This is a genomic window from Thermofilum uzonense (assembly GCF_000993805.1).
Classification (GTDB): Archaea; Thermoproteota; Thermoprotei; order Thermofilales; family Thermofilaceae; genus Thermofilum; species Thermofilum uzonense.
This window is the reverse complement of the sequence record NZ_CP009961.1, coordinates 511,487-569,157: the sequence shown is the minus strand read 5'-3', so window position 1 is coordinate 569,157 and position 57,671 is coordinate 511,487. Positions and strand designations below refer to the sequence as shown.

The following is a 57,671-nucleotide window of genomic DNA, read 5'->3' as shown; positions in this document are numbered from 1 at the left end:
CGGGTTTAGCTTTTCAGCGAAGTCTTTCAGGCTCTTTATGGCTGTCTCCGCTCTCGGATGCGTGTGGGTGGTCGTGACGAGGATTATGGTGTCGTTGGCTGTTAGGCCTTTCTCGCCTATTAGCCTGACGATGCTTGTGGCGTCGAAGCCTAGTGAGCATATGTATGTTTTCCTCATTTCCATCTTCCACGTTTAGTTGATCTTACATAGCTAAAATTCTTTCTTTGCTTATGTTGAGCGTCAAGGATGCGTTTACATGCTATATATCTTTGTTAACGGGTAAACCATTTATATTGGATAATGGAATGGAATACGTATGAGCAAACGGCCCCCAATTAAAAATCTCTCACGCGTTCTTGCCATCTTGCACGTCGAGCAGGGGAGTTTCACATATATTGATAAGCTCTCTCAGACCGTTTCACGTGACCTCGCCCTCTACTACATAAGGGAAGCCCTCCGGGACTATCAGTCCCTTGTTAACAGAGGCTTTGAATCTAAAAAAGCGAAAGAGGCGTCTCAGTACGTAAATTACGCTGAGCTAGAGGCCGAGATAGAGGAAATCAGGAGGCTGGACGACGTGACCAAGCTGAGGGAGGAGCTATCAGCTATAACTGCTCAGGCACTGGCAGAGGCGGGATTAATATCTTACTTCGAGTCCCGTGAGGAGGCAAGGCAAGGTGAAAGCTCTGGTGCTGGGGCCTCAAGTTAAACCTGGGGTGGTTTGAATGGTTTACGTGTCTGTTAGGGGTAGGGTGTGGCTGCAGGCTGAAGCAATGAACATGGTTGAGAGTGTCGGGAACTATGTTAAGCACAGGAAGGTTCCGATCCTCGTGAAGAAGCAGGACCGCTATGTCACGTTCTTCGTACCAGCAATATCTGGGGAGAGCATAGCTCACAGTTACCAGCAGGTTTTAGCTCAGGAGTTGATTAAAGCTGGAGAAAAGGTTTGTCCTCTCTGCAGCAAGGGGATCTTCCTGAAAAGCACGAATAAAGAAGTCTACAAGTATTCAACCAATAAGGAGCCCCCGAAGACTAATAGTCAGCAGGGTGAGCAGGAGGAAGGCCAAGAAACAAAGGGGAGGAGGGGTAAGTCTCAGAAAGCGTCGGGAGAGGATTTGGTTAAAGCCGCTGAGGAGATAGAGAGTACTATAATTCAGAGCTGTGCGGTTGAGGACATCGGGGGTTTCCTTTACGCGGAGGAGCCCAATGTAAAGAGGACGTCTAGCTTCTACACGGGTTACATGGTGCCCGTCTACGAGGTATTAGAGCTCTCGTCAATCGATCCTCAACTCCACTCAAGGTACGCTCTAGGGACTCAGTTCGTCTCCGTTGCCCAAGAGGGTGCAGGTAAGGCTGCGGGCCAGATGATCTACTATGTCGAGGTCGCTTCAGCGCTCTTCACTTTCTCCTTCGATATTGATACGACTTACATCGGCAAGCACACGTTTATAACTTCTAAGTATGGAGTGCCCGTAAATGGTGTTGATCCAGTAAAGAGGTCTAAAACCGCCCTGAGCGCCTTGGCAAGGTTCCTGCTCGATTTCCCCGTGGGAGCTAAGAGGACGAGGTTTAACCCGGCGGAGATACGCTGGGAGTCGATCGGGATCGCCGTCTCGGACGATGTTTTCACCATGCCTAGCAGCTTCACGGGGGACTACCTGGCTAGGGCTGCCGCTAAGGCCCAACTGGCGAACAGGGGGACGAGAATCCACGCCTACGTGGAGGGAGGATGCAACATCAAGGACCTCCACTGCTACTCCAGCCCGGAGGAGGCTGTTCTAAAGGCGATAAACGAGGCTATCTCCCGAGTAAAGTAGAAGCGGAGACCAGGATGAAGGCCTACGTCTTTGACGTGGAATTCCTCTGGGGTTTTCAGAGCAGGGTTGCAGGTCTGAGTAAATCCCCACCCTCATATCTGTTCCCCCCACCCACAAGCGTCTTAGGAGCCTTGGCTGAGAGACTGGCCAGGAAACTTAGATACGGCGAGATGGATGGCGTAAGGCTTATCATAGAGCTTTCAAGAGACCTTGTAGCTATATCTTTTAGACCCATTAACGCTTTTCCCATCTCGTACATGACGCTGTCAAGGGTTATTGCCATCGGGCAGAGAGGAGGCGTGAGCTACCCGACTTCGCAAGACGTGCATGTCTACAAGAGCTTCGACGCGCCAGCTAAGGGTAGCACATTGCTTGGATCTATAGATGGGCAGCCTCCAAGGATACGTTATTACATAGTCTTTAGAGGGGGTGAAAGGCTTAGCCCGGACGACATATGGGCGATAAGGAGGATTGGTAGCCGAGAAAGCCCCGTAGCTGTAGTCAACGTTTGGGAGGCGAAAATCGCCGGGACTGATAAGGAGGGTTTCGTCTATACAGCCGTACCAGAGGATAGAGGAGTTACCATACTTTCTGGTTCGTCGGGCTCTTTCAGGGAGTACTATGTCGACCCGTATGTCTTAACCGATTCACCTGCCAAGACGCTATTGATGAACCCCTCCCAGGTTAAGCCTTTCCTTGTCCCCGTTCCGGAGATTAGTGGTGTACAGAGTCCTCTCTATGTTTCCGTGGAAGGGGGGAGGTATGTAATATATACAGTGATTTATGAAGGCCAGGAGGAGAAGGTGGTGGGTCTTGCTACTTAGGCCTGTTTTTCCACCGACGCCCTCAATCGTTGTCTCATGGTTTTGGGAGGGATATCTGGCCCTGTTCGAGAAATCCCCAGACGCAATGTTGGAGGAGGAAAAGGCCGGCTTGTTGAACACTATATTTTCCGGAAACGACTTCAAGAGCATTAAGAGCTTTTGTAGTGAAAAGGGCTTTACTGGTTTTCTCAAGTGTCTATTAGACGCATCAGAGGATCAAGACGCAGACATCTATACTAGGCTCGACTTAGAAAGGCGCGTTCAACTCTACGGTGAAAAGGGGTTTGTCGAGTCCCCAATTGGCGAAGTCAAGAAGAAGGGTCTCAGCTTGCAAATAATGAAGGTGGACAGATACCAGAACATCTCCTCATTAGAGCTGGGAACCCTGGGAGATCAGATCACGCCTTATGCGGATACTAGGGCAGCCCTGTTGTTCCTCCTAGGAATCCTTTCCTCATTCTCGACACGCGTGGGCATGGATCACTACTTTGTCTTATCTACTCCCAGCGCATATGGTCATGCTGAACAGAATCCCACTGAATATATGGGATTTAAGAACGTTGTTATAAGGGAGCTGAAAGAAGCTATGGATGAGATTGGAGGATGGATGGATGAGTATGTGTACCTTAGAATCATATTTAACAGTGAGCTTGTAAGATTGGCTAAGGAACGCCGTGGGTCGTTAAAAGTAGGTTCTGTTAGGTTCAGGATTTTAAGAATTACAAAAGAGGGGCAGACTCACAAAGTTTACATGGATTTCCCCCTCGAGATAAACCTGCAAAGCAAGTTATACGAGAACGATACATTAGTAGAGGAAGTTCGTGAGTCTCTTCGATCACTGTCTTGCTATCTCTCAAGATTTATGAGGCGAAATGATAGTAAGGGTGAAGGCTACCATGCCTATAATGCTGTAAAAAAGCTCTACATGTATGCTGAAACCCAAAACCCTGTTTTCTGGTCGGAGTACAACCGTGAGATTTCAGCGATTCGTGACATTGTTTCAAGGGATGAAAAGATACTCAGGGCATGTAAATACGAGTTTCCACGGCTGATTCGCGTCGTAAAAGAAAAAAAGTGAACGAGCATGTCAATTGTTAATTCTTTAGGAATTGTTAATCAATTTATACGCGAGACAACTCCACATGCTGTTGCATCCAGGCCTTACCTCGAATACGTTGTTAAGGAAATCGAGACGACTCCAGTCTCAGGAGAGGGCAGAGGCCATGCTTTCTTTGTCTCCGCGCCCACAGGATACGGCAAAACCTCTCTCTCACTGGCGTTGTCCCATGCGTATCTCTCGAGCGGTTACAAGACTATTATTAGCTATCCTTTACGGAGTTTGATCGAGGATCAGAGGTCTAAGTTTGCTGCCTATTATAGATGGCTGGGCAAGGAAGGGATTGTAGGTGCAAGGATGATGGGTCTGCGAGAGTCACCCTACCTGGTTCACCCAGTCGTTTTGACGACAATCGACACTTTTACTCTTGTAAGCCTCGGGTTGGCCCCTGAGGACATTTCGAAAGTCTATAGTGAGACTAGCATGGGCCATTTCCTGTTCAGCTGGGGCTCCTCATGGCTATCTACACAGATCTTCGACGAAGTCCACCTCCTATTCGACACGACGAAGTCTCTGAGCGTGTTGATTGCGTTGCTAAAGCTAGGTCTAAATGTTTTCTCGTCGAACATGTTCTTCTTGTCTGCGACCCTTCCCAATGTTTACTTGAGTAAGATTAAAAGTCATTTAGGCAAAGCCGCCGGTAACGTAAAGGTTATTGATTTTAGAGGGGACCTGGACCCCGGGTTCATCAAGGAGAGAAGAGGCAAAAAATACAAGATAAATCTATTGTCCTTGTCTAGTCAGAGAAAAAACGAGGAGATAAAGGGGATTCTTCAAAGTGCTCCCTTTACTAGGGCGCTTGTCGTATTTAACACGGTGGAAGACGCCGTGGCATTTTATAGCAGTCTAACTTCTCCGAACAAAGTATTGCTGCATTCAAGGTTTACGAATGATGACAAGAATAAGAAGCTCGAGATGATCAAAAAAGCCGCTCAGGTCTCAAACGGTAAATTTATCATTGTAGCTACACAGGCGATCGAGGCCGGGGTGGATATATCGAGTGACCTTATAATAACAGAGCTTGCCCCCGCGAGCTCGCTTATACAGAGGTTCGGCAGGTTTCTCAGGAGAGAGAATGAGGCTTGCATGGATCCCAATACATGCGCTTATGTCTGGTATGAGGAGGAGGAAATCGAGGGTAACAAACGGGGAAATTACAAGGTTTACGACGCCGACCTTGTCAGGAGGACAAGGGACTATCTTGAACACAATCCGGATATCAACCTTCACATCGATTATGGGGGGTTGCTCTCAAGTGTTTACCGGGGGGGCGATGCACGGGTCGACCAAGACTATATAGACCACATTGTGTACGTTTTCGGACACCTGTTAACCGCCTCTAAGACGGCGCTCGACCTCCTCTTGAAGAAGGAGGGTAGTCTTGTCCGTGACGGCTCGCTTTTCATGGCCGAGTCTCGTAACGGCTTCAAGGTCCCCGTAGATTTTAACATTATAAGAAAACACTGTGTCGGCGAGAAATGCCCTCAGAGTCTCAAAGCCGCATTAGATATGGTTCTGAGTGGAGGTGTAGAGGGCGAAGGGGCTGTATTCAAGGTTTCGTGTGACTATGACCCAGAAATTGGACTCGTTTGTCCCGGGTGATACCTATCGAAATATACGCCTATTATAAGCCGCCCTATTATCAGACAATGCGTGAACACGTGGAACTCGCACTTGAAACCTTTCCCGAAGGATCTAAACTTGCCGTGTTCGGGTCTTCCCTGACGCCTAGCTTTCATAACGCCCTTAAAATAGCAATTGTCTTACATGATTTCGGGAAAACACCTTTTAACATAGCCAGAGCCGGGGATCTACATTCTGGAAGAGAGCTATCATTCCCGGGACACGAGCTTATCTCAGGATGGATAGCGTATAAATCCCTCCTCTACAACCCACGTGTCCCTGACGTTTTTGGCATTCCGAGAGAGGAGCTCATCGAGAACAAGTTGGGAGAACTAATTTCCCTGTCTGTTCTACTACACCATCATCCAATGGATCTCAAGAGAAGGCTAGAGGTGTTTAAGAGGAACCTTGCATCACTCCACGTCTCAAAGCTCGACGTGGAAGCCTTTACATACTCGTTAAAGGGGCTCCTGTCCACGCGCCTTGGAATAGACGAGGAATTATTCCAAAACCATCTAGTCAGTGTGTTGCCCGGCACCGAGGTCAGCGCGGGTCAGATAGCCCAGATGGCAGGCCAGATTTTTGACCAGCTAACGGTTGCAGTCTGGGAAACGGGTAAGCCCATACACAGGAAGATCTTCCTCCTGCTACTTCAGGGACTTGTCGCAGCTGACTATTGCTCCGCCAGGGCAAGGGGTGGAGGTTCCCTGTCTGTTTTCTCCGAGTCTATGAAAGTGTTTGTCGAGCTATACGGTGGAAAGTGCCAGGCCCCCTCAACGTGAGTTGTTTTGACGGATCAAGTCATACTTGTCGTGTACGACATAAAGGACAATCGCCTCAGGTTCAAGGTCTCAAACTTCCTCAAGAAGACTGGCTATGTGCGGGTACAGAAGAGTGTCTTCGTCTCGCCTTACAACCCGGCCGTCCTCTCAGATACAGAGGCCGGGCTCAGGAGGATAACACGTGAGAATGAAGGCTATGACATCCAGATCTACGTGTTTTCTCAAGCATCGTACGAGAACAGGATTGTCCTCTCAAAGGGATACTATATCGAGGAGGAGGAAGAGTTCCTCGTGTAAGCGAAGGGACAGTAGGCCCTGTAATTACAGCTTGAACAGTCTCTCCTGGTGAGGGGTTCCACCTCGCCGAGAGCCACCTTCACTGCACGTTTAACCATCTGTATTACGCTTTTCTTGTCCTCGCTAGAGATATAGACCTCAATGAACCTGGGCTTAGGCCTAAGGTAGTACACCAAACCCCTTTTGACCGAGCTCTTCCTTGAGGGCCAAGACTTCTCGATAAGAATGGCGTAGGCTATAAGCTGGACAAGGTGATCCTTCTTTACCCGAGACGCCCTTGGGGGCTCAGCCCATTTGACTTCGACCGGTATGAGCTCGCCCATTCTCGTCTCTAGGACTGCGTCAGGAGTGCCTGTTAGCTGCAGTTCACGTGAGGAGAGCGTGACACCCCTATGTATTCTAGCTACACTGTATTTTTTTAATAATTGTTGGAGGAACTCCTCCTTTTCAACCTCTCCGCCGTAAGCCATATACTCGGTCTCCCGCTCCCTGACCCCTATCCCATGGGTTATGTATACTATGGCCTCGCAGTATGCGAAGTGTTTCAGATCGTTGACGGTTAAAGTCCACTCCTCCATAAACGTATTTAAAAAAATAAGACAAAAGTTAATTATTAAATCATCGCTTTTCATAGTGTGCCGGGGCTATTCCCCATCATAGAGGATATCAACTCACTATACAGGGATTTCAGGCGAATGCCCCCTGTGGAAGTAAGCGAGGAACTGAGAGGCTGGTCTTATGGTCAAGGAGTTGTAGCCCCGCCTGGAGGCCCACTCCTCGGCGTATCAGACATAACAGGTGGATTCTGTGACCGTGGCCGAGACGTCTACCTCCGCTACGTAAAAAGGGTTCAGCCGAGAGATAACTATCTGCTCCAGCGAGGAAGGCTAATACATGAAACCTGGACCAGGACGATCGTAGAGGTGAAGAGAAGCATTTACAACCACGGGCTGGACGCCTCAATCCAGGAACTAGCCAATACCGCTTCAACCTTAAAAGAGAAATTAAAGGCAGAGTTCAATGCGAAGCACAGCCTCGTCCCCGAAGAAGAGAGGACATGGCTCGTCGACAGGATAATAAACGAGGGCTTCTCCACGTACGCCTCCTCGCTCGAGAGGCAACTAAGCAGGTCGAGATTCCTCGAGATAGACGGTCTCGTCGCAGCCACGGTCCCCCTCCTGACGGAATACCCTTTAAACGGCGAGAAGATAGGTCTTAGCAGGGCACTCCGCATAGACGCACTCATCCCGCCTGGACTCATCCTAGAGTTAAAAACCAGGCACCCGAGGAGGGAATTCGAGCTCGCCCTGGTTGGATACGCCCTAGCTTTTGAAAGCGAGTACGAGATCCCGATCGACCGTGGATTACTCATGTATGTCGAGGTGGACCCCCCGAAACGCAGGCTCTACGTGAGACCCAGGATTATAGCCCTAGGAGACGCGCTGAGGTCTGAGTTCGTTGAAAGACGCGACAAGCTCCTAGAACTCATACTCTACGATGAAGACCCCGGCGTATCCTCCAACTGTCCCTCAGAGTGCCCCTACATTCATTATTGCAGGGGAGGCGAATGAGCCTTGGGCGGATGATACTACTGGACAAGCACGGCGCCATGCTTGCCGCCAGAGGGGGAGAGTTCGAGATCCGTGTGAGAGAGGAAAACCAGTGGAAAGTCATGGCAAGGTACCCCGTAGCAAACATCACGGCAATCGTCCTTGCCGTTGAGGGCGTCACGATAACCGGGGGAGCCATAAGGCTGGCGGCCGAGCACGGCATAGACATAAACTTTATGCCAGGCTGGGAGCCCACGGCACGCCTAGTACCCGCCACTTATGGAGGATCATTAGAGCTCTGGCTCAAGCAGGTCAAACAAGCCCGAAGCGAGAAGAGGAGGACAGAGCTCGCAAAAAGCTTCGTCGGTGCTAAAATACACAACCAGAAGACAGTTATAAAGAGCTACCTGAAAAGCGAGGCAATATCAGGCAGAGACACAACAGAGCTACAGCGCAAGCTAAAGACTATCGAGAAAGCCGAGTCCCAACTACCCGGAACCGACTCCTGGAAAAAAGCACGCGTAGTCGAGGCAGTCGCTGCACAAGCCTACTGGGAGGCCATAGCCAACCTGCTACCTAAACAGGTCGGCTTTAAGAAAAGACTCAAACGTTGGGACATCAAGCCCGGCGTAAAGCTAGACCCCTTCAACATAGCTCTAAACATCGGCTACACCTACCTACTACGCGAGACCTGGAAAGCAGTCTTCGCTGTAGGCCTCAACCCCTACTTCGGCTTCCTGCACGCCCGGAGACCAGGTAGAATGAGCCTAGTACTCGACCTCATGGAAGAATTCAGGCCAATAGCCGTCGACAGGCCCCTAATCAGGCTCGCCCGCTCAGACCCCTCCAGGCTTGAGCCTTTAACTCACGAGGCTGGCGAGGCCAAGGACAAGGCAGCCCGCGAAGTTTGGAGACACATAGCCGAGTACGCGCGAACCACCAAGCCACCCATTCCAAACCTCATCCTCATACAGGCTAGGAAGCTAGCCCGAGCACTCCGCGACAACGCCCCCTACATGCCCTTCAAGGCTAAATGGTAACACTGAGATACTGTGTGAGAGGAAAATAATCCCTAAAAAAGCAAGCCCGTAGACACTTCCTCTCCTATAGATCGCAAAACCCGGGAGGAAAAAACACAAACCCGGCTTTCCACCTGGGCTTTTCTACCCATACATAATCACAAGTCTATATCAAATAAAACAGAATCATTATCAAAAAACATAGAAAAAACCTGGAAAAAATACCACATACATTTAAACAAATAATAAATACAACCCCCACAATACAAAAAACAAGAAGCGGTATCAGAAAGGAATGAATTGAAAGCATTCAGCATCGTTCATCACGAAAATCCTGTCGACGTCGGGTATCAGAAAGGAATGAATTGAAAGAGTTCGTGACTATGTTCAGGAGTACGACGGAGGGTTACGTATCAGAAAGGAATGAATTGAAAGGGCATCAACTGGATGATACCCCACGTGCTCCACCACGTGTGTATCAGAAAGGAATGAATTGAAAGACGGGTCTGTCGTGATTCCCGGTGTTTCACCCTCCAGGTATCAGAAAGGAATGAATTGAAAGACAGGAGATTAGGGGTTCAACATATTGGCTTTTGGATTGGGTATCAGAAAGGAATGAATTGAAAGGTACAGTAACGCTAGGAATCTTAAACACAGCACTGTGTGGGTATCAGAAAGGAATGAATTGAAAGTCCACTGGAATGTTTTGCCTACAGCTTCACTTAGTCTCTGTATCAGAAAGGAATGAATTGAAAGACTATTCTGACTGGCAAAGGTCTCGGAAAGCCGATTTGGGTATCAGAAAGGAATGAATTGAAAGGATGTGACAGCATCCCACTCAAATGTTGACATCTAGCTAGTATCAGAAAGGAATGAATTGAAAGCCCTCGCGTCGGAACGGCACTATGAAGTGCACGTTCTTATTGTATCAGAAAGGAATGAATTGAAAGCCGCCACCACGAGTGCAGGGACTCCTGCAAACATCACGTATCAGAAAGGAATGAATTGAAAGATAATGAAGTTTCATTATAAACTCATTATGAGGTATTACGTATCAGAAAGGAATGAATTGAAAGCGTGTTCCACAGCTGTGATCATAATTTTTACAAGGGTATCAGAAAGGAATGAATTGAAAGTTGCGGAAAGCAGACTTCGCCAAGCCGAGGCGGAAATACGTATGTATCAGAAAGGAATGAATTGAAAGCTAGTAGCATAAGTGTAGATTGTCTCGACAGCCCTTCCCTCCGTATCAGAAAGGAATGAATTGAAAGAAAAGGTGATTTGAGTTGTCAAGTAACAAGGTTAAGGTGTATCAGAAAGGAATGAATTGAAAGTATGCATATAACCTTGATATATATGACCCTAACAACAATATAAGTATCAGAAAGGAATGAATTGAAAGCACCGAGCCCGGAGGGGATGACCGTGAAAATGCTTCCCTGTATCAGAAAGGAATGAATTGAAAGTCAAGTGTGACAGTTCTGTCACCCCCCGGCTCAACACTGTATCAGAAAGGAATGAATTGAAAGCCTGATAGAAGGCTCTGGAGGACGTTCACGGCGTCCTTGTATCAGAAAGGAATGAATTGAAAGGTCAAGTCCCAGCACTTGCGACGCGACCTGTATTGCCTGTATCAGAAAGGAATGAATTGAAAGTAAAGGAGAGAAACGCTACAAGAACAAAAAATAAAATTAGTATCAGAAAGGAATGAATTGAAAGATTATTATCAGCCGTGTCCGGTCTGCCAGGCCCGACTCGACCGTATCAGAAAGGAATGAATTGAAAGAAGTCTACCTTGAAGACGACTTTGAAGACAACTTCCTCGGGTATCAGAAAGGAATGAATTGAAAGGTAACCGAGAAGGCGTTGAAGCTAGCGAGTAGTATGCGGTATCAGAAAGGAATGAATTGAAAGCCTGTCGCGCTCTTGAACACGTAGCCCCGTGGAGCCCTAGTATCAGAAAGGAATGAATTGAAAGGTGACACCCTAGACAGGTACTAATCCCCTTGGGCACACCTGTGTATCAGAAAGGAATGAATTGAAAGAATACTGACACGGGTTTCCTTACGAGTTTCACAACACAGGTATCAGAAAGGAATGAATTGAAAGCGTGTGGTTAAATACATCCTCCCAGTCAGGCTCTTCGGCGGTATCAGAAAGGAATGAATTGAAAGAGCTCTGAGCATGTCGCATCAATGTCCCTGTTTACATGTATCAGAAAGGAATGAATTGAAAGCCGAACCCGACACCGGCACGCGTCGAAAACACGAGAGTATCAGAAAGGAATGAATTGAAAGATCATTACACTGCTTTTTTCCAAGCTCCTACAAAAGGCGTATCAGAAAGGAATGAATTGAAAGATTTTGCGGTATTGAATTCAAGAGCACAGATGAATTGAGAGGTATCAGAAAGGAATGAATTGAAAGTGAAAGAGTTGTAATAATACGTAAAGCATCTGATTATAGTATCAGAAAGGAATGAATTGAAAGTATGATATACAAGTATCAACCACACAACCACAACCACCACGTATCAGAAAGGAATGAATTGAAAGGTGTTAGCAATTATAAAGCTATTACGGCGGTTAGGGCTTGTATCAGAAAGGAATGAATTGAAAGGGATGGATGACCCCCCGACTCCTGATTTTAAATGCCCGTGTATCAGAAAGGAATGAATTGAAAGATGAGGGAGTGGGAGTCTGGCAAGCGGGAAAAACTCCGGTATCAGAAAGGAATGAATTGAAAGTCCTACTGATGTCGCAAAAGAAGGTAGCATACTAGTATCAGAAAGGAATGAATTGAAAGTACTGGTGTGACAGAACTGTCATACGAGGGTATAGTAGGTGTATCAGAAAGGAATGAATTGAAAGTCTGTCAAGACCCTGGTTTGCGAAAGCCTCGATTATGTATCAGAAAGGAATGAATTGAAAGAGATTTTGCTAGCTATATAGTTTTTTCCCTTAGCTATATGTATCAGAAAGGAATGAATTGAAAGATGTCTGGGCCGAAATAGTAATGTTCATACCATTCTTACGTATCAGAAAGGAATGAATTGAAAGGGGACGAGTGGCTTCCTGGGAGCCTGGTCACGGACGTATCAGAAAGGAATGAATTGAAAGGAGCGCGAGGTAACGGATGCCGCCGGCCGAGTATGGGTATCAGAAAGGAATGAATTGAAAGATCCGCAAACATAACCGTCTTCTCGGGTATGACGCGGGGTATCAGAAAGGAATGAATTGAAAGCCTGCAATATTACTGTAATGGTGTATGTGACTGAAAAAGGTATCAGAAAGGAATGAATTGAAAGACGAGTTGAAAGAGAGGTTGTAATCACAGCTGTGGTGTACGTATCAGAAAGGAATGAATTGAAAGGCCACGTTCCTGGACTCTGCGGGCAACACGCTCTATGCGTATCAGAAAGGAATGAATTGAAAGCTGAAGTCCACTCCTGGTCACCTCTCGGTCTTCAGTATCAGAAAGGAATGAATTGAAAGTTGAGATTTGTGAAATCACGACAGGAACTTGAACAGATTCTGTATCAGAAAGGAATGAATTGAAAGCGTTCACCCCACTCGTAGCCACCTGGTATATATGTATCAGAAAGGAATGAATTGAAAGTACATGCCCAAAGGCCAGCCCGCGTTTTTTATTGTATCAGAAAGGAATGAATTGAAAGAGATGAAAAAAGAAATAAAAAATGCAATAAAAATGCTGTATCAGAAAGGAATGAATTGAAAGGGGGCGTCATCCCTGCTAGCCATCTTCACCCATAGCTCCGGTATCAGAAAGGAATGAATTGAAAGTGGCTAGCCAAGTTGTGGATGTGAGAACTAAGAAGCTTGTATCAGAAAGGAATGAATTGAAAGCGCTCATCACTTGATTCCTCCCCCTCCTCCCCACCCTCCTGTATCAGAAAGGAATGAATTGAAAGACAGCTCAGGTAATCTGGTGCACGTACAGCCTATAGTGTATCAGAAAGGAATGAATTGAAAGTACAACTATGACACGCGCCATAAAAACCCCCTACCCAGGGTATCAGAAAGGAATGAATTGAAAGAGCAACTCGAGCAACCCCTCACCACAGCTAGCCAGTGGGGTATCAGAAAGGAATGAATTGAAAGGGCATGCTGGGGACTCGTGGCTCGTTGAACCACTTGACATGTATCAGAAAGGAATGAATTGAAAGTAATTACACTTAGCCTTTCCAGGAATGCGGAGAACGTCTGTATCAGAAAGGAATGAATTGAAAGAGAGGAGAGAGGAGTGCTTTGAGTTCGTTGAAGTCCCGAGTATCAGAAAGGAATGAATTGAAAGGTCACACCAGGACGTCAAGCCCGGAGAAAAAACCGAATAAGTATCAGAAAGGAATGAATTGAAAGCGGTTGAGAAGGTGTTGAACAGTGTGGTCGTGGGGTATCAGAAAGGAATGAATTGAAAGCATCGGCCCTCACAGCAGAGAGCAAGCAGGAGGCGTTGGTATCAGAAAGGAATGAATTGAAAGAGATACTTTAATTTCCTAAGCCATTGTAAGTACGTATCAGAAAGGAATGAATTGAAAGCTTGGCTTTAGGTCCCGCTAGGTCCCGCGGGACCTTTTTGTATCAGAAAGGAATGAATTGAAAGTGATGTCTTCGGGCCTTTCGAGACGTTTCTTCAAACGTAGTATCAGAAAGGAATGAATTGAAAGTTATACTTGTAAAACGCGAAGTCGCCCTCCCTCCTGTATCAGAAAGGAATGAATTGAAAGGTCTATGACAATGGTGTTTTCAAACGAAATGCTTACGCTGTATCAGAAAGGAATGAATTGAAAGCCGTCACGCTAAGCCTAATACTCTACATCATCTACATGTATCAGAAAGGAATGAATTGAAAGATGACTAGTATCACCCCTTCACAGGTGCCGGTTGTGTATCAGAAAGGAATGAATTGAAAGTGGAATTTAAGCGGTGAGGATACGCCATTTTCAAGAAGTATCAGAAAGGAATGAATTGAAAGGGTTGTAGGCAACAGGGTGCTTGAAGCCCCGCAACAGGTATCAGAAAGGAATGAATTGAAAGTAGGCTCGGCCGGCAACGGAAGCCTGGGCGTCGACGGCTGGTATCAGAAAGGAATGAATTGAAAGAATCCACCTGCAGGGTTTTTCCCGCTTGCCCGACTCTCAGTATCAGAAAGGAATGAATTGAAAGAGATAGAGGAAAAACCCGGGCTAGAGAAAAACCCCTTGTATCAGAAAGGAATGAATTGAAAGTCATACGGAGGCACATTCATAGCTATACGTACACTAATAAGTATCAGAAAGGAATGAATTGAAAGCATTAGAGAAGAACTTTTGAATCAAGGACATCACGACGCGTATCAGAAAGGAATGAATTGAAAGCGGAAAACCTGGACATAAGCACGTATGGCAACGTCGCAGTATCAGAAAGGAATGAATTGAAAGTAAAAAAATCAAATATGAAGGACAGGGCATGATTACTAAGTATCAGAAAGGAATGAATTGAAAGCTCGTTTTCCTGAATACTTCATCGCCACATCTATTCGTATCAGAAAGGAATGAATTGAAAGAGATGAACCAAAAAAACATACAGAAAATAGCTTGGAAAATGTATCAGAAAGGAATGAATTGAAAGTGAACAAACATGACAGAAACAGAGCTACAAATAAAGGTATCAGAAAGGAATGAATTGAAAGAACAGGAGAGTGTTGGCGGCACAATCTGCCGCCACGTTTGCGTATCAGAAAGGAATGAATTGAAAGCAGCTGTGGAACACGAGACAGTCAAGCCCCTAGAAGTGTATCAGAAAGGAATGAATTGAAAGAGTCCGTGGTCTAGGCTTACGAAATCCACGAGCTTCCAGTATCAGAAAGGAATGAATTGAAAGAAATCTCGCTCTGTCGCAAACTCAAGGCTTGCCTGGATGTATCAGAAAGGAATGAATTGAAAGCTGAGCTTCCCAGCAAGCTGACTTGCAGTATTTACGAGTATCAGAAAGGAATGAATTGAAAGTAGACGTCTCGCTTCTTCTTGTGCTGCGATACGTACTTGGTATCAGAAAGGAATGAATTGAAAGCTGTTATTCCTCCCATTTCACCAATGGAATCTTGTCCTTGTATCAGAAAGGAATGAATTGAAAGCACGCGATAACGGCTTGCATCCTGTCAAATCGATTAGTATCAGAAAGGAATGAATTGAAAGTTAATTCTTGTAATTGGTTCTTGTTTCTTAATGCTAAAGCTACCAGTATCAGAAAGGAATGAATTGAAAGCTAGAATCTTGTACTCTTTGTATTCCTTTCCGCAAATCGGACACTTATGTATCAGAAAGGAATGAATTGAAAGACGTCTATTGAATCCCCACACGCGTCCTAGACCGTCCAGTATCAGAAAGGAATGAATTGAAAGAGCTAGCCTACGCAGAGTAGCACGTGCACGTTCTTGCTCGTATCAGAAAGGAATGAATTGAAAGGGGGATTCCGGTCTGGCAATTTTGTTAGCGTGGGGGTTGTATCAGAAAGGAATGAATTGAAAGTGACAACCCGTCCCGGCTCGGTCATCCACGTCACCTCGTATCAGAAAGGAATGAATTGAAAGGTATCAAACAAATAGATTGCAGCGTCGAGCCGTTTGTATAGTATCAGAAAGGAATGAATTGAAAGGTCCGCCCGGCACTGTTCCCGACAACACGTTGTCGGAGGTATCAGAAAGGAATGAATTGAAAGCATAGAACGGCTGTGGCTGAAGCGAAGCCTCGCCGCTCAGGTATCAGAAAGGAATGAATTGAAAGAGCTGAAGGGGAGGAAGAGTAGGAGTGCCGGGGTAACTGGGTATCAGAAAGGAATGAATTGAAAGCTATCGCTTGCATTTTTATCAGGTTATTGTATGCGTATCAGAAAGGAATGAATTGAAAGCGGATAACGCTTCTCCAGTCCACTTTGGGACGTCGCAGGTATCAGAAAGGAATGAATTGAAAGGGGTCAACTATAGCTACATATACAGTGCGGTTTGGGTATGTATCAGAAAGGAATGAATTGAAAGTTAACGTTAACTGATATATTTGTAGGTGAACCGTATCAGAAAGGAATGAATTGAAAGTCTTCACCCCAACCAGTATACATTGATATACCCTGATTGGTATCAGAAAGGAATGAATTGAAAGGTCAGGCAAACAGTTTACGTTGAAGGCGTTAGCGTTGTATCAGAAAGGAATGAATTGAAAGGTGCATAGCAATAGCCCACGCGAGCCCTACCCGTAGCTGTATCAGAAAGGAATGAATTGAAAGATAGTTGTAGCTCAACAGGAGAGAGACAGTGGGGGTTTGTATCAGAAAGGAATGAATTGAAAGCATTCACGTATTTTCGTATTGCACTGATGATGCGTGTATCAGAAAGGAATGAATTGAAAGATTTGGGTTTACCGTTATTGCAATTTCATAGCCGTTGTATCAGAAAGGAATGAATTGAAAGTCTATTTGTTCGCGGGGCAGTGGCTTTGCCCCTGTTAAAGTATCAGAAAAGAATGAATTGAAAGTTTTTTGTATACTATATACATTTTTGCATATATCGTATCAGAAAGGAATGAATTGAAAGTGAGACGTGGGGGGGTGGAGGCTACAGATCTGTCATGTATCAGAAAGGAATGAATTGAAAGAAAAGATACATTGGGGAACATTCAGTGGAGCTACGACCTCGTATCAGAAAGGAATGAATTGAAAGCATGAGCTATGTATGTTCTCTAGAAGACTATATAGCGTTAAAGTATCAGAAAGGAATGAATTGAAAGGATATGGGTTTTCCAAACTTACCTACGATTAAGGGTAAGGTATCAGAAAGGAATGAATTGAAAGTTATTCTATCGAGTTTTCAACAACAGTTTAAGCGTTAAGTGTATCAGAAAGGAATGAATTGAAAGCCCACGGTCGCGGCAGCCACAGCTCCCCACAGGTGGCGTGTATCAGAAAGGAATGAATTGAAAGAGAGTTCATGGCATTAAAGACCCGGATGGGTTTCTTAGTGTATCAGAAAGGAATGAATTGAAAGGCGGTGACATGTGCATGTTAGAATTGTATGAAAAGTCTAGTATCAGAAAGGAATGAATTGAAAGTCGGCGGTGAAGAGGTCGTCAACGGGCTTGAGGCTTTAGGTATCAGAAAGGAATGAATTGAAAGCGTTTTCTCGTATCCTAGGGAGGATCCGGTAAGGAGCTTGTATCAGAAAGGAATGAATTGAAAGTCCTTTGTCCAAAATTCGTACTCTTTTCGGTTGCTCTTGTATCAGAAAGGAATGAATTGAAAGAGGAAGAATAAGGGGCTTGACATCGAGTGGAGGGAGAAGTAGTATCAGAAAGGAATGAATTGAAAGCTCGGGATCGGAGTAGCGAATGGAGCATAGAACCGTATCAGAAAGGAATGAATTGAAAGTTCAACCGATACGCATCAACAACAACACGAAGGCCCCCGTATCAGAAAGGAATGAATTGAAAGGTATCAAACAAATAGATTGCAGCGTCGAGCCGTTTGTATAGTATCAGAAAGGAATGAATTGAAAGGTCCGCCCGGCACTGTTCCCGACAACACGTTGTCGGAGGTATCAGAAAGGAATGAATTGAAAGTCATTATAAGCGTAGCCGTCATAATAATGGTAGCGTGTATCAGAAAGGAATGAATTGAAAGGTTTCCACGTAGTAGCGGATTGAAGCACCTGATGTAGCACGTATCAGAAAGGAATGAATTGAAAGATATAGTTTTCCGGGGCGTCTATATAGTTCGACAGTTGTGTATCAGAAAGGAATGAATTGAAAGCCGAGGTCGTGAAAACAGAAAATTTTGCCAGACTGAACGTATCAGAAAGGAATGAATTGAAAGAGGAGGATAAGAGCGAGTTCAACAATCGCGACTACACGGGTATCAGAAAGGAATGAATTGAAAGTTCACAAAGAAAATATGGTTTCCTAGTCTATATCCCTTATGTATCAGAAAGGAATGAATTGAAAGGTGCTTGAATCTGTAAAGCTTTGTGTCACCGTGTATGGTTGGTATCAGAAAGGCAGGAATAACTATCATGCGAGATAGGAAAGAAGTAGTCTTTTTAAAATATTTAATGAAATGAAGCTAGCAGCTATTAAAATCTTTCATGAGGTAAAGTGGATTTAGATCCTTCAGGAAAAAAATGCTGTTCCTTAGCCTACTAATGTCTCTATCCCCAGATTCTCAGCAACGCTTTTCTGCCTTTTGTCCAGAGTTGCCAGTTTTCCACCTAATTTCATTGAGAGGGCTATGTAGAGCGCGTCGTACACGGTGATCCCTTCCTTTATCGATACCTCAAATGCTTTATCGAGCACCTCCAGCTCATTGTAGAGGATTACGTTCACATCAATGAGCTTTCTCATGGCTTGAAACTTCGCTTTTGCATCCTCCTCCGAAATAAAATCTCTCCTAAAGGATTTCCAGATGGCATTTGAGACCTCCTTAGCGACATGATCAACAGTGCAGCAGTTCTTTATGATGTCTGCATACTTTTCCCACTCAGGCTCCCTCAGGATGAAAGCAGTTATAACAGTGGCATCAACTACTATCACGATCCTCCACCACTGATGCCTCAGAAAAGCCGCTTGGAACCTCCTTTGTATTCATAAGGATTTTGACAACCTCCTTGATATTTTCCTCCCTCTCCAGCTCCTCAACTCTGCTTTTAACAAATCTTCCGAGCTCCTCAGTCCAGTTCACGCGATCTGCATACCTCCTCATCTTCTCCTTTATGTGCCTGGGGATCTTGAAGCTCACAACCTCAGACATTCTGCTTCACCCTGATATACTTAAAAAGTTTACCAAGATGAATTCCAATGGCGTAGATCCTGAGATCAGATTTTAATTCCTCTTTCATTGCTTTTATGAGGCATGCAGCCTTTAAGCATCAGCAGAGGATCTCAGAACTCATCTTCATGGCATAAAGGTCATTGAAAGCTTTCTTAGGCTTTCCTGATGCAATATCAGATCAGCAATAGTGGAATTCCTTCTCCTTCGGTTTTTCTCTTCAAGGTCATTTTCTTTAATATTACATAAATTAGAAAAATGAATATCAATCCAGCTACGAGTAGAGGCAATGTATAATCTACCTCTGTCCTCCAGACGGCTGTCAGCTTCACCGGCCTATCTACCTTGATCCTAACTTCTGGTTCCCTGGAGACAATCTCTCCTTTCTCATCCTCCCAGTGATCGAAGACATGCTTTGCTCCAAGGTTCACCTCAGTTGGTTTTACTGAGATCAACACTGTTTCATTTTTCTTGTACCATCCGCTACCTGAGGTTTCTCCATAAGGAGAGGAGGCAGAAACCTCGTATTCTGTCTCATAGAGCGCGGTTATCTCTATGGGCCCCGACAAATTGACCTGCCTGGTGGGCGTTAGCACATGATCGCTCCAGCCCTTGAATACCAGTCGAGTGCCATTTCCAGCATCCCAGAGCTCAGGAGCATAAAACTTAATGGAGGTCATAGAAGGCAGCCATTCATCAAATATTGAGGTCCATTCATCGTTAATTTTTAATGGAACACTATCAGACTTTATTTTCACGTGAAAGAACTTCTTCCAACGGGATTCCAATCGAATAGGCTCCCTGACTTTTAATAGAATAGTTTGCTCATCTGAATATATTTTCCCGTCGGAAAACCATCCAGCGAACACATACTTAGTGTCATTTTCAACTCTCTCTGAAGGCTCACTTAAAGTTATTGTTGAGTTCTCCTGAATCCAGGCATCAATAGGCCGTGAATATCTAGTCATAACGACTACACGATGCTCCCTTCTGAGCTCAAAGTTAGCAACAATGGCCAGAGGTTTATCTACAATTATTGTGATAGAATTCTGGGCTATACTTTGAGAGTTCAAAACCCAGTTTGAGAAGAAGTACTCAGTGCGCGTGAGATTTTGAACATGAACTGAAGTAGGCTCAACAAATAGACTGTGAGGTCCTAAGCTCAGCCAAGTTGAGTTGGGAGTTGAAAACAGGAAGCCATCTATGTTAATTTTTGCTAAAGGATTATTACTTTTGAGAGTGACATCTACATAAATTTTCCCATCGCATTCCTTGGCGTTATACCCAAACTGGAGGATGAACCATTTTTCGACAGGCCATGTCTGGAGAATCCATCTGTAGTAGTCGTAGGGCTTCGTGTAACTGGTCCACTTGGTCATCTCATCCGGATTATAAAAGGATGAATCCCCTGTAATTTCGTACATATCATCCAAGATATGTAAGAACTCGTGAACTGCTACTTCTATCAGGAAGTCAGCATATCTATCGGAGATAGGCTCTTCATCTGGGGCTATGGGTATGGAAATAAAACCAGATTCCCCAAAAAAGCCTTTAGCACCATATGAAACGCCACCGTGAGCAACGAAAGGCCACCTTATTCCATAATATACAATTATAACATCATAGGAAGATTGCTTAAAGGCTAGATCCCTCGCAACGGTGCGTGGTTCCACCCAGTACCTCACCTGTCCCTCAATCACAGCGCTGGCCATCTCCTCCCTCAAAATAGTCCTGTTAACTATAATATATTGGTAGGTTAAGGTTAGAGCATTATGTGTATTTTCTTTAAAAAATGTTTTAAAATAATTTAACCTCTCGATGACCTTGTTCGTCGATCCTGGTGAGACCGACTGCAGGGTGGTATTGTAGAAGAGGAAGAGCACTCGGAGCACATGGACGTCCTGGCAGGCCTGAGCAGGTGAGGTAGCGAAGGATGCTAAAATGAGGAGTATTAATATCAGGTATTGAAACCTCAACTTTCTCACACTCTTAGCGCATGTTGTCTTACCTTCAAACTTCTTTTTTAAATCTAATGATAAAAATAGCAAAGGATTAAGGAGCGAATTTTGTTTTTGCTGGTGCATTAACTTTATTCGGAAAGGGTCCAGCAGATTGCAAGACCCTTTATTACAAATTTTTGGAAGAACACTATCCTACACTTATTCCAAAATATAAAAGCTCATTCAGAGTATTCTTTCAACCTACGAAAGAATATCAAAAGGAACTTGAAGAAAGAACAAAAAGGTTGTGTGAGAAATATGGGATTAAAAACAGTATTGTTTAACAGCGGCTTTTTGGGCGGAACGCTTTGTCGCTTCGCTTCTCGCCCTCACTTCGTTCGGGTCATATAACAGGAGATGAGATAATAAAAAGTATAAACGAAAATGGGTATCCTCTGAGACCACTATTTCTATAAGCCTTGCTCTTGGAGGATATCCTCGTCTGTAGCTAGGAGGTAAACTCTTCTGACATTAATGCCTCTTAAGACAAGCCACTGCATGAACTCAGTCACAACAGGAGAGGAGAGATCCAGAGGAGACTACAGCAGCTGTCATTGGGAACACTGCAAGAGTAAAGGATTCTCTCCGGCAGAAGCTATATGAGGACTTGTTTTCTCAGGATTTTTAGGACTTTGTCCAATTGTCCCTCATCTATCTTTATCTCAAGATCTTTTTCTGAGGAGGATTTCCTCAGCAGAAGAACTTCGTTATGAAAGCCTGCATGAGCTATGAAATCTCTGGTAAATTTCCCATTTCCCGAGCGTGAGATATCTCCTCCATTTGATTTATACTCTGAGTAGAGTGTCCAGTCATCAGGGCATATCTTTTGTTTTATATGTTCTAACTTAGATATTTCTCTGTTAACAAGGGTTTCAATCACTTTTGAGCCATTTAAGAGGCGCCTCAGCTTCTTAATCTCCTCAAGCGTGGTTGTGCATTCTCTTGCTTCACTGCATGCTGACTCACTTTCCAGGTTACGCATGACGCCAGTAACTAGTGCTAAGGCATGCAACAACGCTCTAAATCCCTCAGAAAGTCTGGTATTGCTCACTAGTTCTAGAACATTCCCCTCTGTGACGACTCTCTTTGAATTCCAGCACTGCAATGCTTCATTGATGATGTTCCTCAGGAAGCTGGGATCTAAGCTCTTAGCCAGAATGCAGAGCTCGGGCAAGGCCCCAATCCTGAATGCCCCCAGCAACGGTAGGACTTTTTTGTAGAGGATCTCTGAATCCTCTATAGAACAATCTCGAGGATCTGTCAAAAGCTTGCTGGCATTATTTTCGCTGTAGCTTAGATATCTTGTCAACTCCCAAGGCGAAACTTTCCTCCTGCGCAAGAGGTTGTACCGTAGCTCAGGTGGTTCAGCTCTGCCATTGGGCTTACAAGGATCATCCTTCTGCCTAGAAAGCTCTCTTCTTAGTTCTTCTTCAAGGTATACTGGATCTGCTTGGTAAATGCGAAGGTCTACCTCTCTAGATATTGTCACTGCAAGCATGGAAGCTGCCTCCAGGGCAGCAGAATAAGTCAACACAGGCATATAGTTGACTCCATGTGTTATGTCCAGTGCTATCCGTAACTTATTGCCTCCAAGCTTAAGACCCTCATGAAAGATCTTATTTAGTGCAAGCAACTCATAATCCCCCAAGTCGGCTTTGAAAGCCTTTTTTTTAGAGGAAAGAATGCCCGGCAGGATCTCTATCGCAATCTCATTCTCAACGCATAAATGAGACCTGATGTAATCCTCCACCTCCTTTTTAATGCTGTTGTAAACCCTTTCCTTTAGGCTGGAAAGCGTGTCCAATGCCAGCAGAAGAACAATATCAGGTCTTTCAACCTCCATCAACAAGTTCAGCGTGGAAAAGCCGTATTTGTCGAATTTCTGGCCTAATTCCTCATAAACGTATCTTGAGTACCACCAGCCACGAGGATTTCCCCATGTTGTTACAGCTAAACATCTCTCGCTCTTGGATTCCCCCATGATACCAAGAGATGGAAGCAAACTTTAATAAAAAGGTTTATGTGAAAATAATGAATTCTATTTATTAGAGACAAAAATAATTTTTATATCTGCAATGTTATCTTGTCTCTTGTAGAGTTAAAAAATTAAATACCGAAATGTTTATAATAAAAAACAAAGTTTTAATGAAGGATGTCCGAAGGCCCGGCCAGGCACGAAATTGAAGAGGATCTTCTATCTGTTTATAGCGTTTGGGGGCTGAATCCCCTTTATGAAAAGATAAATGAAATTCTTAAAGAGATTCTTAGGGGAAAATTAAAGGGGAAGGAGATATTTGGGAATCTAGTGAGATTGAGGGTTCATCCTCCGTTGCTGGCACTGGCTCTCTCCAGCGATCCGGAAAGTAGCGATTGGATCAAGGTAAGGCTCTCCTCTTTAAAAGCTGTTGCTGAAAGAGAGGGATTCAGCAAACTTGCTGAACAAATAAAAGTGGATGTCTCATCTTACTATGAGAGAGCTAAGGAGATCCTTGGCTTGATGCAGAGAGGAGACTGGAAGGTGACAATACAGGTCCTTGAAGTTGGCTCTATACAGGAAATAGTGAAGAGAAATGGTGCCTTCAGGGAAATGAGAGGTGCAAGCCTTCTTGTCGATGTATTGCCCAGATATGCTTCGATTTATGTAGCTGACAAACTAGGAGAGGAGTTCATACTGACAAAAGAGGCTGGAGAGCTTGTGTTTATCTCACATCCATCTTTATCAGGGAAAATGGAAGGAGAGATCATTGAACACCTCAAGAGAATACCTATTGCTAATGCTATAGTCTTAAAGGGAAACGGCTCAAGCGCTCCAATGCTGAAAGTCAAAGATATAATGAACCGTGCTGGATCATCGTATCGACTAGCCTTGGCCTCAACTAGAGCGATCAATCTTGGATCTGGTGATCCGATTGAGCTCGATCCTAAGGATATATGTAGGGGTTGCAGAGCCGATTCAAGCCTGAATGAATCCTCTGTGGACAAACTGTTGCGTTCTTTTGCTGTTGATGAGACGAAAGTGAGGAGGCTAAAAGAAAACATCGTGGAGAGGTATGGTGGCAAAATATGCCAGAGCTGCCTAATTTTAGCCTCATATGGGCTTATTTTTACAGATATTCTAAATGGAGAAGAAAAAGGATGGAACAAAGATGTCCTGAATGCGGTTAAGATGGCATCATCCTATGAGATATTTGAAAAAGTGCGAAATGCCGTTTCTGCCGGCTTTGAAGCCAGATTTGTGACGGGACTGGAGAATTATGATTACTCCGAGTCCTCTAATGCACTTATTGCTATGATAACTGCAGATGGGGATGGCTTTGGCGCCTTAAAGGGCAATTCCAAGTCCATTGAGGACTTTCTCTCCTTATCCATTCTCTTCAGTACTCTCATGGAGGAGGGATTAGTGAGCGGAGCAAGGAACTCCCTAGAAGTTGAGGAAAAATTCCTAAACTTAAGAATGAGAGAGTCCGCTGGGCCAAGGCAGTACAACTTCTTCCTCCCCATAACACCCTTTTATGTGGCTGGCGATGACATGGTGCTCATTTTAAGGGCAGAACACGTTGTTGGATTCATCAGGGGTCTAGCTGAGAGAGCTAAAAGGGTCTTCTTTACCGCAAAGGAGCTCAAAATAATCCCCGAAGAGGAGAAAATGGGTATTAGCATGGGCATAACTGCAGGAAGAACCAAGGTACCAGGTGTGTATTTATATGATGCCTCTCGCGCAATGCTGAGATATACAAAAGAGATAGCGAAAAAGGCCCCGAGAGATGAATTCACAGTGCAAGCCTCAATTCTATATGCGAAATCAGGTGCATCATGGGAATCCATAAATAAATTCAAAATAGAGAGTGTTGACTATGATGGCCTGTGGAGATCTCTTCTATGGATAGGAACGGAGGATGAATCCCCTGTTCTTAAATCGCTCAGAATTGCTGTCTCTGGAGATAATGCCATTAGATCCTCTGATTTTAAGGAGGTCCTTGAGGATCTCCTTCCTTCAGGAGGAAGATCAAGGCTATATCATGAGATGGCGCTTCTGAGATGGCTAAGTGATATAGCAAGAGGTATGGATTCGAGGTGGGAAGAGGACAGGGAATTATACGGCCGTCTTAGAAGGATATTCAGCGAACTAACCAAGAAGGGATCAGCCGAGGTCTGGAGATCCCTGTACACTCTCTGCTCAATACTGAATATAGTGGAGGATAGAGTGGAGAATGAGCTCGGAAGCATTGACTTGAGAAAAAAGCTCAGTGAAATAGGAAGATCATTTTGTGAGGGTGAGTAGATGAGAAATCTGAGAGTTGAGGTCAAATTAAGGGGAATAAGAACAGTTCAACCATCCGGTGAGATTAGAAAGGAGGATTACAGGGTAATGGTCTATGAGAAGAAGGTAGGAGACAGAATAGTTGCCTATCCGATATCCCCGGCCCAATTTAAAGGAGCCCTCAGGCAGATAGCGTGCATAGTAGTGCAGAACAAACCTGAGCTCAGGCAAGCTTATGAGGATCTCTTCGGCACTGACGTTGCTGACAGGTGCTTTGGTGAAAGTAGAGAGGTGGCCTCGCCTGTCTCTAAGGAGGGAAAGCTAAGTTTTGAAATTATAAATTGTGATATCAGCGACAAGCTTGAGAAGCTGATCGAGCTGAGGCCCAGAACAAAGCTGGATAGAGAGCTAGGAACTGTCGAGAGAGGATCTCTTCTTTTCTCTCAGGTGATATCATCTGGGTTCAAGGTTACCTTTCTGATAAAATCTAACGAAGAACTCAATGAGAGAGAAGTGGATCTTCTGACAAAAGCTCTAAATGCTCTTAAGGGGTGGGGGATTGGTGGATGGACTTGTTTAGGTTATGGAAGTGTTGAGGAGGTGAGCATAAGTGAGTTTTGATTGGGTGGATGTGCTGTGCCTTGAGGCGATAGAACCTCTCATCATAAGAGATAAGTACAGTAAGGGAGCTCATTATTCCAGTCCTCCGTATGTCCCGTCATCAACTCTTTCCGGCGCAATAGCATCTGATTTCTTCAGAAGGAGGGGTGTGAATGGTAGAATAGAGGATCTTAACATGTGGATTAGTCATGCATTCCCCAGCGATAGGCCATTTAAGCTATGTGGATCTCCTCCTCTTCCGCTCACAACATTGTCAAGAAAAGAGGATGATACTTACCTTTCCTTGGCCCTTCTTTTCGCTAAGGCAATGAAGGAGGGGCCAAGCTTACTGGATAAGATGAAGGGTTTAAACAAGAAAGTCGGGACAATTTTCATAAATCAAGAGGGAAGATTCGAGCCTCCAAGCAAGGAGATCATCACTCAAGTTGCACTAAGCTATGAAAGAAGGACGCACGCTTCTATAGAAGATAGGGGTGAGAAATACGGTCTTCTGTTCACACAGGAGGTCATAAGACCGGGATCCAAGTTCCATGCACTGGCTTTTCTCGATAGCTCCCTTCATGAAGAGTTGAAAAAGGAAATCGAGGTTAGAATAGGTGCTTTTACAAAAAAGGGATTCGGACTTACAAGAGTTAAAGTGGATGAGTCTATGAGCTTTGATGAGTACAGGAAAGGAAGGTTGAAGGGATTGAAGTCGGAGCATGAGTTTCTCACGGTCGATATAATGACCTTCACCTCTCGTGAAAAGCTCCTCGAACTAGGAAATCCAATATATGAAAAAATAAGAATATCTGATTTTAAAACATGGTTCAACGGTAAGTTCTACATTTATAAGAAAATGATGGGACCAGGAAGCGTTCTGGTATATCCAAGGGGGAATCTGGATCCAGAGAGGATAATCCAGATAGAGCTAACTCCCCCTCAAAGTGCTTTGAGGAGATTTCATGGTCTTGATATGGTCTTTTTTGATAATCCCTTCCATTTTGATTCCCTTTTGAGTTTGGGAGGTGAGATGTGATGTCAGGCGGAATTAGTTCCTCCGAGGATGATGCTGCCCTTCAAAAGAGGGCAGTTGAAATAGCCAAGAGTCTCTTCAGGAGGGTGCATATACCCTCAGAAGAGGAGGAAGAGGAGTCGGAGATCACTATGACAAATCTCAGAAATATGCTTGAGGTGGCAATAGACTGCGCAGAGAAGGATAACTGGGATCTGTTTGGGCTGAGAATAGTTTATTTGGCCAGAAATGCCTCTCAAGGGGATGATCTGTATATTTTCGTTAAAAATCTCCTGACGGAAATAAAGAATAGCGCCGAAAGCAGCAAAGAGAGACTGAAATTGGCACAGTACATTCTGAAATCCTGCATATACCTATTTAATGCCTACAGAAAGGGTCTCAGTGACCTATTGGGGTGATAAAATGAGCGGAGCTAGAGGTCTGTTGACAATAAAAAGAAGGATATGGGCAGATTGTGAGATCGAGCTTCTTGAACCGCTGAGAGTGGGTGCTGGTAGAGATCCAGAGTCTCCAATAGACCTTCCAGTTCTGAGGGACTCCATTGGAAGGCCGGTTATACCAGGATCGACCTTGAAGGGCTTCTTCAGGTCCTATCTTTCCCGTCTTCTCCTTGCTTACAGGATAGCTGGAGGCTCTTCTGTGGAGGTCGATGGGATTAAGGTGGAGTTAAAACCATGCATCGATAGCATCTCCGAGAAAAGGATGGATGCAAGTAAGCTAGAGGATTTATGCGTACTAGACAAGGTGTTCGGGTATTCTGGAAGGAACATCTCATTTTCATCGCTGATAAAATTCACTGATGCTGAGCCAGTTAGCTTAGTTGGTACTCTAAAGAGGACTCATGTTTCGCTGGACAGGAAAAGAGATGCAGCTGAGAAAAAGATGCTTACAAAAGTGGAGGCAATAAAGGAGCGTGCGGGAGATCCAACAAAATACAGATTTACCATAATATACGATGAGCTTGGCGATCCCCTATTCTCGGATGCCAATAATGCATTCATGTTGCTGCTTACAATGCTGAATAAAGGTCTGGAGGAGTTCATTGGAGGATGGAAAAGCAGGGGATATGGAAGAGCTAGGATAAAGCTGATGAAAATCAGAGTAGCAGATGTGAGCGATCTGCTTAATGGAAACATTAGAGAGGTAAATCTTGGGGATATAGTTCCCAGGAGGTGATATGAATGCAGGAAGTTCACGGATTTGAGGCTATTGTTATCTCAGGAAGTGTAAAATGTGAGATAAAAACGAAAACTCCTCTCACAATAGGAGCTGGCAAGAGCCCAGTGGATCCACTTGCTCCGGATATACCACTCCTCAGAGATTCCATTGGAAGGCCGGTTATACCAGGATCGACCTTGAAGGGCTTCTTCAGATCCGGCATTGAGAGAACTCTATCAGCGCTTAATATAAAAGATTACATTAAACTGGTAGAGGATCTCTTCGGGACGACTAGAGTCGAAGCCTATGGCTCCAGGCTTATCTTCAGTGATGCTTATACCGACAGGGACGATGCAGTGGGGATGAGGGATCATATAAAGATAAATTCAACAACGATGGCGGTTGAGCACGGACCCTTCACTCAGGAATACGTGAAACCCGGAGTTAGCTTTTCATCTAATATTTCGTTTAGGAATATCCCCCTGTCGTTCCTCTCCCTTCTCTCCCCTGTGATCAAGCAGGCGGATATCGGAGTGGCCAGATTGGGGAGATCAAAGAGCAGGGGATATGGACATGTATCCATAAATCTGTTAGATATCTCAGCTGACATAGTGTGGCCGTCCGAGATGGACAGTCTTTCCCTTTCGTTCTCCCTCCCGAATTATGGGAAAAAAGTAAGGATCTCCCTGAGGAAATCAGAGAACAAGATCTCAATCTCAGATTCCATTTCCGAGTGCGAACTGACCGGAGATATGGAAACAAAGCCTCCTATTTTAAGGGCTAAGCTGAAGTGGTCGGATGTTGAGAAATGCTTGGAGCCCTTGATAAGGGGGCTGGGCAAATGAGCTCCAAAACTTACAAGTTCATTAAGGTGGATGGTTTAAGGAGGAGATCGACGAGAAACTACATTCCTCACTCATCTCTTAGTAGAGCTCACAAAATACACGTATCTCTGAAGACAGAATCCCCAGTTCATGTTGGAAGTGGGGAGATCCAGCTTCACAAGGATCTTCCTCTGTTGCTAAATGCTAGATCAGAAGGAAAACTTATTATTCCTGGATCCACTCTGAAAGGAGCGATTTCTCACTATTATCTGGCGCTTACTGGAGATATATCCTCTACTTCAAACCTCTTTGGCTTCCCTGGTTATATGTCCAAAGCTCTATTCTCGGACTCATTCCCAGAAGGCTCTGTTGAACCGCAAATAGTAGGGATTGGTCCAAGCTGGCAGCCTAAGGCACGGGAATCAGGAAAAATAAAGCTTTACAGAAATGACATTGAGTTTCGAGAAGAGAAAGAGCAGTATTACCTTGAATGTATTCCTCAGGGGACATCTTTGAAGGCGGATATCATTGTTCTGAACCCGCTAGAAATAGAAACAGCAAAACTAATCCTAGCGATGGGGTATAATCCTAATGGCTCTAAAGTATTTCTTCTTGGATTCGGAAAACCAAGAGGGTTAGGAAAGGTAAGAATCCTCAGTATAGGAGTGTTATCTGTGGATGCCCTCGGAAATGAGAGGGACATCACGAATGAGATCATGAGGCAAGCTAGTAATGTCCTACAGGAGCTAAAAGGAAGATTTGAGGAGGTGTTCGGCGGTGGTTAGGTGCGAGGATCTCATCAATTTTATAAAAATGGAGAGAGCTTTTGAGCAGATAAAAAGCTGGCGGGATTTGTATGATCTGGGATTCAGGCTTGTCAGAAGGTACGAATACATCCTGAGGAGAGGGTACAATCCGGCCGAGAGCAGGGATGTGTTCATCGAAGGAATAATAAGTGAAATTGCGCTGAAGTTCTCCAGTAAGAGACTTCCATTCTCATTATCAGAGAGGGATGCAAGAAGGATCTCATCTAGAATTCTTGACATATTGACAGAAATGAGGGATCTAAGATCGATATGCGGTCTTTACTTCCAGCTGAGGAAAAAGGAAGAGATGCATCACTTGATTGATCTCATAAGGGGATAGAGTTGATCCCGGACTTATTTCTGGTCTCACCCCTTTTTTCAAGAGGAAAAAGCCTGCGTGAATATGAGTTTAATGATCTGGGACTAGATGGAAAGCTCTTTCTAATGGATCGGGGGGGATTGTATAGACTAAGCTTTAACAATAAAGGGAAGGGGGAGCTAAAAAATGAGAAGATGTCAACGGAGAATTTAAGAGAGGTAGGATCCCTAGGAGTTCTACTTCTTTCTCCCTCAAGTGAGGATGTTGCCAGTTTCCTGGGCCTAGTAGATTATGAGTTTAAATCCTTCCTAGAGAGATCTCCAAAGAAGAACCTCCTCTTAGAATCTGCTTTCCGTATATTCCTGCTCGATAAGCTTTCCATTACAGTAGAAAATGAGGATGAGCTGAGGATTCTGGAGGAAAACCTTTCAAAGGAACACTTATTATCAAATATTTCATATTTCTGTATAGATACGGAACATCAAATAAGGCATTTAGTGCCGAGACCTCCGGACAACGGCGCTGTTGTGAGATCGCTGGTTAATCTTGCGCAGGAGATTGCACTGCGTTTCTTTAATGCTGATGCAGATACAGGAAAATTCATTGATCATTTTTATAGAATAATAAACTCATTAGTTATGAATCAATTAATAGTTTATGCCTATTGTGGATATAGAAATGGGCAATTGGACACAGTAAACAGCTTAATAAGGAAGTTCTTGATCCCACGGTTGAATTTCGCTTATTACATAGATCCTAATGAGAAAATCTTCAAATTAAAGAAGATGCTTGACCTAATTTGTGATATTTATGAGCACTACGCCGGTATGATAACTGGGATAGAGGTCTCGTTTGAGAAGTTAGAAGATCTTTTGAAGGGGTATGACAAACTCAGTGGAGAAACTGGCATGCTCCCTCCTGAGGGGAAACTGACAATTCATTTTACTAGAAATTATAATATAACAAATATAATGTATGCAAATATTATTGCAATATCATATCTCTACTTTGCAGTAGGTCTGCTTTGCTATTTAATAAGAGTAAATATCTTGGACATTTTCTCGTTCTTTTATAATTTTGTTAATATGATAACTCAAGTAAATGACATTATAAACTGTTCGATCCTAGGCCTATCAATCCTTCCTCCAAGTGAAAAAGTGGACTACCATGAGCTTTTATTCAAAATTTATGATCTAAAAAAGCTTAATGAGCTAAAGAATTTTTGTAATAAAAAATTAAAAGTAAAGGAGGAGGAAATTAAACCTGAAGAGAGAGGTAAATTTTATAATATAACCGAGCTTGAATACATTAAAGGGAGGAAAATTGAAATAAATATAAATTATCTTAGAAATAGTTCCTTCGCAACTCATGGAGTCCTGCTGACACCTCCTACTAGAGTTGACGACAGATTACTAGATGAAAAATTTAAATACTTCTTAGAACGCTGTTATATTCTATTCAATAACCTAAATAATGTGATAGAAAGAGAAATTCCTGTCTTGACAGAGATTTCTCAGCCTCATATATCATATCTTGGTAAATTAATTGAATCTCTAGCTGAATATGAGGAAGGAGGTGTTCTTGAAAAACTTAAAAAGCTATTACAAGATGCAGAAGACATTCAGGCACATATGAACTCCCTTATTGAGAAAATCGGGAAAGTACGATCTGCTATGCATGAAATTGCTGGAGAGCCAATGCCGTTTGCAAGTGAAATAAATAAAATCATGAAAAGGATATACATATATATACCCGAGTTTTTTATGCTTGAAAATCAGATGATTTCTACGTAGGACTAATGCTAATAAGGTAGGGACTTTCCTTAGCCTCTTCCTTTGTTCTGTGCCTAGGAAACCGCAGGAAGTGAGCGAAGAGGAATAGTTATCCAACCCCATCAAGTCAATATAGTGCTGAATAAAATCCTCCAGATTCTCCACAAGAGCTATTATAATTCCTCAAGATCTGTAAACCCTGATTCCCAGTTTTAATCGCTCGGCTCTTTGTCCTCTGCGCATTCCCCTATGTAGTCCCTCATAGAGTCCTCAGAATCGAAGTCCACGATGCACATTGATCCTTTCTTGCCCGCATTTATGGCTCTTCCCTTTCCTATAGCATGCGAGGGGTGAAGCCCATAGCTTCGACCAGATATCTCAGATAACACTCAACATGCTCAACTACCTCCAAGCTCGAAAAAGACATCCACTCCTTCAGCCACTATCTCCCTGATCCTCCTTACATCCACTCTTTCGTATTTTGTCTCCCATCCTGAAGCCCTGGAGAGATAAACAGAGATATCTCCTTCCGGAATTTTCTCCATGAGGGTCTCAAGGAGGTAGGGATTGTGAGTGGTGACAATGTAGGAGTTATCGCTTAATGTAATTCTCTCAGCGAGGAACTTTGTGTAAAAAGGGGAAAGAGTGGGCCTCGGGTTCCTCCATTAACACCAGCGAATCCCTGTTTGACTCCACAGCCCCCAGGCAAAAAAAAAGAGTTCTCTTAACAGTATCTGAAAGCATATGGTGCTCTATTCTGAGGTGCTCTCTATTTCTCGGCTTTAAGAACTTGATTTTCCCCTCAGAAATGATAAATTTTATGTTAAAATCATCAAGAATTCTGGTTGCAATCCTCCTCAGGTCATCCCTTGTCCTTAAGAGATACATTAAATTTGGACCATGGGGTGGGAGAAGGAAGTCCCCAAACTAAACCTCCTTTTGAACCTCCTTTCCCTCGGAGTACCTGTAGAACTTCACGTTTTCTGGAAGCCCCTCAAGACCCTCACGCCTTGCCCTGATGTTCATATACTCATCTATTTCCAGGATCTCCTCTTCCTGAAGGCATACGCTGAGAGCCCTCTTCTTGCTGTCATAGGAGCATTTCATCCTTTTTCCATCCAGCTCCACCTCAATGGGCTCCTCCCTTGAGAAAGCAAAGAAGATATCATCCAGTTTTCTAGCTCTTGTCATCATCCTCAGGATCTCAGATAGACCTTGAAGGGACCAGAGTCTACCTCCTATGCTCACAGGGGACACAAGGCCTGAATTCATGTAGTTTTTGATCTGACCCAGGAAGGAGAAGATTGATAGAGCCTCAAGAAGGTTGGACTTGCCGGTCTCAGGAGGACCTCTCATCACATTAACCCTCTTGAGATTCAGAAAAGCCTCGTATATCGGATTGAACCTCCTTACTTTTACCTCCATCCTCAAACACCACCTTACAATTATTTAAGTTCTCTCTCCTTGAGGATAAATTCCGCTTTCCAGCTCTGTTCGCATGCTTCACTATCACGCTTGTCCAAGGCAATCTTATTCAACACCAAGGTCCCTCAGCAGCTGTGCTGCCTTGTCAGATGATCTCTTTGCCTCTGTTAAAGCCCTCTCAAAGCTTGTACTCGGCTTCTATTTCTGGAGGAATGTCTTCAGCATGATGATCCTTCTGCCCTCAAGTTTTATAAAAAGCAATAAGCTTCTTCAGACCAAGAGATCTCTTGTCTCAAATGAGGTCTGGCTCATCATCGCACCCCTTTGTAGCTGAAAGGAGAAAAATAAAAAGTTTATATTAAGAGCTTCATCAATAAAATAGAGACCATATGGAATAATCAAGAGAAGGTTTTCCGAAGAAAAGGTGGATATTGCGACGATAACTCCATCTTCGATGGAAATAACCTGCCACCGCCCAACCTCATCGAAGGTCAAAAGCATCTAACAACAGACGTGAAGGCACATCTCGGCTGGGTTTTCTTAACATTGTACCAACTGTTTTATAAATCTATACGAAGATTAATGAGTTTTTTATAGAACCAAGAGCTAATCTCAGCATGCAAAAAGAGGTTCATGTCATCACATGTGGGGCATCTCTCCTGAGGAACCTCGCCAGAAACCTAACCCAGAGCTCTTTGTTGTGTAAGTATCCGGATCTTAAGAGGAAACTCGAGGATCCCAATGTAAGTGAGGGATTCTTGAAGAGCTTGAGTGGTGATGAGAAGATCGCCCTTAAGGGTGAGATGTTGAAATACCTTGAGAGGAATCCCAAGGCTGCTAGCGCTGAGCTGAACAGCCTCCTCAGCTATGTTGAGCAGGTCAAGGGGACTTCTAAGCTGGAAGAGGTCGTAAGTGAGGCCCACATCTTCAGATCCGACACAGAAGCTGGAAAGATCATGGCAGATGTCCTTCAAGATTACCTACACTCCCTCGGAGCTAATGTGAGCATCCACACTCTGGCTGGATTCGGAACAGGGGACTTCAGCAGCGCAGTGAAAACCTCGTGAGGAGCGCTAGGGATGTGGTCAGGAGGAACAAGAACGTGGTCCTCAACTTAACTGCTGGCTTCAAAGCTGAGATTGCAGCTATGGCTGTGCTGGCAAGCGAGAGCGACCTAGATCAGTACTACATACACGAGAGCTCTAAAATGGTGGTGATGCTGCCAAAGGTCTTTGAGCTGAAGGTGAGAATGACCAAGTGGGAGAAGGTAGCCAGTGTATTGGCTGTTCTGCTAAATATTCCCTTCAGCCTCAATGTGGCTGAGATCTCACTCAAACTTATGATAACTGGAGCTTTGATCTGGATACTCTGGAAGAAAGCTTAACTTTGCCTTCAATCCTCTTTACATTGAGGCCGACCTTGTCTCCGCCGTACTTTGCCATCAGAGCTATTACTTTCAATCCTCTTTACATTGAGGCTTCCTCGGCTCGGGCCCTGTATCAATTCCCTTTGTGAGATTATTGAATTTTTGCCTCAATTTAAAGAGGATTGAAAGTAGCAAAGCGAAGGACATCTACAGCGAGCTAAAGCAAAGCCCCTTAAAGCTCCAGTGCCTGAACTCCAGCCGGTCTAGATAGGACATCAAATATAATCCTCTCTATCCTCCTTCTCCTCTCCAAATCGGATTCTATCTCTTCGATCTTGAGCCTGCAGTCCTTGTCTAAGCTAAAGCTCTTTCCGCTCTGGCTCATCCTCCCAATCCCCTCCCTCTCAAGAATTCTCACTATTCTATAGATAACAGTATCCTGAATAGAGGGAGGCCTCTCTCCGTACTTGCTGAACACGCCCTCTATGCTCCTAGCTATGAGCTTTGAGAGCGTATCATACCTCTTGGAAGTCTTCGCTTTCTTCAACTCCCTAAAAACTGAGCTTAACAGGCTGGCAGAAGCCTCCATTAGGATATCTTGCTCGCTAGCCTCCTCCTTCACCTTAACAGATCCTCTCATCAACTCCTCCAGGGCCTCCTTCAAATCCCTCTCAAGCGTTGTCCAATCCCTTAGGAACCTCATTACAGCATCATCCCTCAGAACCTGGATCATCCTGAACATGTCCGGGTTTATATCCACAATGTCGAACCTTCTCCCCATCTCCACCTTTACGTCAGTTATCTCGTCTGGGTCCATCTCAGCTATTGATATCAGAAGCAGTGGATAGGCATTCATTATCTTTGAAAGCTGATCTTTTCTCTCTATCCAGTACTTCCCGTACTTTATCTCAACCCCAACTTTTGTTGTTAGGACGCCACCCTTCACCCCTTTGCTGGCATCGTAGGTCCACACATCGAAATGAGCATCAGTTCTGGCCCCTGGAGCGCTTAAGGGCTCATCAGAGAATATCGCTATGTAATCCCTTGTTATATCCCCAATCCTCACGTTGAGCTGTATGCTCCTCATCTCGCTCGACAGGAACCTCCTCAGCAGGCTCTCTGCAAAGTTCCCCTCTTCTATTCTTCCCATCTGTTCAGATCTTCCTAAGTTTTCAATTATCCTTGATGATAGCTCGGTTAGACCCTTCACTATCCCCCCTATCTCTCTCGTCCTCGAGAGCTCTGAGGCAACTCTCTCCATGAAAGGATATACTCTGTCCAGGGAGCTCCTTATTGCATACCTCATCTCATCGTCGTGCTCATAATATGCCATCCAGAGGGCAATTATCTTATTTAATGCCTCCTTACTTGCTTTCTCCCTCTCATCCTCGCTCATAGATAGGCTTAACTCCTTAGACCTGTCCATTAGCCTGCTTCCAAGGGCTTTATCGCTCCTAAGGGCTTCTCTGGCTCTCTTGGACAGCAGCATGACTACGGATCCCATTGGAGGATATCCATGGCCTCCCTCAGTTATCCCCCTGATTGTATCAGCTAGATCCTCAATCATCCTCCTGCTTCCCTTGTTTAGCTCTCCTAGAAGCTGATCCACCTCATCTATTATGAGAACAGCGGGCCCTTCAGCGGGAGAAGCTTCAAGAGCTTCAAGCATAACCCCCTTCATGTCCCTTAAGGGGCTTATTGTGATGATCCTGGAGAATATCCCCTCTTCCTCAATCCTCCTCAGGAGAATTTGACCCAATTGAGTCTTTCCTGACCCATACTCCCCGACAATACTGATTATAGCTCCCCTCCAATCCCTATCCTTCAGATACCTTATCACAGCATCAGAGGTCTCCTTCAAGCGTGAAAAGTTCGTCAAAACATCCTGCATCAGGTCAATTGTGAGCTCCAGCGGCCTTCTATCTGACCACCTGTCCAGTATCAACCTTATTGTGGAGCTCTCGAGCTTCCTGAATTTTTCATAAAGCGCCCTTATCTCCTCAAAATAGTCGGGCTGGCTCATTCATTCCACCTTGCTGATATTCTCTCCCTGAGGGGTATTACTAGCTCGCTGTATACATCTCCGCTTATCCTGTCCTGCCATGTGGAGAATATCCTCCCCGAAATGCCCCCTGGTATCCTATCGATGTCGTTTACATTCTCAAGCACCTGCCTGTACTTCTCGAAGGAAGGGATCTCTATCAACCCCTTTCTCCACAGGGAGAATAAGGCTTCTCTTGCGGCATCACCATACACTTTCCTCAGGCTGGAGTATGTGAGGGAGCCCCTCTCCCTTATGTCCTCGAGGATTCTCTCCTCCAGGGAAAGGGCCAGGATAGGCACCTTCCTCTCCTTCAGGAATCCACCTTCTTTCAGCCATGATATTATTGCTTTGGCCTCAGTATCGCAGATCTTGAGGCCGTTCTTCTTAACTGCAAGGGAAAGGCTTGAGGGGGTGAGCGGGATCCCTCTCTCCATTAGGAAGGCGAAGGCCTTCTCAAGCATGTACTCCTTAAGGAGGACCTCAGCAACTTTCTCGAAGAACTCATCCATGGACTTGGCATCTTCAACTTTCCTCAAAATCCAGCTCATGGTTTTGGCATACTGTTCAGCTGTCCTCCTGCTCCTCACCTTTAGGATGGACATTATCTCATCAGGATTGGGATCCCTCAGGGATGTCATTAGCTTGTAGAGGTTCCTGAGGGGCAGCGGATAGAAGTTGCTTCTCGGCATCGCTAATAACTGCGCCTTATTTACTAAAAAAGTTTACTAATGTAGCTGTGAAGGGTTAAAAATAAATACAGCTGGAGAGGAACTTCCTCTGCAGGATTCAGGGATAGTAATAGCGATAACCTTCTGTTGAGCTTCTTAAAAAGCTTAAATTTATCCTCTTTCCTCAGACATGTGCTCATCTTCGATGAAAGTACCAATGATTTTCTTATCCCCCTGTCGAGCTCTTCTAGAGGTTAATTTAATTCATTTATCGCAGGACACTTTTTCATTGGGAAATGCCCTGTCTGTCGCTAAGAGTTTATTAGCTTCTTCTGCAAAGTACAGGATATGGGCACTCTGATGTAAGCCCTATGTCCCAGGCTCTCTCCACCTCTCATTCACTCTCCTAGCAACGTCTGGGCCTTGCTCTACCCTCTCCGGCAGCTCGCTTCCCGATTTCTCCTTGAGCTTCCTTCTTATCATCTCGCTTGGCAGTTATCCAATGTGGAGGTAAAGTGGAAATCTGTATGATGGTAAGACTCATTGGCTATATAGGGGTTGGTTAAGAGCTGTAGCCATGATCTGTTTCCTATATTTTTGAACCTCTATCTTTTGACTCGTATTAAAAGAGACGAGTGGGTGGTGGAGCTTACGGGTAAGGTGTGTATACTGGGATATTTTTAAATATTTTTTGACGTTTGTTGGGGTCGTGTGCGGGTCGCTTAGGAGGGAGCTCGGGTTCTGGGACGCTGTGTCGGTGGGCTTGGGGGCTGTGATAGGCGCTGGTATCTTCGTGGTCGTGGGGCTCGCGGCTGGCGTGGCCGGGGCTGGGGTTGTGCTCGCCGTAGTGCTCGCGGGTTTCAGCGCGGTCTTCACGGGCCTGAGCTTTGCCGAGCTTGGCGCCGCGCTGCCGAGGTCTGGTGGTGTCTACGAGTATGGTCGTAGCCTTCTACACCCTGCGTTGGGGTTTCTGATGGGCTGGAGCTGGGTTAGCGGTAACATCGTGCTCGGGGCTACCGCCAGCCTCAGCTTCGGGTATTACCTTGAGAGCGCTTTTCCATGGTTTAGCCACGTTGCCGGCGCCGTCCTGCTTATAGCCCTGGTCACGCTGGTGAACGTTGTCGGGGTTAGGGTCTCGGCTTCCGTGAACAACGTTCTCGTCGCGGGGAAGGTCCTGGTGCTCTTGGTCTTCGCCGCCCTGGGAGTGCTGAGCATGGACCCCGGCCACTTCTCAGGTATGACGTCCGCGAGCCTCAGCAGCTTGGCTGCTGCCGCGGGCCTCTTCTACTTCGCGTATATAGGGTTTCCACGCATAAGCACGATGGCCGAGGAGGTCGTGGATCCCGAGAGGAATATACCGAGGGCTATACTTGTCACCCTGGTCCTCTCCATGGGCCTCTACGTCGGCGTAGTCGTGGCGGCGGTGGGGCTTGTAGGGAGCGACGCCCTTGCCAGCAGCACTGCTCCAATAGCCGTCGCAGCCGAGAGGCTTGGGATAAAGGGCTTGGTGGAGGCTGGGGCCCTGCTGGCCACGGGTAGCGTCGTGTTGACGTCGGCTATGGGGCAGTCCAGGGTTTTCTACGCTATGGCTAGGAACGGGGAGATACCGGAGAGGCTCGCGAGGGTGTCGGAGCGCTTCGGGACCCCCGTGAACTCTATACTTTTGTCGGGCGTGATCATGCTCGTCCTAGTGCTGACGGTCGACCTTTCAGGGCTCGCGTCGTTCACCAGCTTCAGCGTCCTCCTAACCCATGTCTTCACAAACCTCGCGGCCCTCAGGCTCGACAGGAGGGAAGTATCGGTCGACTACTCGTTGAGGGGCGTGCCGGTTCACGCTTTCATCGGCCTGGCCCTGAGCCTTGTCCTCAGCCTGAGCCTGGGGACTAGGACGCTCGTAGCAGGTGGGGTCAACGTAGCGCTCGCCCTGGCGTGGTTCTACGGCTACAGGCTGCTAAGGGGTAGGGCTCACGGCTTGAGGGTGTAGAGCCTCAGGTTCTTGCCCTGGCAGAGCCTCGCCAGCGGGCATTTCTCGCAGGCCTGGCTGCAGGCCGGCTTGCCCTCCCTTACTTCTAGAACACGCATGTCCCTGAGCATCAAGAGTATCAGCTCTACTCGCTCCCTGGGTATGCCTGTGGCCCTGCTTAGGAGTGCCGGGTCGGCGACGCCTTCACGAGAGAGTGCCTCGAGCACCCTGCGGAGGTTCTCGCCTAGACGCGTAGACTCCACTCAACTACGCCTGAGCCAGCTAGGCGTGGCGGGTATTTAAAGGTTTGCCGGCTCCAGAACCAACACATTTACTTTTACCCGCGGTCTACCCGTGGAGTTGAAGCGGCTCATCCCAGCCCCTTTTGTGGTCATACTGATGCGCCTAGTCGTATGGGAGACAGTATTAAGGATAAGAGCTTGAATCCTTAATCGTAATCACAGCTGTGGAGCTCACAAGCGCCCTAAGGCCCTGCACATGCCCTCTTCGAGCGTCATATCGAGCGTTACATGCTGGGCTGGGGTTGTTCGGAATCAAAGGTAACCCTCACTTTCCCATCGGTTCAAACTCCAACTCTAGCTCTTTTCTCTCCTTAAGCTCTAACTCCCGTATCAATTGCTCCCTTAATCTCTGCATTTTACAACGTTCCTCAAGTAGTTTCAGCAACTGTTCTGCGCTGCCCCTCGTGCAAATCCTGAGCGCGAAATCATACCCATAGTATTCGAGAGTGTTCACCTCGAGCCTCAACTGTAGCCACACTCTATTTTGCTCTTCTGCGCTCTTAATGTACTCGAAGAGCGAGCATGGGTCTTCCACTATACGTAACAGCCTCTTAACAGCCTCCTCGAACGGTAGCTCCTCCCTGGTATCCGTGACTCCTTCTTGCTTCAAACCTTCACTTCGCAGAGCTCTCAGCAGATCCTCTCTGTTGAAGATCAGGAGGGGTGATCTACTATTGGCACTTCCTTTAAGGCGAGCCCTTACTACCCCAACGAGCCTTAAAGCCCTCTGAATATCGAGCGGAAGCCCGCCGGAGCTTTTTAAGTAAAGATGGGCGTACTCAGTAAATACCTCAATGCCATCCCCACTAAGACGCGTCCAAACCTCCATAGTCTCGCTGCCATTATCAAATAGAGCTTCTACCGCCTTGTTGAGCTCGACGGAAGCCTCTGTGTGCTTCTCGACTAACTCCCAAAGGAGACCGGCATAGGCGCTGGCCTTCACAAGGAGATCCTTCAACTCCCGCAGGCGCTCCACCTGCCCATTGAAGGGGGCCGCCTCGGTGACGCGCTGCGGCACCTGTTCCAGTAGTTCAACCGCTGCCTCCGCCCTCCACCTTGCCTCGAGCTCGTGGGGCCTGTGACTATAAGGCAGCATCTCGGTGAAGCTCTCAACGCTTTCGCGCCTGTAGGCGACCCCTGCGTGGTCGCTGAACTGGAGGTGGTGTACGAGCTCGTGGATCAGGGTCTTCAGATCGTAGCTGTCCCCGCAGAGGTATAGCCGGATCTTCCTCGAGGAGGGGTCGTACAGGCCCGGAACCCTCTCAGCGCCCTGCTCGCCGTCCTCGTAGCGGCATTCTATAGAGAGAACCAGGCTCCCAAGCTCGGGGGCGCCCAGGCTCCTCAGCAGCTCGTTGACCTTGGTTAGGAGGCTGTTGGAGAGCTCCTCCAGCCCTCGGGCCCACTCCGCAATCTTCCCCGCTAGCTCCACGTCCCCCACAGCCCTCATCCTCCCATGCTCAGAACCCCCGCACGATGTTATAATAGTTACTAGTTGTTTCCCGAAAGTGAAAAACCCCTTGAGCCGAGGGGGCCAGAAGAGCATCGAGGGGTGCGACCCGCCCGTCTCAAGGCTGCCCCGACCCGCCACCAGGCGCGCCTATTACAGGGGGCTACTCAGCGAAGGGGATGAGGAGGCCCCCTTCCTTGAGCATCTGCCTGACGTCGCCCTTGTAGGAGATGGTGCCCTGGGGGTCGACGAGGACGAGCTCCTTCTGGAGGCCGGCGTGAGCGATCATCACGCGCTTGTCGGGGGTCCCGTCCCTGCACTCCTCCCCGTATAGCTCGCAGAGCCTGACGCCCCGCTGGGGCCTTCTCTCCACTAAGCTCCGTAGCAGCAGTCGCAGCCGAATTAACAGGGGCTTGCGCTTCGCCAGGGCCCCCTCCACCCTCGACAACTCGTCCACGATGAGGTAGTAGTGGGGCTCGCTGATCGACTCGTAGAGCTTCACTGTCTCCCTCAGCCTTTCCAGACGAGCCGGGTACTCAGGCCTCCCCAGCCCCCTGAGGACGGCCTCCACCAGCAGGAGCGCGTAGACCGCGTCGGGCTCGAGGCGCAGTGCCCCCTTGACTCTTTGGCCACATACGCTCACAGTGTGCTCCCACAGCCCGAGCGCGTCCTCCATCACCCGCAGAGGGGCCTCGCCGGCCTGGGAGAGAGAGTAGTGGAGGGCGAGGGGCAGCGGGTAGTACAGGGCCGACAGGGACACCTCGACCGTCCTCTTGTACTCCTCGTTAACGCGCCTCACCCCCTCGCTAGTCTGGCTGTCCAGCTGCCTGGTGGGCCTCAGGAGCCTCTCCGGGAGCGGGGCGGGCACCCTCACCGCCCTCACCTCCTCCCTGGCCACCAGGTTCAGCCGGAGCTCCGGGCGTTGGGAGCGGGGCGGGTACGGGTCGCTGTTGTAGACCTCCAGCTTCACCGACTTGGCGCCGTGGGCCAGCAACAGGATATTCGCCAGCCTCTCCGCTACCCTGAGCGCGACAGCCGGCATGAAGTTGACCCCGTGGGTGAGGTCGAGGACAACCCTCTCATACCCCTCCTCGAGGCACCTGGGGCCCAGCCCGGCGAGGGCGACCGCCTCGAAGTCCCCGGGCTTGCTCTCGAAGCTCCACCTGCCCCCAGGACTCCCCACGGCCGGGCAGACGACGACGCGGGCCCTCCCATCGATCCCCATGCACTCTAGCAGTTCCTCGACGAACTTCTTAACCCCTTTCCGGAGCTCCGAGTAGCTTGCCGCGCGCGCCGCCCCCTGCAACAGTCCCCGCAGCTTGTCGTAGCACTCGTAGCAGGCCCCCTCCCTCCTACCGTCCGCGTACTCGTCGACCAGGCTGTCCAGGACGAGTAGCGCCACGTCAGCGTCCCCGTACTTCTCGAGGAGCAGGGGGAGCGAGGTGCAGTGCTCCAGCGTGCGCCTCTCCCTCTCCTCCAGAACGTAGACGGCCGGCCCCCAGAGGGCTGGCTGCCCCCATGTAGCGATCAGCAGCGTCCTACCCACCGCTCAGCCACCCGTCGGGCTCCCTCGACCCAATCCTAGGGGGCCTCGCACCGGGCCTCGATGACGGGGTCTCCGGGCTCGCTCAACCTGGACTCGGAGCCCAACACGTGGAGGGGGCGCGCTACCTCCCCCAGGAGCACGCCGGGGTCGGGGCGCTCCACCCAGAGCCGGCTGTCCACTGGGGCGTGGAGCTGGCGGGGCTCGTTGGGCTCCTGGCCCGGTTTCACGGTGGCATAAACGGGGCTCATATCCTTGATGCTGGTAGAGTGTTATAAAACGCTTACGCGAGGCACCCGTCTAGCGGGAGCATGGTGAAACGCTGCCCCCTCTGCCCTCGTCATCTACACTGAAGTTCCTTAACTCCTCCGATGGGTGGTGGGAGGGTAATCCTTTGGTACGCTTGCTCCGCGCCCGCCCTCGCCCTGAGGGGGCTGCTGGTTAACAGGACGAGCGACAGGGTCGGGGCGAGCGATACTCACGTTAAAGTTTTATAAGGCGAGATGGTATTGCAGTCATGCTTAGGTTGTCTTCGAAGATCTTTCAGGGTGTTTACGAGGAGGTCGAGGGCTTCTACCGCTTCAAGACGTATGTCGCAGGCCAGTGGGAGGGCGGGAGGGAGTACATCAGGGTTAGATCCCCTATCGACGACAGCGTCATAGCAGAGGTCCCTAAGCTCTCCTGGGAGCAGGCCGACAGGGCGCTGGGCCTCGTCTACGAGAAGGGTCGTTGGCAGGTGCGGGACACCCCTGGGTGGAGGAGGCTCGAGCTACTCGAGAGGCTGGCCGACCTCATGGAGAGGCACAGGGAGGATTTGGAGCTAAGCCTCGTCGTCAACGCCGGGAAGACCCGGGCCGAGGCGAGGGGAGAGGTGGACGCCAGCATCGACAGGCTCCGGAGGGCCGACCTCGACGCCAGGAGAATATTCGGCGAGTACGTCCCGGGTGACTGGGACCCCACGACGCAGGAGACCGAGGCGCTGGTGCGCAGGGAGCCCTACGGTGTCGTCCTAGCGATCGCGCCGTTCAACTACCCTCTCTTCGACACCGTGGCGAAGTTCACGTACAGCTTCGTGGCGGGGAACGCGGTGGTCATGAAGCCCCCCTCCGCCGACCCCGTGCCGATCATACTCCTTGCGAAGCTCCTGGAGGAGGCGGGCTTCCCCAGGGAGTCCTTCGCTATCCTCACGATCCCGGGCTCCGAGAGCGACAGGATGGTCGCGGACGAGAGGATCAGCGTGGTGAGCTTCACGGGCAGTAGCTCGACGGGCAAGAGGGTCCTCTCCGTCGGGGGCATCAAGCAGTATATAATGGAGCTGGGAGGCGGGGACCCCGCCCTCGTGCTGTCCGACGCCGACGTAGGGGCGGCCATCGAGGCTGTGGCGAGGGGCATATACTCGTACGCGGGGCAGAGGTGCGACGCGGTAAGGCTAGTCCTCGTCGAGAGGCCTATATACGAGGAGTTCAAGGCCAGGCTCGTGGAGAGGTTGTCCAGGGTCGTCGTGGGCGACCCCAGGAGCCCGGGCACCACCATGGGTCCCCTGATAAGCCCCTCCGCGGTCGACGAGATGCTGAGGGCCGTCGAGGACGCCGTGGAGAGGGGCGGGAGGGTGCTGTACGGCGGCAGGAGGCTAGGGCCAACGTACGTGGAGCCGACGCTCGTCGAGATTATTGACAAGAAGGCCTTGACGGAGTCCGTGATGTACAGGGAGGAGGTCTTCGCGCCGGCAGCCCTGATCACGGACTTCGCCGGCGACGAGGAGGCGCTTAGGCTGGCCAACGGGCGCAGGTACGGGCTGGACGCGGCGATCTTCGGCCAGGACATAGACAGGATCAGGAAGCTTGTGCGCTTCCTGGAGTTCGGCGCCGTGTACGTGAACGACATGCCTCGGCACGGCGTGGGCTACTACCCGTACGGCGGCCGCAAGGAGTCGGGCATCGGGAGAGAGGGGATAGCTTACTCCGTAGAGCAGGTGAGCGCCTACAAGACGATAGTGTTCAACTTCAGGGGGAAGGGCGTGTGGAAGTACGCTTGAAGGAGCCAAGGCCACGTTTTTGATTTTCAAGGCAGCTAGGGTACTCATCGGGGCTAGGGAGGGGTGCACGCTCCTCGTTAAGGCGTCATACTCGAACCCGTGGTTGGGAATTTAGGGGAAGCACTCTCACCCGGCCACAAACGAACACACCATCTAGTGACGCTCTCACTGAGAGTTCGCGTGCTAGGGCGTCCCTAGTACTGCGGCAATGGCCCAGGGAAGCCTGCTCTTCCGGGTCAATGTGGCTTCCCGGTATCCTAGGATTAGCTTTCCACCAGGTGCCTGTCTCGCCTCTAATAGGATGACGCTGCACTCACAGCCTGGAACGAGATAGCCGTCTTTCTCTACCAATGGCAGGAAGGCCATCGGGTCCTTGGTCGGCTTCTTCTCGCCGATCTTAACGGGCTCGACAAGGCCTGTGAATAGGAGTGTTAGGGCGTCTTGTCCAGGCTCTGCAACCGCTATGAGCCGGGTGGAGTTTAGCAGCCTTTTGACGAGTTCAGGGTTCGCGGAGATCACGGGCAAAACGTCCCAGCCTATGATGGCGAGGTCGAAGCTGGCCGACTCCTCGGCTCTTGCAGGGGGGGATTACCGCGAGCTCCTTGGCTTTGATTGTCGAGTTTATGAGCTCGGCGAAGACCGGGTCCTCTGTCACGATAGCTATGCGCCACTGGGCCTTCTCGATTATTGGAGGGCTTTCCTTGGGAGGTGACCAGGGTACTAGTATGGGGTATAAGAGGAGGAATGCAAGGAATGCCAGGTATAAAGCTAGGATAACAAATGCCCACACGCTGTGTGGCTTGGGCAAGGCCGCCCCCATCCCCTTATCTGTCACTGCTCCCGTCACTATACTTAATATTATTGATATTTATGATATATGGTAGCTGTTTTTACTCTCGTTGAGCCAAAGGGACGTCGGGTGGAAGAGCTGCCGGTTTAACCTGCGAAGACTAATGGTATGCTGAGCGGAAAGCCAGGTAGACTCGCCGGGGCCAAAAAGTAAGGTCTTACTTGTCACGTTTCAGAGGAACATATTGCCGGGCGTGTGGCGCTCCTAGCTGTGCCTCTAGTGTTCTTCGCCCGTCGGCGTTGAAGAGTGGATAATGGGTGGTTAGCTTAACCGGATGAGGGGTTCTATCAACGCGACGTTTAGGTGATTGTGAAGGTGACGCGAGTGGGTGTTGACGGCTTTACATGGCCGGTAGTCTACTCGGTGTTTTAGCATGGATTTTCGAGGGCTCTTTTTATCCGGCTTTATCCTCTAGGATCCTCTGGAGCTCGGATTAGCGGTATCGAGAACCCACCTGGAGCTTAATCAAGTCTCATATGGGATTGTGTGGGAGGTCCAGCTTCGTTCAAGGTTAACCTTTAATATAAGTTAAACTATTCCTTTTAGTAGAACAAATCATGGAGGTTTTGCTCAGGATAAGGAAGAAAGGGGTTTTGATACTCCCTAAATCGCTGCGTGAGGCGGCGGGAATTGAGGAGGGGGAAGTTTTGGCTGAAGCTCGGGACGGCTTCATTGTTCTGAGACCGTTTAAGCTGAAGGAGGTTGAGGTAGACCGGAGGATAGTCGATGAGCTTCTCCGGGAGGAGGGAGAGCTGGAGAGGCGGAAGATGAATGGTATCCTCAGGGAGGTAGGTGGTTGACACTAGTGTTTTGATTGAGCGCATAATTAGGAATTCCCCATTCAAGTCTCTCGTTGAGGACCTGTTCGAGAGAGCTAATGGGCAAATGGAGATAATGCTGGGCCAAAAGACTATTGCTCATATGGTGATTGGAAGCTAGGTTTTTGCGAAGCTACAAACTCAACTTGTGCACAAGAATTAATATACACAAACGATACTACTGGCTGCAATATATACCATGCTGGCTGTCCTCCATACGATTGGAAAATTGTAATACTAGTTCCAGAATATTTAAAAGATTCAGATTGTCCAGCTAAGGATAATGTAAAAGGAAAATGTAATACAAAAGAACATATCTGCTATTGGAAACCTTGTAAAAGGGATGATGATTGTGTCTCTGGAACATATTGCTATTGTGGTTATTGCAGTAGCACTTATACTTCAGCTGGTTGTTCTTCTGGTTGTTGTAATAGAGAATACGGTGGTACTGATATAGGCCAATGTGTATCTCTTGGAACTATATACAACAATCAAACTGCTAGCTACTTATGCATTAGCTAAAAATTTTAATTTAGCTTTTTCCTTTTTTCCAAAGATAAATAGGAGTGTGTCTAAACCATTCATATATTTGATAACCACTATCTTTTTCAAATCCGTCTATACAAGACGTTAAAGAAATCCCATTTCCATATCCAACAGCTATTCTTCCAAGACTTCTTTCATTAAGTAAAGAATTTATTATTGAATCTGGTATTCCATAAATTGCAAACTCCCTGAAAAAATAATTTCCAGGACCACCCAAATTACCACTAGTTCCATCACCATACATTTCTCCTAATGGTATTCCAAAAGCTTTGTAAGCTAAAGGCAAGCCATCATCATACATTTCCCACTCTCCATAATTTTTTATATTAAAATCTGGTCCATAAGATCCACGGCCTCTCATATAAGCATATGGGAATTTAGCAAATTTCCAATTCTCCCAATTTTTATTCAAGAAATCATCTATAGTTCCTGGTTGCTCAAAAGGCCAAGTACCAGAAAATTGTTTAACCGTATTTTTCATTCCATGCACAAATCTATCATTAAGCCACATTTTATATGCAACCATAGCATTCTTATATCCTTCAGAGTTTGGATCTTTCCACGCATTTTTCATTTCTTCATATATCCATGGCAATTGTTTAAGAAAAACTCTTATTCCTTCCATTCCAGGAACAATCTCTTCTCTACTCCAATCATAAGTTGCATTTGGCAATTTAGCTAATAAAAACAAAGCAATAGTTCTACCAACTTTATCATTAATTTGACTTTTCAATAAATCAGAATCATAATAAGGAAAAACTATTGGCAAATTATCTTTCTTAAGTTTTTCAGGCAATTTATCCATATAATCATGAAATCCTAAAATTACTTCCCAAACTTCCTTATTAGTTGGAGTAACATTCTCTGGTAAATGTTCTTTTCCGCTGTGTGGTTCAATCCATCTTGAATTAAGGGAATATTCATCATCAAAAATATCATAAGCAACTTCTTGGATCATTCTATTAATCCATTCATATTTTTTTGGCTGCTCAACTAAATAAGGTCTTTCTTTAAGCAAATGAGCAAGCATCCATGTATCTCTTCCTATATCTAAACTCCCAATTAAAATTGTTCTATTGGCAGCATCATTTATAACAATTGGCTCAAAATCAACAATATTTTCCCCATAAATTTTATCTTGAGTTGCTTTTGTCAATAAACTTATTGCATCAAATTCTTCAGGCAATTTTCTCTCAACAACAGCAATCCCATAATAACCTAAAACTTTAGCAGTAGCATTACTAGCTAATTCTCTATCAAAATTTAATTTTAATCCAAGAGAAGAAGAATAATCAAGAACATTAATTGTTGAATTATCAACAATTCTTTTATTTAAAATTTCTTCCAAAATTCTAGCTTTTTTTAATATCTCTTCAGCTTCCCATTTATCTGGAGCATTATTTGCTTTAACTTTCAACTCATCAATTTTCCCTTTTAATACATTTTCATACAACCTCTCAACAAGAGAAGAAAAATTCTTTGAATAATTCAATTCTTCATTGCTTATAATTCCATCAGAGGTTTGATTTCTTAAATAATTCAAATAAGTTGGAATTACTAAAAACTTCTGGTATTCTGACAATAAATCAACAAATTCCCTTTCATTCAAATCTTGTTTTCCATCATTATCCAAAGGTTTAATTAAATCAATATAACTTTGATTTAACCCCTTATTCAAAGCATAATAAACATTTGGATTATCTTGACTAAATTCAATTTTCCCATTAACACAAGAGCTTAAATTAAATTTATCAAAAGCACAAAGCTTAAATTCAAGATCTTTCAGAGTTTTAATTTCAGAATAAAAATTATTCCCATTCTTATTCAAATCAATTCTATTATTATCAATCAAAAGAAAAGCATTTTCTAAATTATCATCTTTTATCAAACCAGAAATTTCATAAATTCCAACATCTTTTCTATTAATGTCTAAACCTTCAATTTTTGGACTTTCCAAATTAACAAAAAAGCTAACATTTTCCTTACTTATATTGTTATATTTATCAGGAACAATCAATTCTCCTTTAACAATTCCCTCTTTAGACCAATATTTACTAGGATCAAAAGAAATTTTATAACAAGAATCTTTTTCATCAAAAGGAATTTCAATTTTTGTATTGTTTAAATTTAAAATAGCATATTTTTCAGGATTTTTCTCTTTTACACAAGCAAAAAATTCTTGATTTTCTCTTTTAAAAACCCTATCTTTATATTTTAAACTTTCAATTTCTGGTGCTTCTTTATCTCTAATAAAATAATCATAAGCAAAAGCAGCTCCTATTACTGTTAAAGCTCCCCCAACAATCCAAGGCAAAGTTACCAATAAATCTCCAGCTAAATTTTTCCCAATTTTATTTTCTTCTTGTATAAAATTTGTTGTTAACCCTAATTCTTCCCTCAATTCTTTTCTAGGTAAATGTTCTTTAAAAAGCTCTTTAAAATAACTTTTCACTTTCATATCTTTAATTAAAAGAAAAAAGGATTTAAAATTTTTTTACTATCTATTAGTGATAAAATGAGTGACACTGAAGCTTTATTAAACTCTTGGCAAAAATTTTCAGAAGAAGATAGGTTTTCTTTTGCAATACTATATTCTAATCATCCATTATTCAAACAAACGATTGAAGGTTTAAGCGCACTAAAGGCATATAATTCCCTTCCTTCAGAAGAAGAAAAATTGAAATATGGATTGATTTCTTCCAACTTAAATCCAATTTTTCTTTCTTTAAATAAAGAAGAGGAAGATTTGGTGGAAAGAAATCTTCCTCCATTCCCCATACTAATTCAAGAAGTTTTTAAAAGGAGGGGAATTTCCGAAAAAGAAATTGAAATTTTAAATGAACCATTGCCTAAAAACCCATTTGAAAGGAGAAAGCTAATTAAAGAAAAGAATGAAATTTACGAGAAATATGGATTAATCCCAGAAGAATGGAAAAAAATTGAAAAAGCATATCAAGAAAAAATTTGGAAAGAAAGCAGAAAATTAATTTATCTTTTTTATGCTTTAACTTCATTAGAACTTTATCTTGCTACTCAAAATCCATTAGCTCCTTTACTTTACTTGCTTTCCTTTCCCATTCCTTATCAATCTTTAAGATACATTTCTTCTAAAATTTCGAGCGAGAGAACTAGAAAGTATTTGAATAACGCTATTTCTTTGTACTATTTTTTAAGGTCTCCAACTTCAGCCGCAATTAGTACATTAGAATTTGGTTTAGCAGCCCCCTTACTTTCAAAATACTTGGAAAAATCTTGGCCATACTTACCAAGATTTTTAAGAAAATTTCTTTATGAAGCTCAAATTTATCTTTCAGGAATAGAAAAGAGAAAATTCGACGAAAAAGAAATTAGAGAAATTTTATATAACATAAAGATTGATTCAGAAAATATTCCTGAATATGTTATAGAAAAATATAAAGAAAATGTGGAGAATAAAACAATAGAAATTGAAAATCCTGAAGAGACTTTACTTACTCCTTATACAATTTCTTACTGGAGAAGAAGGGTTGTTGCTATTCCCGAAGGGAGAAAATTAAAAATAATCGATAAAGATTATGTTAGAAAGCTTGCTCAAAAAGAAGGAATGTTTTTAGAGGATTTTGAAAAAAAATTAGAGGCAATACCTTCAAGATATTTAGGATATGGATTGTATGAGGGAAAATTGGTTTATGTTAAAGATGTAATCGGAATATTATCTTGTGATTTACTAGATGCCTTAGCCCAGAAAGAAGGATATTTGGCAATTCTTGGTAGAAAAAGCGATGAAATAGTTGATAGAAAATTACTTTTACAATCTATCTTTCAGTCTTCCTTTTCAAAATTATAATCTCTTCTTTACAGAAAAGCGTTGTACCCTAGTTTAACTCGTAACGGCTACGGGTCTGGGAACAGAGGAGTATAGCATATATGTTGGTAGCCGGAGGGGTCTGAGGCTCCTCCATAGTTTCTTTAAGACACAACAATTTTTATTTTAACTATATATAATAAACTTTATACAGTCTGCCGGCATAGCGGGAAAACGACCTTAATGGAGGCAGTACAGACACGCAAGCCCGGAGCTGTTGATAGGAAGTACCTTTGGACAGTGCTCTCCGTAACTACTATAGGCGCATTCATGGCCGGGCTAGACACACGCATAGTAGTGGTGGGCTTAGACGCTGTGGCTAAGGCGCTCCACGCTGACATAGAGCAGGCACTATGGTTCACCCAGGCATACATGCTAGGGAGCACGTTGATGCTGCTGCTCGTGGGTCGTCTAGCAGACCTCTACGGCCGGGTAAAGCTCTACGTCGCGGGATTCCTGGTCTTCACGATCGGGTCCCTTCTAGCCGGGACATCGACCTCCCCGGAGATGCTTATCTCTACACGTTTCCTTCAAGGGCTTGGGGGAGGTATACTGGGGACTGTTAGCGCGGCAATTGTTACGGATGCCGCTGCGGGGGGCCCTCTCGCCTTTGCATTGAGCATAAACGCTCTGGCCTTCAGGATGGGCTCGCTCCTTGGCTTGACGCTTGGAGGACTCATCATAGGACTCTTGGACTGGAGGTATATCTTTTGGATAAACGTCCCCGTGGGCCTTCTAGCATCCTGGTGGGGGTTAAAGGCTCTAAGGGAGACGTACAGGCCTGTCGAGGCCAAGAAGATGGACTGGCCAGGCTTCCTAGCTTTCACGGCCTTCATGGTGTCTATCCTGTTGGCGCTAACCTTCGAGGCATACGGCTTGTCGTATAGGAGGATAGTGAACATCTTGTTGTCCTCGTCTCTAGTCTCACTAGTAGTCTTCGGGTTGTGGGAGCTAAGATCAAGGCACCCCCTGCTAGACCTTAGGCTCTTCCGGGTATGGGGCTTTACGGGCGGGGTCATAGCACAGTTCCTCAACGCTATAGCCTTCGGCTCCGTGATGCTCTTATTCACGCTGTACTTTGAGGTCGGGAAGGGCGTCTCCGCGGCTGGCACCGGTCTACTCATTCTTCCCTACGAGCTTTCCTTCCTCGTCTTCAGCCTGTTGAGCGGGAAGCTCTCGGACAAGTACGGATACGTGTACTTCTCCATTGCAGGCCTACTCATAGGAAGTGCCGCGCTGTTCATACTCTCCGGCCTCACCCTGTCTACGCCTTACCATGTCTTCGCGCTTGGATCTGCACTCCTAGGAGCTGGGAACGGCCTCTTCATCTCGCCCAACAACAGCGCGATAATGTCCTCCGTCCCCGAGCACAGGAGGGGGATAGCCTCAGCACTCAGGAATGTCTTATTCAACCTGGGCCTCACGCTGAGCCTAAACATCTCGGTCCTGCTCCTGTCTAGCAGGCTATCATATAGCCTTATAACGAAACTCCTGATATCAGCCGAGCTAGACCAGGCAACCCTGGACAGTGGACGTAGGTCGTTGGCCTTAGCCATAGGAGAGACGTTCCGCATCCTCGGGATAGTCAACCTCTCAGCGGCGATATTCTCGTTCAGCAGGGTTAAGTCAAGTATTAGGTAGCTTCACCTGGAACTCATAATTTCTCTTTAGTTTTCATCTTTTTATTTTTAATATATAACCAAATAGAGTAAGTAAGTGACATATGTTATGCATTTATTAATCATTTAAGTAAAGTTTATAAGTTTGATTCAAGTAAAACTCTATGCCGGTGGAAAAATGGTCACCAGGCGTCAGTTCATCTACCTCGTAGGAGGAGTAGCTCTAGCAGCAGCGGCGGGCGGGATCTATTACTGGCTTTCTCAGACACCCTCAACACAGCCGTCAAAACCCAAGAAGATTTCTGGAAAGCTAACGATCCTGGGTAGGAGTGGTTACCACGAGACCATCAACAGGAACCTAATGGACACCTTCAGCAAGAAGTATCCCGATGTGACTTTAGACTATGTCCCCAAGGGCTATACCGACGAGTATCAGACTATCATACTATCCATGAGGAACAAGTCGAGCGACTACGACGTGCTCTACATTGACGAGCCCTGGATCCACATGTTCATACAGAACGGCTGGCTGATGCCCATCGATAACCCAGACCTTTCAAACTATCCAGACTTCCTCAAGAGCTGGCCCACCGTGGGGGGCAAGACATATGCGCAGGCCATCACTGGGAACGCGAACTTCCTCTTCTACCGCACGGACATCCTAAAGGACCTGGGAGAGTCTCCACCCGAAACCTGGGACGACGTGCTCCGGATAGCCAAGAAGGTCAAAAGCAAGTACACGGATACCGGTGTCAAGCTCTACGGGTTCGGCGCATACTCTGTTAAAGGAACCTCTATCGCACAGGACACCTTCCCAGCGATACTTTACCCGTTCGGTGGGAGATACTTCGCAGACGACGGTATCACCCCTGCGCTCAAGAGCCAGGAGGCCATCGACGCGCTAGAGTTCTTCAAGGAGTTAAAGAAGTACTCTCACCCGAGGATGACCGAGTTTGGCAGCCTTGCAGAGTACAGCGAGGCTATTCTAAGGGGAGAGGTGGCCATAGGAGTAGTCTGGAACGGCTGGATCTCAGACATTGACAACCCGCAGAAGTCACAGGTTGTCGGGAAGATCGACATAATGCCATACCCGCGCCAGAAGGTGTCCTTCGGTGCACAGTCTGGAGTCTGGTATATGGCTGCTTCTTCATATACAACGAACCCTGACGCCGCTATCGAATACGTGAAGGTCACCACGAGCTTCGAGGCCCAGAAGAGGGCTGCGATAGAGGCAGGACTACCGCCAACCAGGCTGAACGTATTTACGGATCCCGACTACAAGGCTAAGGTAAGGCTGGCAGACAAATTCCTGGACATCATTAGAGTCGTCAAACCAGTCAGAACAAACCCGCTATGGGGAGACATGGCTGAAAACGTTGGAACGTATCTCTACATGGGACTCTTGGGCCAGATAAGCGCAGAGGAGGCGATTACTAAGGCTTATGAGGAAATGGTTAAGGTAACCTCGGCTGTTAAGTCTTAAGGCATTGCTTAGAAGCATGTGAAATAGGTATGAGTAAGAAGACTGGCATACGAAACGAGATTTTTTTGCTTCCTGGACTTCTCGGCTTAATGGTCTTCATCTTCGCGATAAGCTACTCTGTCTACATGTCGTTCTACAGGTACAAGCTGGGATTCACTGAGCCCACCTATGTCGGTCTGAAAAATTTTGTCGACCTTCTCACCAATGACGTGATCTTTAGGACCGCCATCGTAAACACGTTGTACTTCGTAGTAGTGGCGACGACCCTAGAGATACTCTACGGCATTCTTCTAGCCGTCCTTCTCTACTGGAGCAAGTACCGGTATCTCTTCCTACCGTTCCTCTTAGTCCCCATGCTGCTTCCCGCGGTGAACGTTGTAGTCCTATGGAGATTCATGTTTCACCCGGAGTATGGGCTCGTCAACATGTTCTTGAAAACCTTTGGTTTCGCGCCTATAGACCCGCTCAACGATCCCACGTGGGCCATGCCAACAATAATACTGATGGATATGTGGCAGATGACTCCCTTCGTTATGATAATAATACTGGCCGGTTTGTCAACTGTCCCGAACGAGATCATTACAGCTGCACGTATAGACGGGGCGAGCAAGCTGAGCATGACTCTAAAGATACTTCTTCCACTTACAAAGAACATTATAATGGCTGTCGTACTCCTTCGCCTCATAGACGCCTTCAGGATATTCGCTAAGGTACAGCTCTTAACGCGGGGTGGGCCAGGGATAGCCACGGAAACCTTGGAGCTTCAAATCTATAACCGTGGTGTGAGAGGCCTAGAGATAGGCTTGGGCTCCTCCATGTCTGTTATATTCATCTTGCTAGCCATGACTGTTATTGTCCCGTACATGATTATGGTGATAAAAGGATGGCGTCGGTGAACGACCTCATCTTGGTAGTACTCCTGTTATCCGTCATAGTGCCTTTAGGCGCTCTCGTCCTCATAAGCTTCCTTCCACCAGGTGAATACACGATACCGCCCCAGCACCCAACGCTATCGAATTACGCCTACGTTATAGAGAAGCTGGGATTTCAGCAAAACATGTTTAACACGTTTGTGTTCATCACTCTAGCTGTTATAATCTCCCTTGTCCTGGCTATCCCGACATCTTATGCGATAGCGAGGCTACCCATAAGGTATGAGGTCTGGGCTGCAACAGTCGCGCTAGTGATCCTTGCAAAATCCGTGCCCCCGGGTAGCCTCCTCGTCCCAATATACGACTGGCTCTGGAGGCTCAAGCTCACCAACACGCCCCTAGGCGTAGCCCTCAGCTACCAGGTCTACACGCTCCCCTACACTATTTGGCTTTTAACATCGTTTTTCCTGGATTTGCCTCGGGAAATAGAGGTTGCCGCGCGCCTCGACGGGGCCGGCAGTTTCGACCGTCTGAGGCATATTATTCTCCCGGTCTCCATCCCGGGGATCATATCGGTGGTGATTATGAATTACCTGAACTTGTGGAATGAATACATGTATTCGAGCGTCATGGTCTCAAGCAGCAGGCTTCAAACCGCGGCCGTGGTGCTCGGACAGATGGTGACCAGCGAGTATGTTGTCGAGTGGGGTATCATGGCGGCCGCAAACATACTCAGCATCATACCAGCCTTGCTGTTTGTAACCTTTGTTCAAAAGAACATTTCAAAGGCTATAACGGGTGGTATTAAGGGGTAATGGGAGGTGGTAGAGCATGGGAATGGTTGAACTTGAAGGAGTAACAAAAAGCTATGGTAAAAACAGGGTCTTAGAAGAGATAAGCCTGAGCGCTGAGAAAAACGAGTTCCTTGTAGTTCTTGGGGCAAGCGGAGAGGGAAAAAGCACAATCCTGAACATAATATCTGGCGTCGTTAGGCCAGACAAGGGCAGAGTCATCATAGACGGAGAGGTTGTAGACGACTCAGGTAAAACGTACATCCCTCCCGAGAAGAGGGATATTGGATACGTCTTCCAAAACTACGCGCTTTACCCACACATGACGGCTTTCGACAATATAGCATTCCCGCTTCGCATGCGGAAGCTTCCGGAGAATGAGGTCAAGAAGAGGGTATTGGAGGTTGCAGAAATGCTCAGGATAAGTCACGTGCTCGACCACAAGCCTTCACAGCTTTCTGGTGGACAGCAACAACGTGTAGCTGTTGCGAGGGCTATTGTAAAGGAGCCGAAGCTCCTACTCATGGACGAGCCTTTCAGCAACATCGATCCTGCTCTGAGAGCCAGCGTGAGGTGGGAGCTAAAGGTTCTCGTCAAGAAGGTAGGGATTACGACTATAATGGCTACACACGACCAGGAGGAGGCAATGTCCCTAGCGGATCGCGTAGCACTCCTAAGAAAGGGTAGGTTCATCCAGTACGATGCTCCTGAGAAGATATACGAGCACCCTGTAAACGCCTATGTGGCGGAATTCATAGGCGGCATGAACGTCCTACCGCTAAACGACAGGCTGGCCGGCATCATTCAGGAACAGCTAGGGGTTAAGGTTTCCACGGGAGAAAAGCTTTTCGGGTTCCGGCCCGAACACACTGCCATCTCTGACACAAGGGGGATCCCCGTCAGGGTGTTGGGCGGAGAGTTCAGGGGGGAGAAATGGGTCTATGTCGTGGATCTAGGATTAGATAGGCCTGCAAAGATATTCTCACAGTCCAGGATTCAGGCCGACACAACTATAAGGATACTTCCCAGGAGGCTTTACTTCTTCGGCGAGGATGAGAGTACTACCAGGATAGAGGAGATCGTTTAGCCTCCATAATAAATAAAAAATAAAAGCCTTATTTCTAAATTCTCTCTAAGCGGGTTTAAGCTAGACTGAGGTGTACACGTTGGAAAATGAAGGCAAACTAGGACGGATTTTTCTCGCCGCCATGCTCGGGAACGCAGCGGTAAGCCTGGTCAAGATACTGGGTGGTCTCCTTTCGGGCAGCACGGCGCTGCTAGCGGATGGCAGTGACTCTATCCTTAACGTTGCCAGCTCTGGTATTGCTTACCATTATTACAAGCGGAGCCGGAAGCCGCCTGACGAGAAACACCCTTATGGTCATGTGAGGTTCGAGGTCTATGGCTCGATTCTAATCCTTCTACTCATGGCCGCAACCTTCAGCTTCGTCGGCTTTATGGCTGTTGACAGGCTTGCGCATGGTGAGCCGGAGCTCGTTGATAAGATAGGGATAGCTTTCGCAGTGGTATCTATCCTGCTAAACGCCTTGGTCTCGTCCCTGCTTCGCGTCCACGGCAGGGGAAGCCAGATTGCCCTGGCTGAATCCAGGCACGTGAGCCTAGACGTCGCAGAGGGTGTTACAACCCTCGCCGGAGTTACACTTGGCTCGCTCTTTTCAGCATACTATGACCTCGCTGCAACGATAATAATTCTCGGAATGGTCTCATACTTCATCTATGAGACGCTCCAGGATCTCAGATCCCAGATTATAGACACTAGTCCACCTTCAGAGGTGCTCGACGCGATCAGAGAGGAAGCAATGAGGATTCATGGAGTAAAGGGGGTGCACGCTCTGAGAGCTAGGGTCGTAGGGGAAAGGATCTACGCTGACCTTCACCTGGAGGTGGATCCACACCTCAGCGTCGAGGAGGCCCACCGCTTGTGCGACGAGCTTGAGAAGAGTATAGAGAGGCGTTTTGAAGGAAGAGTCGACCTAACCATTCACGTTGAGCCGGCTCCAAGCCATGGCTGAGGGTTACAGGTCCCCGGTAATGGTTCGCTGGTATTGAATACAGGCTTTTATACAGGCTTCTATGCCTCTAGCTGCGAGACCCGGAGCCATTGAGGGGATATTACCCTGTAGGGCTTGCAGAGGACTAGCAGGGACATGCACGAAGCCTACTAGTGTACCCATCTTGACTGATTCAACGTAGTGTAGAGCCGTGTACATCGCGGCGTTGCATACAAAGGTTCCAGCGCTGTTTGAGACAGCTGCAGGGACGCCGGCGGCCCTAATGCTCTCAACAGCCCTTTTGACTGGTATCGTGGCGAAGTAGGCTGCAGGCGCCCCCGGGTAGATGGGCTCGTCCTCTGGCTTGTAGTTATCGTTGTCCGCTATCCTGGCGTCCATCACGTTTATAGCCACGCGCTCGACGTGTAGA

General features: G+C 46.5%; 48 protein-coding genes, 1 pseudogene and 1 CRISPR repeat array (2 of these 50 running past the window's edge). Of the genes and pseudogenes, 31 read left to right on the top strand and 18 right to left on the bottom strand.

The window, feature by feature from the left end:
• On the bottom strand, nucleotides 1–177 hold the beginning of the coding sequence (gene csa3, locus MA03_RS02915; RefSeq protein ID WP_191118706.1) for a CRISPR-associated CARF protein Csa3. It extends 483 nt beyond the left edge of the window; 177 of the gene's 660 nt are visible here — the first part of the coding sequence; it begins with the start codon at nucleotides 175–177; its stop codon lies off the left edge, out of view.
• A 139-nt stretch (nucleotides 178–316) separates the two neighbouring features.
• Here csa3 and MA03_RS02910 point away from each other — a divergent pair, with 139 nt between their 5' ends.
• The 7 genes from MA03_RS02910 to cas2 are packed head-to-tail and all read left to right on the top strand — an operon-like array spanning nucleotide 317 to nucleotide 6,460.
• Nucleotides 317–709: a hypothetical protein gene (locus MA03_RS02910; RefSeq protein ID WP_052883839.1), complete on the top strand. Its 393-nt coding sequence runs from the start codon at nucleotides 317–319 to the stop codon at nucleotides 707–709.
• Between the two features lie 16 nt (nucleotides 710–725).
• Nucleotides 726–1,817, top strand: a complete 1,092-nt coding sequence (locus MA03_RS02905) for a DevR family CRISPR-associated autoregulator (RefSeq protein WP_052883838.1) — start codon at nucleotides 726–728, stop codon at nucleotides 1,815–1,817.
• 14 nt (nucleotides 1,818–1,831) lie between these two features.
• On the top strand, nucleotides 1,832–2,641 hold the full coding sequence (locus MA03_RS02900) for a hypothetical protein (protein WP_052883837.1): 810 nt from the start codon (nucleotides 1,832–1,834) through the stop codon (nucleotides 2,639–2,641).
• Complete coding sequence (locus MA03_RS02895; protein ID WP_191118705.1) at nucleotides 2,631–3,719, top strand: hypothetical protein; 1,089 nt, start codon at nucleotides 2,631–2,633, stop codon at nucleotides 3,717–3,719. The genes MA03_RS02900 and MA03_RS02895 overlap by 11 nt, the downstream gene beginning before the upstream one ends.
• A gap of 6 nt (nucleotides 3,720–3,725) precedes the next feature.
• The gene (cas3, locus tag MA03_RS02890; RefSeq protein ID WP_052883835.1) at nucleotides 3,726–5,360 is read left to right on the top strand and encodes a CRISPR-associated helicase Cas3'; all 1,635 of its coding nucleotides are present in this window, start codon (nucleotides 3,726–3,728) and stop codon (nucleotides 5,358–5,360) included.
• A 47-nt stretch (nucleotides 5,361–5,407) separates the two neighbouring features.
• Nucleotides 5,408–6,163, top strand: coding sequence for an HD domain-containing protein (locus MA03_RS02885; protein WP_191118704.1), 756 nt, complete (start codon nucleotides 5,408–5,410; stop codon nucleotides 6,161–6,163).
• A gap of 6 nt (nucleotides 6,164–6,169) precedes the next feature.
• A complete protein-coding gene (gene cas2 / locus MA03_RS02880) occupies nucleotides 6,170–6,460 on the top strand; it encodes a CRISPR-associated endonuclease Cas2 (RefSeq protein WP_191118703.1) in 291 nt (96 codons plus the stop codon).
• On the opposite strand, the gene cas4 is transcribed toward cas2, so the two are convergent.
• Entirely contained in the window at nucleotides 6,427–7,038 is a 612-nt protein-coding gene (gene cas4, locus MA03_RS02875; protein ID WP_052883832.1) for a CRISPR-associated protein Cas4, read from the bottom strand. The genes cas2 and cas4 overlap by 34 nt on opposite strands.
• A 57-nt stretch (nucleotides 7,039–7,095) precedes the next feature.
• Between cas4 and cas4a the strand changes: the two genes are divergently transcribed.
• On the top strand, nucleotides 7,096–8,031 hold the full coding sequence (gene cas4a / locus MA03_RS02870; RefSeq protein WP_052883831.1) for a type I-A CRISPR-associated protein Cas4/Csa1: 936 nt from the start codon (nucleotides 7,096–7,098) through the stop codon (nucleotides 8,029–8,031).
• Entirely contained in the window at nucleotides 8,028–9,050 is a 1,023-nt protein-coding gene (gene cas1 / locus MA03_RS02865; protein ID WP_052883830.1) for a CRISPR-associated endonuclease Cas1, read from the top strand. Before cas4a ends, cas1 begins: the two co-directional genes overlap by 4 nt.
• 261 nt (nucleotides 9,051–9,311) lie before the next feature.
• Nucleotides 9,312–18,018: a CRISPR direct-repeat array (repeat unit 25 nt; unit sequence GTATCAGAAAGGAATGAATTGAAAG).
• A gap of 185 nt (nucleotides 18,019–18,203) precedes the next feature.
• Here cas1 and MA03_RS02860 read toward each other — a convergent pair.
• From MA03_RS02860 to csx1, 4 genes are all read right to left on the bottom strand, one after another.
• Nucleotides 18,204–18,602 (bottom strand): type II toxin-antitoxin system VapC family toxin, encoded by a 399-nt coding sequence (locus MA03_RS02860; RefSeq protein ID WP_052883829.1) that lies wholly within the window; start codon nucleotides 18,600–18,602, stop codon nucleotides 18,204–18,206.
• Nucleotides 18,589–18,819, bottom strand: a complete 231-nt coding sequence (vapB, locus tag MA03_RS02855; RefSeq protein ID WP_052883828.1) for a type II toxin-antitoxin system VapB family antitoxin — start codon at nucleotides 18,817–18,819, stop codon at nucleotides 18,589–18,591. Before vapB ends, MA03_RS02860 begins: the two co-directional genes overlap by 14 nt.
• Nucleotides 18,820–19,013: 194 nt before the next feature.
• A complete protein-coding gene (locus MA03_RS02850) occupies nucleotides 19,014–20,822 on the bottom strand; it encodes a hypothetical protein (protein WP_219731648.1) in 1,809 nt (602 codons plus the stop codon).
• A gap of 610 nt (nucleotides 20,823–21,432) precedes the next feature.
• Nucleotides 21,433–22,818 (bottom strand): CRISPR-associated CARF protein Csx1, encoded by a 1,386-nt coding sequence (gene csx1, locus MA03_RS02845; RefSeq protein WP_052883826.1) that lies wholly within the window; start codon nucleotides 22,816–22,818, stop codon nucleotides 21,433–21,435.
• A 171-nt stretch (nucleotides 22,819–22,989) separates the two neighbouring features.
• On the opposite strand from csx1, the gene MA03_RS02840 reads away from it, so the two are divergent.
• The 9 genes from MA03_RS02840 to MA03_RS02800 are packed head-to-tail and all read left to right on the top strand — an operon-like array spanning nucleotide 22,990 to nucleotide 31,634.
• Complete coding sequence (locus tag MA03_RS02840; RefSeq protein ID WP_052883825.1) at nucleotides 22,990–25,119, top strand: Cas10/Cmr2 second palm domain-containing protein; 2,130 nt, start codon at nucleotides 22,990–22,992, stop codon at nucleotides 25,117–25,119.
• Nucleotides 25,120–25,719, top strand: coding sequence for an RAMP superfamily CRISPR-associated protein (locus MA03_RS02835; protein WP_052883824.1), 600 nt, complete (start codon nucleotides 25,120–25,122; stop codon nucleotides 25,717–25,719).
• Entirely contained in the window at nucleotides 25,709–26,737 is a 1,029-nt protein-coding gene (locus MA03_RS02830; RefSeq protein ID WP_191118701.1) for a hypothetical protein, read from the top strand. Before MA03_RS02835 ends, MA03_RS02830 begins: the two co-directional genes overlap by 11 nt.
• On the top strand, nucleotides 26,737–27,132 hold the full coding sequence (locus tag MA03_RS02825) for a hypothetical protein (RefSeq protein ID WP_052883822.1): 396 nt from the start codon (nucleotides 26,737–26,739) through the stop codon (nucleotides 27,130–27,132). Before MA03_RS02830 ends, MA03_RS02825 begins: the two co-directional genes overlap by 1 nt.
• A gap of 4 nt (nucleotides 27,133–27,136) precedes the next feature.
• Entirely contained in the window at nucleotides 27,137–27,910 is a 774-nt protein-coding gene (locus MA03_RS02820; RefSeq protein WP_052883821.1) for an RAMP superfamily CRISPR-associated protein, read from the top strand.
• A 5-nt stretch (nucleotides 27,911–27,915) separates the two neighbouring features.
• A complete protein-coding gene (locus tag MA03_RS02815; RefSeq protein ID WP_052883820.1) occupies nucleotides 27,916–28,737 on the top strand; it encodes an RAMP superfamily CRISPR-associated protein in 822 nt (273 codons plus the stop codon).
• The gene (locus MA03_RS02810) at nucleotides 28,734–29,501 is read left to right on the top strand and encodes an RAMP superfamily CRISPR-associated protein (RefSeq protein WP_052883819.1); all 768 of its coding nucleotides are present in this window, start codon (nucleotides 28,734–28,736) and stop codon (nucleotides 29,499–29,501) included. The genes MA03_RS02815 and MA03_RS02810 overlap by 4 nt, the downstream gene beginning before the upstream one ends.
• Complete coding sequence (locus MA03_RS02805) at nucleotides 29,494–29,862, top strand: hypothetical protein (protein ID WP_052883818.1); 369 nt, start codon at nucleotides 29,494–29,496, stop codon at nucleotides 29,860–29,862. Before MA03_RS02810 ends, MA03_RS02805 begins: the two co-directional genes overlap by 8 nt.
• Nucleotides 29,863–29,864: 2 nt before the next feature.
• The gene (locus MA03_RS02800) at nucleotides 29,865–31,634 is read left to right on the top strand and encodes a hypothetical protein (protein ID WP_052883817.1); all 1,770 of its coding nucleotides are present in this window, start codon (nucleotides 29,865–29,867) and stop codon (nucleotides 31,632–31,634) included.
• Nucleotides 31,635–31,825: 191 nt separating this feature from the next.
• Here the strand turns inward: MA03_RS02800 and MA03_RS08600 are convergent, their stop codons facing one another.
• The 3 genes from MA03_RS08600 to MA03_RS02790 all read right to left on the bottom strand — a co-directional run bounded on the left by MA03_RS08600 (nucleotide 31,826) and on the right by MA03_RS02790 (nucleotide 33,038).
• On the bottom strand, nucleotides 31,826–32,002 hold the full coding sequence (locus MA03_RS08600) for a hypothetical protein (protein ID WP_191118700.1): 177 nt from the start codon (nucleotides 32,000–32,002) through the stop codon (nucleotides 31,826–31,828).
• A 9-nt stretch (nucleotides 32,003–32,011) separates the two neighbouring features.
• Nucleotides 32,012–32,158 (bottom strand): hypothetical protein, encoded by a 147-nt coding sequence (locus MA03_RS08595; protein ID WP_191118699.1) that lies wholly within the window; start codon nucleotides 32,156–32,158, stop codon nucleotides 32,012–32,014.
• A gap of 382 nt (nucleotides 32,159–32,540) precedes the next feature.
• On the bottom strand, nucleotides 32,541–33,038 hold the full coding sequence (locus MA03_RS02790; RefSeq protein WP_052883815.1) for an AAA family ATPase: 498 nt from the start codon (nucleotides 33,036–33,038) through the stop codon (nucleotides 32,541–32,543).
• Nucleotides 33,039–33,180: 142 nt separating this feature from the next.
• On the opposite strand from MA03_RS02790, the gene MA03_RS08590 reads away from it, so the two are divergent.
• Nucleotides 33,181–33,372, top strand: coding sequence for a hypothetical protein (locus MA03_RS08590; RefSeq protein ID WP_191118698.1), 192 nt, complete (start codon nucleotides 33,181–33,183; stop codon nucleotides 33,370–33,372).
• Between the two features lie 283 nt (nucleotides 33,373–33,655).
• Nucleotides 33,656–34,422 (top strand): annotated as a pseudogene (locus MA03_RS09055) (putative CRISPR-associated protein).
• A gap of 214 nt (nucleotides 34,423–34,636) precedes the next feature.
• Here MA03_RS09055 and MA03_RS02770 read toward each other — a convergent pair.
• Nucleotides 34,637–36,427 carry a P-loop NTPase family protein gene (locus tag MA03_RS02770; protein ID WP_052883811.1) on the bottom strand — a complete coding sequence of 597 codons (1,791 nt, stop codon included), beginning with the start codon at nucleotides 36,425–36,427 and terminating at the stop codon, nucleotides 34,637–34,639.
• The gene (locus tag MA03_RS02765; RefSeq protein WP_052883810.1) at nucleotides 36,424–37,137 is read right to left on the bottom strand and encodes a hypothetical protein; all 714 of its coding nucleotides are present in this window, start codon (nucleotides 37,135–37,137) and stop codon (nucleotides 36,424–36,426) included. The genes MA03_RS02770 and MA03_RS02765 overlap by 4 nt, the downstream gene beginning before the upstream one ends.
• 688 nt (nucleotides 37,138–37,825) lie before the next feature.
• On the opposite strand from MA03_RS02765, the gene MA03_RS02760 reads away from it, so the two are divergent.
• The gene (locus tag MA03_RS02760; protein ID WP_052883809.1) at nucleotides 37,826–39,100 is read left to right on the top strand and encodes an APC family permease; all 1,275 of its coding nucleotides are present in this window, start codon (nucleotides 37,826–37,828) and stop codon (nucleotides 39,098–39,100) included.
• Here the strand turns inward: MA03_RS02760 and MA03_RS02755 are convergent.
• The 3 genes from MA03_RS02755 to MA03_RS02745 form a co-directional block, all read right to left on the bottom strand.
• A complete protein-coding gene (locus MA03_RS02755) occupies nucleotides 39,082–39,342 on the bottom strand; it encodes a hypothetical protein (protein ID WP_052883808.1) in 261 nt (86 codons plus the stop codon). The two genes, MA03_RS02760 and MA03_RS02755, sit on opposite strands and share 19 nt — an antisense overlap.
• Before the next feature lie 304 nt (nucleotides 39,343–39,646).
• Nucleotides 39,647–40,969 (bottom strand): hypothetical protein, encoded by a 1,323-nt coding sequence (locus MA03_RS02750; RefSeq protein ID WP_191118697.1) that lies wholly within the window; start codon nucleotides 40,967–40,969, stop codon nucleotides 39,647–39,649.
• A 22-nt stretch (nucleotides 40,970–40,991) separates the two neighbouring features.
• Entirely contained in the window at nucleotides 40,992–42,374 is a 1,383-nt protein-coding gene (locus MA03_RS02745) for a CRISPR-associated DxTHG motif protein (RefSeq protein ID WP_052883806.1), read from the bottom strand.
• A gap of 514 nt (nucleotides 42,375–42,888) precedes the next feature.
• Here MA03_RS02745 and gapN point away from each other — a divergent pair.
• The gene (gapN, locus tag MA03_RS02735; RefSeq protein WP_052883804.1) at nucleotides 42,889–44,406 is read left to right on the top strand and encodes an NADP-dependent glyceraldehyde-3-phosphate dehydrogenase; all 1,518 of its coding nucleotides are present in this window, start codon (nucleotides 42,889–42,891) and stop codon (nucleotides 44,404–44,406) included.
• A 183-nt stretch (nucleotides 44,407–44,589) separates the two neighbouring features.
• On the opposite strand, the gene MA03_RS02730 is transcribed toward gapN, so the two are convergent.
• On the bottom strand, nucleotides 44,590–44,931 hold the full coding sequence (locus MA03_RS02730; RefSeq protein WP_191118696.1) for a hypothetical protein: 342 nt from the start codon (nucleotides 44,929–44,931) through the stop codon (nucleotides 44,590–44,592).
• The gene (locus tag MA03_RS02725) at nucleotides 44,906–45,214 is read right to left on the bottom strand and encodes a hypothetical protein (protein ID WP_191118695.1); all 309 of its coding nucleotides are present in this window, start codon (nucleotides 45,212–45,214) and stop codon (nucleotides 44,906–44,908) included. The genes MA03_RS02730 and MA03_RS02725 overlap by 26 nt, the downstream gene beginning before the upstream one ends.
• A gap of 599 nt (nucleotides 45,215–45,813) precedes the next feature.
• Between MA03_RS02725 and MA03_RS02720 the strand changes: the two genes are divergently transcribed.
• Both MA03_RS02720 and MA03_RS08585 read left to right on the top strand, forming a co-directional pair.
• Entirely contained in the window at nucleotides 45,814–46,056 is a 243-nt protein-coding gene (locus tag MA03_RS02720; RefSeq protein WP_052883801.1) for an AbrB/MazE/SpoVT family DNA-binding domain-containing protein, read from the top strand.
• The gene (locus MA03_RS08585) at nucleotides 46,049–46,195 is read left to right on the top strand and encodes a hypothetical protein (RefSeq protein ID WP_191118694.1); all 147 of its coding nucleotides are present in this window, start codon (nucleotides 46,049–46,051) and stop codon (nucleotides 46,193–46,195) included. Before MA03_RS02720 ends, MA03_RS08585 begins: the two co-directional genes overlap by 8 nt.
• 411 nt (nucleotides 46,196–46,606) lie before the next feature.
• Here MA03_RS08585 and MA03_RS02715 read toward each other — a convergent pair whose 3' ends face one another.
• Nucleotides 46,607–49,078, bottom strand: a complete 2,472-nt coding sequence (locus MA03_RS02715) for a hypothetical protein (protein WP_052883800.1) — start codon at nucleotides 49,076–49,078, stop codon at nucleotides 46,607–46,609.
• Between the two features lie 57 nt (nucleotides 49,079–49,135).
• Between MA03_RS02715 and MA03_RS02710 the strand changes: the two genes are divergently transcribed.
• The 7 genes from MA03_RS02710 to MA03_RS02680 all read left to right on the top strand — a co-directional run bounded on the left by MA03_RS02710 (nucleotide 49,136) and on the right by MA03_RS02680 (nucleotide 57,262).
• Entirely contained in the window at nucleotides 49,136–50,446 is a 1,311-nt protein-coding gene (locus MA03_RS02710; RefSeq protein ID WP_052883799.1) for a hypothetical protein, read from the top strand.
• Nucleotides 50,447–50,647: 201 nt separating this feature from the next.
• Nucleotides 50,648–52,105 carry an MFS transporter gene (locus tag MA03_RS02705; RefSeq protein WP_052883798.1) on the top strand — a complete coding sequence of 486 codons (1,458 nt, stop codon included), beginning with the start codon at nucleotides 50,648–50,650 and terminating at the stop codon, nucleotides 52,103–52,105.
• Nucleotides 52,106–52,261: 156 nt separating this feature from the next.
• Nucleotides 52,262–53,566, top strand: a complete 1,305-nt coding sequence (locus MA03_RS02700; RefSeq protein WP_052883797.1) for an extracellular solute-binding protein — start codon at nucleotides 52,262–52,264, stop codon at nucleotides 53,564–53,566.
• A gap of 29 nt (nucleotides 53,567–53,595) precedes the next feature.
• Complete coding sequence (locus MA03_RS02695) at nucleotides 53,596–54,462, top strand: carbohydrate ABC transporter permease (protein ID WP_052883796.1); 867 nt, start codon at nucleotides 53,596–53,598, stop codon at nucleotides 54,460–54,462.
• Nucleotides 54,450–55,253: a carbohydrate ABC transporter permease gene (locus MA03_RS02690; protein WP_191118693.1), complete on the top strand. Its 804-nt coding sequence runs from the start codon at nucleotides 54,450–54,452 to the stop codon at nucleotides 55,251–55,253. Before MA03_RS02695 ends, MA03_RS02690 begins: the two co-directional genes overlap by 13 nt.
• 16 nt (nucleotides 55,254–55,269) lie before the next feature.
• Nucleotides 55,270–56,316: an ABC transporter ATP-binding protein gene (locus MA03_RS02685; RefSeq protein WP_052883794.1), complete on the top strand. Its 1,047-nt coding sequence runs from the start codon at nucleotides 55,270–55,272 to the stop codon at nucleotides 56,314–56,316.
• 79 nt (nucleotides 56,317–56,395) lie between these two features.
• Nucleotides 56,396–57,262 (top strand): cation diffusion facilitator family transporter, encoded by an 867-nt coding sequence (locus MA03_RS02680; protein ID WP_191118692.1) that lies wholly within the window; start codon nucleotides 56,396–56,398, stop codon nucleotides 57,260–57,262.
• 3 nt (nucleotides 57,263–57,265) lie between these two features.
• On the opposite strand, the gene pcp is transcribed toward MA03_RS02680, so the two are convergent.
• On the bottom strand, nucleotides 57,266–57,671 hold the 3' portion of the coding sequence (gene pcp / locus MA03_RS02675; RefSeq protein WP_236944919.1) for a pyroglutamyl-peptidase I. Its footprint extends 248 nt past the window's final position; the window shows 406 of its 654 coding nt (coding positions 249–654); the start codon falls outside the window, past its right edge; its stop codon occupies nucleotides 57,266–57,268.

Excerpts from the sequence above, each read along its gene's own strand:
- MA03_RS02910 (WP_052883839.1), top strand. The coding sequence starts at position 317 with ATGAGCAAACGGCCCCCAATTAAAAATCTCTCACGCGTTCTTGCCATC.
- MA03_RS02905 (WP_052883838.1), top strand. The coding sequence starts at position 726 with ATGGTTTACGTGTCTGTTAGGGGTAGGGTGTGGCTGCAGGCTGAAGCA.
- MA03_RS02900 (WP_052883837.1), top strand. The coding sequence starts at position 1,832 with ATGAAGGCCTACGTCTTTGACGTGGAATTCCTCTGGGGTTTTCAGAGC.
- cas3 (WP_052883835.1), top strand. The coding sequence starts at position 3,726 with ATGTCAATTGTTAATTCTTTAGGAATTGTTAATCAATTTATACGCGAG.
- MA03_RS02885 (WP_191118704.1), top strand. The coding sequence starts at position 5,408 with ATGCGTGAACACGTGGAACTCGCACTTGAAACCTTTCCCGAAGGATCT.
- cas4 (WP_052883832.1), bottom strand. The coding sequence starts at position 7,038 with ATGGAGGAGTGGACTTTAACCGTCAACGATCTGAAACACTTCGCATAC.
- cas1 (WP_052883830.1), top strand. The coding sequence starts at position 8,028 with ATGAGCCTTGGGCGGATGATACTACTGGACAAGCACGGCGCCATGCTT.
- vapB (WP_052883828.1), bottom strand. The coding sequence starts at position 18,819 with ATGTCTGAGGTTGTGAGCTTCAAGATCCCCAGGCACATAAAGGAGAAG.
- csx1 (WP_052883826.1), bottom strand. The coding sequence starts at position 22,818 with ATGGGGGAATCCAAGAGCGAGAGATGTTTAGCTGTAACAACATGGGGA.
- MA03_RS02840 (WP_052883825.1), top strand. The coding sequence starts at position 22,990 with ATGTCCGAAGGCCCGGCCAGGCACGAAATTGAAGAGGATCTTCTATCT.
- MA03_RS02835 (WP_052883824.1), top strand. The coding sequence starts at position 25,120 with ATGAGAAATCTGAGAGTTGAGGTCAAATTAAGGGGAATAAGAACAGTT.
- MA03_RS02825 (WP_052883822.1), top strand. The coding sequence starts at position 26,737 with ATGTCAGGCGGAATTAGTTCCTCCGAGGATGATGCTGCCCTTCAAAAG.
- MA03_RS02820 (WP_052883821.1), top strand. The coding sequence starts at position 27,137 with ATGAGCGGAGCTAGAGGTCTGTTGACAATAAAAAGAAGGATATGGGCA.
- MA03_RS02815 (WP_052883820.1), top strand. The coding sequence starts at position 27,916 with ATGCAGGAAGTTCACGGATTTGAGGCTATTGTTATCTCAGGAAGTGTA.
- MA03_RS02810 (WP_052883819.1), top strand. The coding sequence starts at position 28,734 with ATGAGCTCCAAAACTTACAAGTTCATTAAGGTGGATGGTTTAAGGAGG.
- MA03_RS08595 (WP_191118699.1), bottom strand. The coding sequence starts at position 32,158 with ATGGAGAAAATTCCGGAAGGAGATATCTCTGTTTATCTCTCCAGGGCT.
- MA03_RS02790 (WP_052883815.1), bottom strand. The coding sequence starts at position 33,038 with ATGGAGGTAAAAGTAAGGAGGTTCAATCCGATATACGAGGCTTTTCTG.
- MA03_RS02770 (WP_052883811.1), bottom strand. The coding sequence starts at position 36,427 with ATGAGCCAGCCCGACTATTTTGAGGAGATAAGGGCGCTTTATGAAAAA.
- MA03_RS02765 (WP_052883810.1), bottom strand. The coding sequence starts at position 37,137 with ATGCCGAGAAGCAACTTCTATCCGCTGCCCCTCAGGAACCTCTACAAG.
- gapN (WP_052883804.1), top strand. The coding sequence starts at position 42,889 with ATGCTTAGGTTGTCTTCGAAGATCTTTCAGGGTGTTTACGAGGAGGTC.
- MA03_RS02720 (WP_052883801.1), top strand. The coding sequence starts at position 45,814 with ATGGAGGTTTTGCTCAGGATAAGGAAGAAAGGGGTTTTGATACTCCCT.
- MA03_RS02715 (WP_052883800.1), bottom strand. The coding sequence starts at position 49,078 with ATGAAAGTGAAAAGTTATTTTAAAGAGCTTTTTAAAGAACATTTACCT.
- MA03_RS02710 (WP_052883799.1), top strand. The coding sequence starts at position 49,136 with ATGAGTGACACTGAAGCTTTATTAAACTCTTGGCAAAAATTTTCAGAA.
- MA03_RS02705 (WP_052883798.1), top strand. The coding sequence starts at position 50,648 with ATGGAGGCAGTACAGACACGCAAGCCCGGAGCTGTTGATAGGAAGTAC.
- MA03_RS02700 (WP_052883797.1), top strand. The coding sequence starts at position 52,262 with ATGGTCACCAGGCGTCAGTTCATCTACCTCGTAGGAGGAGTAGCTCTA.
- MA03_RS02695 (WP_052883796.1), top strand. The coding sequence starts at position 53,596 with ATGAGTAAGAAGACTGGCATACGAAACGAGATTTTTTTGCTTCCTGGA.
- MA03_RS02690 (WP_191118693.1), top strand. The coding sequence starts at position 54,450 with ATGGCGTCGGTGAACGACCTCATCTTGGTAGTACTCCTGTTATCCGTC.
- MA03_RS02685 (WP_052883794.1), top strand. The coding sequence starts at position 55,270 with ATGGGAATGGTTGAACTTGAAGGAGTAACAAAAAGCTATGGTAAAAAC.